Here is a 56709-nt window from a genome sequence, read left to right on the forward strand (position 1 = left end):
TTCCCACCGATCTGGCGGTGCCATCCTTCAGCGCGTTGAGCGTGGACGAAGCGGTGCGGATTGCGCAATTGGCATGAGCAAGCCGGGAATCATCGATGCAATGCAATGTATTCGTGGATTGAATCGATGCGAAATTAATTAATCGCATGAAAATCAATCATTGGAGTAATGCGCCAGGAAGGGCAATATTGCGTCCTTTGCCAGCTTAAGAATTTGCATAATGCATCAAAACACAGAAAATCCCGTATTGAGCCAGCCGTTGATCGTCCTGATGTCGGTTGCCACCGGCCTTGCCGTTGCCAGCAATTATTACGCGCAGCCGCTGCTCGAAACCATCGCCGGCGCGTTTGCGCTGTCGGTCAATCAGGCCGGTTTTATCGTTACCGCGGCCCAGCTCGGCTATGCCCTTGGCCTGATGTTCATCGTGCCGCTGGGCGATATGTTCGAGCGGCGCGGCCTCATCGTTTTGATGACGCTGCTGTCCGCCGGCGGCATGCTGATTACGGCCATGTCTTCCAGCGTGGCCGGGATGATCGCCGGCACCGCGCTGACCGGGCTGTTCTCCGTCGTGGCGCAAATTCTGGTGCCGCTGGCGGCCACGCTGGCCGCGCCGCAGCAACGCGGCAAGGTGGTGGGAACCATCATGAGCGGGCTGTTGCTCGGCATTTTGCTGGCGCGCACCGTGGCTGGCGCGCTGGCCTCCGTCGGCGGCTGGCGCACGATTTATTGGGTCGCCAGCGGCCTGATGGTGATCATGGCGCTCATCTTGTGGCGCGCACTGCCCCGTTACAAGGAAGCCAGCGGGCTTAACTATCCGCAGCTGCTGGCGTCGATTTTCTCTCTGTTTAGCCGCAACGCGGCGTTGCGCACCCGCGCGCTGCTGGGCGCGCTGTCGTTCGCCAATTTCAGCGTGCTGTGGACATCGATGGCGTTTCTGCTGGCCGCGCCGCCGCATGGTTATTCGGAGGCGGCGATCGGCCTGTTCGGGCTGGCCGGCGCTGCCGGAGCGCTGGCCGCTACCCGCGCCGGACAGTTGGCGGACAAGGGGAAATCCCGTCAGACCACCTCGGTCAGCCTGCTGTTACTGCTGGTTTCCTGGCTGCCGATCTGGCTCGGCCAATATTCTATTGCCGCCTTGGTGCTTGGAATTATCGTGCTCGATCTGGCGGTTCAGGCAATTCACGTCACGAATCAGGCCATGATTTATCGCCTGATGCCGGAGGCGCGCAGCCGTCTTACCGCCGGGTATATGACCAGTTATTTTATCGGCGGCGCTCTGGGTTCGCTGATTTCGGCCAGCGCTTATCAATATGCGCAGTGGACCGGCGTTGCCATTGCCGGAGCCACGTTGAGCCTGATGAACCTGCTCACCTGGTGGCTGGGCAAAATCGACAACCCGCAGGTGCCAGCGTAGGAAAGATGCAAGGCTATGTCAGCGACAACATCAAGGTTGACCAGCGCATGATGGGTGAATTTTTGCGGCATACGCGGTAGCCGCACAATGCTGTTTCCAGCACAGATTGGATGGCATTTTTTGCAGCTTTTTTACGCCTCTGCGCAGCCCTGCTGCATCAACTATGTGATGGGGTATATTGTTAAAGGCAATATTTTACGCATATATTCATTGCATCTTAAAAAAATACCACTGACAGTATATTTATTCGCGACATTAAACATGGCCGCACTCCGGAGCTGCATACGGCGCTACGGTGTGCGGTTTACGGCCTTTACTTAGACTCCGGCATGGCGGAAGAGTGGTGGCTGGTGATCAGCCATTTTGAGCCGTCCCAGCGATAGGTATAGGTATAGCGGCCGCTGACCACTGCGCCGCTCTTGGCGAAGGTGAACGTGTAGAGGCCCGCATCAACTGCGGTGTTGCAGCCAATTTCCACGCTGCGCAGGTCTATTTTGCCGGAGGGACGATTTTCCAGGAAATGATGAAAGTAATCCTCTTTTTCCTCGGGGGTCAGGCGTGGCTGGTTGGAAATGGTAGGTAACAGAATGGAACGTTCGGCATAGTTGGCTGCGACCTGGTGCGCATCGCCCGTGAGCAAGGATTGATTCCAGCGGTCAAACAACGCTGCGATTTCCTGCTCCGAGGTGGCTTTGCAACTTTCGGTTCTTGCGGGCTGGGAGGCGGACTGCATGCCGCCGGAAGAGGCGCAGCCTGCGAGGGTTGCGCAGACAGCAAGCGCAATTGCGGTGAGTGGCTTCATTGAAACGCTCCTTGAGTATTATTTGCGTATTGTTGGCGTAACTTGGGGGGCAGACCACGTTTCTTTAGCTTTTTAACGCCCGACCTAGGCGCTTAATAATGATAACGCACTGTGCGATTTTTTTGTCGCGCCAGAGCGCAAGCATGACAAAGAACAGCAGACTCAATGCGCTAAGAAAATAGTGGACGCGCCAGCTGCTCACGGACGCGTTCAATGGCTTGCGTGAAGGCATACGTGGTGCGTTACCGGCGCAAGCGTGCGGAATTTGTCGCTTGGCAAGCTATCAGGGATGCCAGTTGAATTTATTGAATTGGAACTGCGGTGCCCGTCATCTTGGCCGGCGGAAATCGCCCTCGGCCCATGCTGCGGCGCTGGTGCGGTTCAGATTGAAGTCCGGCGCGACCTGCACCTGGGCGATTTGGGTCTGGTCTTCGTCGCGCGCGGAGAGCAGCGCGTAAGGATTATCCTCGTCCGGAATGATGTCCAGCGTGACGGTTATCAGTGCCGAGCGCACCGTCACCGCGACGCTTTTGTGCAGCATCGCATGCAACTGTTGCTCGTGCCTGCGCAAGACTTCGGAGGCGGTCTTGATCAGGGTGCGGAAGGCGGCGGAGTCCAGCGGCTTCGGATCTTTCTTGTTGCGGCCCATGGTCCAGGGGCCGACCAAGGCCGGTTCAGACTCGTCGTCCCGGATCATCTCGACGGCCCAGCCTTCGTCGTCCTGGTTTTTGATGACGCGCGCCGTCCAGCCATTGTCGCGCCACAGTCGCGGCTCTTGGGTGGGAGCGTTGTGATCCTGCGCATCCTCTTGCTCAAATTCAAGCGGCAAGCCGGTCATTACGCTTTGAACTTGCGCATCAGCGCGTCCAGTTGGATTTTGGAGGCGGAGTCGGTCTGGCTGCTGCCGGCGGAAGAATCGGCCTGATGATTTTCGGAAAATTCGCTGGAACCTTCGTTGGCAAAGTCATCAGGAAATTCTTCGGCAAGATTTTTCCAGCCCTTGCTGGCGGCAAATACATTGAACTCTTCCGGCGCTTCCAGCACGATCAGCTTGTCGTCTTGCAAGCCAAGATCGCCATGGCCGAAGTCCGGCCCGACATATCCGAGCAGCCGGAGCCGCGCCAGAACTTGTCCGATCAATACAGTATCTTGATACAGGCGCTGGCCTGCTATCGACGAGGCAAAATCCACATAGACGTCGATAATTCCGTAGCCTTCATCGAAGATGCGGATCGCTTTGATTTTCCGCGTTTGGCCGGCCGTATCGGTGACGTCGAATGGCCCGCTGAGCTGGATGTCGGTTTCATTATTCATGCGAGCTAGCATACACCAAATTAATGTCTGGATTGTCCGCGAAAGACACGAAGAACACGAAAGGCTCGAAACATTTTACAATAAAATGCGATTCATAAAAATATGGAGTATCACTATTTTTATAGCATTGTCAGCATATATTTATTGTTAAATTAAAATATACTCCAGCAAAACATTGATGTTGGCATAACGTGAATTTTAGCGGACGAACTTGTTTCTACGCGCGCCGTTTGAACCAGCCGGTAAGCGACAATCGTTCGCGGGTCGCGGGCAGCACTTCGTGCGGCATGTCGGCGGATAAAAATAGCGCCAGGCGATTCGCCAGCGGCGCGATATCCTGCGAATTTTGCGCGCCCCGCTCGGATTGTTGCTCCGGATACAAACGCAAGACGCCGCCCTGTTCCGGCAACCACGCATCGTTGAGGTAGACGATCACCGATACCGTGCGGCGATCATCATTGTGAAAACGGTCCAGATGCTTCTGATAGAAAGCGCCGGGCGGATACAGGGCGAAGTGACATTCGTAATCCTCCAGCCCCAGATACAGAGTCCGATTGAGCTCCACGCGCACCGCTTCCATGATCTGCAAATAGTGGTCGCAGGCGTTCGACTGTCCGACCTCCAGCCACTGAATCCGGTCGCCGCGGATGCCTTCCCGAACCGCCAGCGCAGCGCCATGACCGATTCCGGCCGGCGTCAAATCCCCTTGCGCCGCACGCGCGCGGCATTCGCTGGCCAGTTCCAGCGCCAGTTCTGGCGGCAGAAAAGCGTCTTGTTGCGACCAGCCCTGTTCGACCAGGTCGGCGGCAATCTGCAACAGCAATGTATTGTCGTACAGCATAATATTTAGCCTATTCAGCCTGAGTTTTTTAATACGCCAGATTGTAAGCCGCAAAATTGCAGGCAGCTTGACATGCATTCGGACAACCTTCCGACAACTTTCTGATTTGCGGGCGCAATGCGATAATCTTTTTTCTCCGGCTGCGGCAATGCGCGCAGAAGACCTAAGGAAAAACCTTCATCCTGCCTTGAGAGACCTGACATGAGCGCACCGACCATATCAACCACATCCACCACGTCAACCCTTACGGCAGAAAATCTGTGGGCCGACGTCGAAGCAGTGCGCGCCAACGCGCCGCTGGTGCACAGCATTACCAATTTTGTGGTGATGAACTACAACGCCAATGTCCTGCTGGCGCTGGGCGCGTCGCCGGTGATGGCGCATGCGCATGAAGAAGTGGCCGAGATGGCCGGTATTGCGCACGCGCTGGTGTTGAATATCGGCACGCTCGAGCAGGCCTGGATCAGGTCGATGCTGCTGGCGCAACAGAAAGCCAATGCACGCGGCATCCCGGTGGTGCTGGACCCGGTGGGAGCGGGCGCCACCGCTTATCGGAATCGCGCGCTGCAAGAATTGATGGCGGCAGGCAGCTTGACGGTGATTCGCGGCAATGCGTCTGAAATCATGAGCGTGGCCGGTTTATCGGCCGCCACCAGAGGCGTCGATAGTTCGGCCTCTTCGGACGCGGCGCTAACGGCGGCGCGCAATCTGGCCGCATCGATGCGCGGCGTGGCGTGCGTCTCGGGTGCCGACGATCATGTGGTGGACCATCAGGGCCGCTGGCTGACTTTGTCCAACGGTCACGTGTGGATGACCAAAATAACCGGCGTCGGATGCTCTGCCACCGCAATGGTCGGCGCTTTTGCGGCAGTCCAGCCCGACCCCTGGCGCGCCACTGCGGCTGCCATGGCGTATCTCGGCGTGGTGGGCGAATGGGCCGCAGAGCAAGTGGTCCAGGCGCACGGCGGCGTGGGTTCGCTGCAAATCAAACTGCTCGATGGCTTGCAGCTGCTCGACCGCGCAAGCTTCCTGTCGCGCCTGAAACTAACCGTGCATGGCTGATTAAAGTTTGCCATCTCGCATTACCTACTGAGGATTACCGAAGTGACCCAACAATCCAGCTCCGACCAACGCATCGTGCATCCGCTGCCGTTTCAATATCCACGCGTTCTGAGCATTGCCGGCTCGGACAGCGGCGGTGGCGCCGGCATCCAGGCTGACCTGAAGACATTTTCGGCGCTGGGGTGTTTTGGGATGACCGCCATTACCGCCCTCACCGCGCAAAATACTTGCGGGGTGATTGCGATTCACGCAGTGCCGGCCGAAATGCTGGCGCAGCAAATCGACGCGGTGGTGAGCGATATCGGCGTCGATGCGGTCAAGATCGGCATGCTGCACGATCCGAAAGTAGTCAGAGTCGTGGCGCAAGCGATCGAACGTTATCGCTGGCCGCTGGTTGTGCTTGATCCCGTGATGGTTGCCAGCAGCGGCGACCGCTTGATTGTCCAGGAAACCATTGCCGTGCTGGTGGCGGAATTGTTTCCTCTGGTGACCGTAGTCACGCCCAATCTGGATGAAGCCGCGCTGTTGCTGGGACGGGCGCTGGAAGTCGAGGCGCAGCTGGCTGCCGCCGCGCACGATTTGATGCAATTGGGAGCGCCAGCGGTATTGTTGAAAGGCGGCCACCTGCGCGGCGACGAAGTGGTGGATATCTTGCTGCAATCGGGGCAGCCGCTATTGCACATGGCAAGCAAGCGCATCGACAGCCCCAATACGCACGGCACCGGTTGCACGTTGTCGTCCGCCATCGCCTGTTATCTGGCCTTGGGACACGATCTGAACGAAGCCGTGCAACTGGCACGCAGCTATGTATATCAGGCGATTATGCAGGGAGCCGATGTAAGCACCGGCCACGGCCACGGACCGTTGAATCACGCCTTTGCACCGGTGACAATGCAAAAACTGCCGATCACGCCAGCCGCCTGATCTCAATTTAATGCGTTAACTTACGAAGCCCATTTTTGTCCACGAAAAACACGAAAGGCACGAAAAAACCTTCTTTGCCGCAGGAGAAAGAATGGTGTTGTGCATTCTTTCGTGCTTTTCGTGTCTTTCGTGGACCGATTTTTTGCACAACATCAATGCATTAACTATGCCGCTACCAGATTAGGCCGTCTCGTGTACCGGTACATTGTCCCCAGCAACAACGTCAGCGCCAGACTCGGCAGCGCTGAGCCGATCTCCGGCATTAAAAGCGGCGCGGCATGGAAGGCGGCAATGCCGAGCAGCCAGATCAGCACCGGAAACGTATTAATACTGTGCTGCGTGGCGCGGCCCTGCATGCTCAACTGCGAAATCACCACGCCGAACAGCGGCACAAAGATCGAACTCAGCAACAGCAGAAAAGGCTCCAGGCTATGCATCGGCAACACGATGGCGCAACCGGTTGCGACCAAGGCCATCGTGATGCCCCAGGTTTTGACGCTGAAACGACCACCGATGAAATTCAACGACACCGCGCCCGAATACACATCGCCATACGCATTGTCCATTTCATCGATCAGGATCAAACCCAGCGCCACCAGACCGCCCTGCGCCAGCAATAACGCGCCGACCAATTCCACCCCGGGCGCGGTAGTGCTGATCACCAGCACGCCCAGCGCGTAGCACCAGATATTCGCAATCGCATAGCCGATCCAGGTGCCGCGCACGGTAGCTGCCCCGGTTTTGCCGTAACGGGCAAAGTCGGCCACCAATGGCAGCCACGAAACCGGCATCGCCATCACCAGATCAATCGCGGCGATGGTGCTCATCGAGCCGTCGCCGGCTTTGTTCCAGAGCGCTGCCAAACCCTGGCTGTGCGCTCGCATCCCGAACTGATAGGTCAGCCAGAGCAGCGACAAGACCACCAACGGCAAGCCGAAACGTCCGACAAAGCGGCGCACCAGACCGATCATCGAACCATTGGCCAGGCCGACCAGCAACAGTCCCCAGAAAATCGACGTCAGCACCGGCACCCAAGTCGCCTGGATGCCGGTTATTTCCTTGATCAGCGCAGTGCTGCTATCGCGCATGATGACCAGCTCGAAAGCGGTCCAGCCGACCAGTTGCACGATATTCAGGATCACCGGCAGTTTGGCGAACCCGCTGCCCAAGGTCTGGTGCATCAAGGCCGGACTGGACAACCCGCGTTGGCAGCCAATCAAAGCCACCCAGCCGAGCAATCCAGCGCCCAGCAGCGAGCCGATGACAATCGCCAGCACTGCGCTTTGGGTGCCCATCGCCGGCACCAGATACGCGCCGACCTGCATCACCAGCAGGCCCACGCCCAGGCTGAACCACAAGGATGCGTGCTCGCGAAAGCCGAATACTCGATCTGTCAGCGGGATCGGTATTAATGCGGGGTTAGCGGGGTTGGCGGAATTAGCCGGGTTGGCGGGCGGTGCGGTGTTCAAAGCCATCATTGTCTTTCACGGGTGATGGCAGGTCAGCGGATCTGGCGTCGCCATGCATGGCGGGTACAGTGGGCTTCCCTGCGCGAGGATTATCTCAGTCAGGTTCGGCGGGTATTTCTCACCCGCGCTTTTTATCGCGCAGGACCCCGAGCTACAGTTTTTACAAACCGGCCGTTACTGTGCGCGAAAAAGACGCCGCAGGCAAGAGGGCTCAAGCAGGATTACAGCGAAACCGCACCCATCATGGCAGCGCAGCGGCGGCCTTGCGCCGCTGCCGGCCGCGGTGCGCCTGCCACAATCCTTCCGCCGAATAGAGTGCCAGCGCGCTCCAGATGGTGACGAAGCCAATCAAACGCGCGCCGCTGAAGGGTTCGTGATACAGCCAGACGCCGAGCAACAGTTGCAGCGTGGGCGCAAGATATTGCAGAAAGCCGAGAGTCGAGAGCGGAATGCGGCGCGCGCCGGCGGCAAACAGCAGCAATGGGATAGCGGTGATCGGGCCGGCTGCCGCCAGCAGCCAGCGGGTCGCAGCAGGCGCGCTGTGAAAGGCGTTCTGGTCCTGCAGACTCAGCAGCGCCAGATAGCCGAGCGCCAGCGGCACCAGCAGCAGGGTTTCCAGCGTCAAACCTTCCAGCGGCCCGAGCGCGGCGGTCTTGCGCAGCAGGCCGTAGGTGCCGAAAGTGGCCGCCAGCAACAGGCCGATCCACGGCAACTGACCGCTTTGCCAGGTCAGCCAGGCCACGCCCGCAGCGGCCAACGCGATGGCAACCCATTGCAGCGGCCGCAATCTTTCCTTCAGCAGCAGATAGCCCAACAGCACGTTCACCAGCGGGGTGATGAAATAACCCAGACTGGCATCGACCACCCGGCCGCTGTTGACCGCCCAGATATAAATCAGCCAGTTGGTCGACAGCAGTAGCGCGCTGACGCCAAAGCCCAGCAAGACCCTGGGCTGGCGCACCACCTTGGGAAGCCACCGCCACTGACGCCGCCAGGCCAGCACCACCAGCACGAAGGCCAGCGACCAGATGATCCGGTGCATCAAGATCTGCTGCGCCGGAACGCTTTGCAATAGCTTGAAATACAGCGGAAACAAGCCCCATAAAACATAAGCCGTCGCGGCGAAAAACATGCCAGAGCGCATCGTGTGCAATCAAAGGAAATGGATCGAATTCTCCTCCGCGGCATCGACTGCGGGCGCATGAAAGAGATGAAATTATGTCAGGCGGCAATTATGGCGGTTTGCGCCACAACGCGCAGAGCGGCGGCTGGAATGCGGCTGCGGAGGAAATTGTTGGGATTTACATATAAAACACAGGGTATTTTTCAATAGGCAATAAATATATGCGCAGAAACTATCATTTATTCCTATACCCCGCTATTTTTAAAAAATAGGCAACCACGCAACAAGTACATTAATTAACAGCGAAATGGTGCATGTATGTAGGAGCGCACCCGGGCGCGACTGGCTGTAGCTATTTACATACCAGTCGCGCCCGGGTGCGCTCCTACAAGAACTGCTTCAGTGTTGCGGGCTGAAGACATACCAGCCCCGCGCCACCCCAACATCGACTAATGCGTGTGCGCATCCTGCTGCCGCGCAAGATTCTCCAATATATGGCGCGTCATCCCGAGCGCCAGTTCATGCTCGCCCAGGAACACTTTTCCTACTTTTTCCTGCTGCAGCAGAACGGCTTCGCTTTCGCTATGGGTGCGCACCACGGTCTGAATCGACGGATTGAGCGCTCGGGCCGTTTCAATCATGGCGCGCACATGGAAGGTGTCGGGCGTTGCCACTACCAGCATCGCCGCTCTGGCAATATGCGCCTGGATCATCACCGACGGCTCCGCCGCGTTGCCGGCAACGGCCGATATGCCGCGCTTGCGCAGTTCATCCACCCGTTCCCGGTTTTGCTCCACTATCACGAAGTGAATCCCGCGCTCGGTCAATTCTTCGGCAATGCGGCGTCCGACGCGGCCATATCCGACCAGCACCACTTGCCCGCTCAACTGATTCTGTTCGACCGTCGTCGGCAACTCGGCCAGCGGATCGTCCGGGCGCTCCACCAGGCGCGCCAGCGCGGGTTTGGAATGTATCCAATTTTGTAGCGGTTTAATCGCCTTGAAAACCAGTGGATTCAGGCCGATGGAAATAATCGCTCCAGCCACGATAAAGCTTTGCGCTTCCTGCGGCAGCAACTCCAGAGAAATCCCCAGCGCCGCCAGAATGAAAGAAAATTCGCCAATTTGCGCCAGACTGGCCGATACGGTCAATGCCGTGTGGAGCGGATACCGCAGCAGCAAGACCAGCACAAAAGCCGCCAGCGATTTCCCCAGGATAATCACCGCCACCACCGCCAGCACATGCAGCGGACTCTCCATCAATACCTTCGGATCGAACAGCATCCCGACTGACACGAAAAACAAGACAGAGAACGCATCCCGCAAAGGCAATGATTCTTCCGCGGCGCGGTGACTTAACTCCGATTCCCGCAGCACCATGCCGGCGAAAAATGCCCCCAGCGCGAACGAAACGCCGAATACCATGGTCGAGCCATAAGCAATCCCGACTGCGGTGGCAATTACGCACAAGGTGAACAACTCGCGCGAGCCGGTGCGCGCGACGCGCCACAGCAACCAGGGGAATAGTCTGCGCCCCACCACCAGCATGAACACCACAAAACCTGCCACCTGTCCCAGCGTGATCGCAAGCGTCTTCCAGATGTTGGTGTCGGCGCCCTGTTGCACTTCGGCGCCGCCAAGCGAGCCAGAAAGCGCCGGCAAAAGCACCAGCACCAGCACCGTTACCAAGTCTTCAACCACCAGCCAACCGACCGCAATGCGGCCGTTGATGGAATCCAGAATTCCCTTATCTTCCAAGGTACGCAACAGCACCACGGTGCTGGCAACCGATAACGTCACGCCAAAAACCAGGCCGGCGCCCATGCTCCAGCCCCACAAGTGTGCAATCCCCAGACCCATCGCGGTCGCCACCGCAATCTGGAATATGGCGCCGGGCAACGCGATGCGGCGCACATCCAGCAAGTCATTCAGGGAAAAGTGCAAGCCCACGCCAAACATCAGCAGCATGACGCCGATCTCCGCCAGTTGCCCTGCCAGCGCCACATCGGCGACAAAGCCCGGCGTCGCAGGACCGATCAATATCCCGGCGGCAAGATAACCGACCAACGCAGGCAGCTTCAGGCGTATCGCAATGAGGCCGAAAATAAGTCCGAAGCTGAGTGCTGCGGCGATAGTCGTAATAAGAGTGATTTCATGCGGCATACGGGAAATTCTCCTTTTTGTTGTGATGGTTTTTTCTTGCCGATACAAAACGAGAACATTGGGATATTAGTAGTTAGGTGTGCAGGCCTGCGTGCCTGCACACCTTTCAGCACATCAAACGGGCCGTTGCCCAAGCGCGATAACGCCCGAGGTTCGCGCAGACATGCTTAAAGAATATCGCAAGTGCTTGATTATATTACGGACAAAAATAGCGGTTTTACGGGCGCACAACGCCAACTCAACTCCAGTTCAACGCCAATTCGCCGCGCCGCCGACAAGTGCGCCGCAGTTTGCGACGCCACGCGAATGACGCAAGAAAGCTTCAAGCTGCCAAATAATCGATCTTCGATCGTGATAAAGTCAAATTTGGCATCCAATGGAATAGTTTCAATTTTCGACCACCACGAGGAACTTATGAAAATCTTAAGAAGAATTTTGGCGCTTATCCTGACGCTCGGCAGCCTGGCATTCGCCCAACAGGTCGCTGCGCAGGAAGCCCCGGATGTGCTGGTCAAACGGATCAGTCAGGAAGTCCTGGATCTGGCCAAGGCGGACCCGGAAATTCAGGCCGGCAACCAAAAACGGGTGCGCGACTTGGTGGAAGCCAAGATTTTGCCGCACGTCGATTTCCCCCACATGACGGCCCTGGCCTGCGGCCCCGATTGGAACCAGGCAACGCCGGAACAACAAAAACAACTGACGAGCGAATTCCGCGCGCTGCTGGTCTACACCTACTCCGGCGCGATTTCGCAAATCAAGGATCAGAAAGTCACGTTCAAGCCGATGCGCGCCGATCCGGCTAACGTGGAAGTCCGGTCCACGGTGGCGCAGCCGCGCGGCGAGTCAATGCCGCTCAACTATCGCCTTGAAAAACTGGCGGACGGCTGGAAAATTTATGACATCAATATTCTGGGCGCCTGGCTGGTAGAGACTTACAAAAGCAGCTTTACCGCCGAAATCAGCAAAAGCGGCATCGATGGCTTGATCAAGGTTCTTTCAGACAAGAACAAGAAGCTGGCGGACAGCGCCGCGAAAGTTTCGAAACCCGGTTGATTGCTGCGCATGTTCCGAGCTGCTGAAGCCTGCTGCGAAAAAACAGTGATCGACCGACAGAATCGGAAATGTACAGAGTTTAGCAAAGTTATGTAAGATTCATAAACTTCGTAACTTTGGTATAAACATGGACCCTATTCTGAACCCTTATGCACCTGGTGCGGGTAGCCCGCCTCCTGAACTTGCTGGTCGCAGTGCTATAAGAGAGCGCGTCAGGGTATGCGTCGAACGACTCCGACACGGCAAGCAAACCAAGAGCGTAATGATGATTGGCCTGCGCGGTGTCGGAAAGACCGTGCTGCTTGATCAAATGCGGAACGATGCAGAAAAAAATGGCATCCATACCATCCGGATCGAAGCCCCTGAGGGTCGTTCGCTTCCCGCGCTTCTTGCGCCGCAGCTTCGGCTCGCCCTACTCCGCCTGAGCCGAATCGACGCCGCAAAGGATCATGCGATCAGAGGCCTTAGGGCTCTGGCAGGCTTTGCGAGCAAACTGAAAGTCACCTACAACGACATTGAAGTTGGCCTGGATTACGAGTCTGAACCTGGCTTAGCCGACAACGGATACCTCGAAGGCGATCTGACGGCGTTGCTGGAGCAGGTTGGCATCGCTGCACGGGAAGCTAAAACCGTTTTAGTTCTTTTTATAGACGAGCTTCAGTATGTCCCGGAAGCACAGATGGCGGCCCTGATTTCAGCCCTTCACCGTTGCGCGCAAAGCCAACTTCCCGTCACCGTTGTAGGGGCAGGCCTGCCGCAACTCAGAGGCCGAATGGGCGAAGCCAAATCCTATGCAGAGCGGCTTTTCGACTTCCCAGAGATTGGGCCGTTGAACAAAACCGATGCCAAGGAAGCGATCGTCAAACCCGCAGAAAAAGAAGCGGTTGAAGTACTGGATGAGGCTGTCGATCTCATCGTCGCGAAAACCCAGGGCTATCCGTATTTTTTGCAGGAATGGGGAAAACACGCTTGGGATATTGCGCAACGGAGCCCGATCACGGAGCAGGATGTTGCCGACGCTTCGCAAGAAGCCGTTGCAGCTCTCGATGAGAGTTTTTTCCGCGTTCGCTTCGACCGGCTCACTCCAGGCGAGAAAAAATATCTGCGTGCCATGGCTGCGCTAGGACAAGGCCCACACAGATCAGGCGATATTGCGGATCAACTCGGACGATCCGTCCAATCCTTTGGCCCGACCCGTAGCAATCTGATCCTGAAAGGCATGATTTGGAGCCCAACCCATGGCGACACAGCGTTCACCGTGCCACTGTTCGACGAGTTCATGAAGCGGATCATGCCCGGAGACGATTGGAAAAATGGGGTTGCATGAAGACCCTTTTGTGCATAGTTTCTACCGCGCCGCATCAAGGCCGTAGCATCCAACCGTAGCGCCGCATGCTGACATTCGCAAAGAGGATGAATTGCGCGGTCCAGCCTTCATGGTTTTTTAAAACAGGTGGGGTATCGCTTAAAACAGGCATTCTTCCGCATGTATCACATGCGGTATTAAAAAATACACTTGTAGGTAGGCGTAGGAACATGCGGTGCAATGCGCTGCGCTTATTGCACCCTACGAATTGCACCCTACGCATTGCGCCTTACCGCCTTGATGCAGCGTTAGCCCGCCGGCACGGCAGTTTATTGGGACGGTTTCGGCACCGCCGGCGCGCAACGCTTGAAACCGAGCAAAATATTCATGAAATTCAAAAAGCGGCTTTACCGCAATCGGCGGACATCGTCCAAACCCGTTACGCTTTAGAATATGCGAATATATATCACATGAAGATACATTATGAATGACGAGTTGAAGCCTGATTGGGATGCACGGTCTGACGCGGTACTTGACGACCAGATCGCCGCCTACGATGCCATGCGCCAACGCTGCCCGGTGGCACACAGTGATTATCTGCACTGGTCCTTGTTCCGGCATGACGATGTGCTGCGCGTGCTGAACGACCACCAGACTTTCAGCAGTGCCGCCTCCACGCATCTTTCCGTGCCCAATGGCATGGATCCTCCGCAGCACACCGACTACCGGCGCATTATCGAGCCGTATTTCAGCCCGCAGCGGATGGATGCGTTCGCACCACGGTGTCGGGATATCGCCGTCAATCTGGTACTCAGCCTGCCCGCAGACGGCGAAACCGAGTTGATGGCAGCGCTGGCCCAGGACTTTGCGCTGCAGCTCCAATCGGCCTTTCTGGGCTGGCCGGCGGCCATCCACGAGCCGCTGCGCGAATGGACCCGCAAGAACCATGAAGCCACGCTGGCCAGGGACAAAATAGCGATGGGCGAAGTTGCTCTTGAATTTGACGGCTATATCAAGGACTTGCTCACCGTGCGCCGCGAGGCCGGCTCCGATGCCCCCGACGACATTACCACCAGCCTGCTGCGGGAGCGGATAGGCGACAGGCTGCTTGGCGATGATGAAATTGTCAGCATCTTGCGCAACTGGACGGTAGGGGAACTGGCCACCATGGCTGCCTGCGTCGGCATCCTAGCGCACTATCTGGCCGAGCATCCTGAACTTCAGCAGCAATTGCGGCAGCAAACGTCGTTATTGCCCGTTGCAATTGATGAAATATTGCGGATACATGCACCGCTTATCGCCAACCGCCGGGTAACCACCAGGCCGGTGGAGATCGGCGGCCACCAGCTAGCCGCTGGCGAACGCATAACTGTTATCTGGGCTTCGGCCAACCGGGACGAAGCGGTCTTTGGCAACCCCGATGCATTCCGGCTCGACCGCGATCCGGCGCAAAACCTGCTGTACGGTGCCGGCATCCACGTTTGCCCGGGTGCCCCTCTGGCCCGGCTGGAACTGCGCATTATCATGGAAGAGCTGCTGAAAGGTACCAGCCTGATTGCCCTGGTGCCGGGCAAGGAAGCGGTAAGAGCGGTTTATCCCGCCAGCGGGTTTTCTGCGCTGCCGCTGCGGATCAAGACGATTTAAGGCAATCCGATCACGACCGGAGGGCGCAATAAGCGCAGCGCAGCGCATTGCGCCGCATGCTGACAGCGCAGGGATTACGAGTTGCGTTGCCCTGCCCAGCCTTCATGGCTTTATAAAACAGGTGGAGTATCACTTAAAACAGGCATTTTTCCGCATGCATCACATGCGGCATTAAAAAATACACTTGTAGGTATGCGTAGAACATGCGGCGCAATGCGCTACGCTTATTGCGCCCTACGAATTGCGCCTTACGGCCTTGCGTTGCTACTGTCACATTTCTTTCTCAAGCAAAAGATTGTCCAGTTGCCGCGGCGTCAGTTCAATCTCGTAACCGTCTTTAATCGCGTCGCGCAGATCCAAACATTTCCAGCAGAATGCTTCATAAGCCTCATCACTCTCAGGAGCGCTCGTCGACGGCTGCGGTCTTAACGACTTCGGTATGTCATATTTTCTGATCGAATTTTGAGCACGCGAATCGTAAATGAAAAATAATTTTTTAAAATGGAAATGAAGGTACTTTGACGCGAATGATCGGTTGTCTTTACCGGTTACTCCTCCGATGGTATCCACCAGCTTCTTATGCACATTTAATATGATCGGTAAATTTTGAGCTGTCACTCTCTTAAATCCGCGAACCTGATCAAGCAATTTATCGAGTTTTGCCGCCTTTAGTGCCGGGATTATGTTGTCCCAATAAAACTTTCCATCATCAGGATCGTGCCCAGCGCCCCGCTCTAAGGACGCAGAATACGTCCTACCAATAATGCACACTTTGGCGTATATCTCCTCAGCCTTTGCATGCTCCGGATACTTGTCTACCATTTGATATAAAACGTCATTCAATACGTCACTGCCTTTCAGTTTAGTTGCGTTAATAATTGTTGCTTTTTTTATTATTTGCTCATGACCAATATCAGACATGTTTTATGTTTTTCCTAAAAATGGTCGCGACTTGCGTTGCCATCGTGTGAAGGTAGGCTCTGACCTTAAAGTTTATGATAGAGAAATGTTTTATTTCAGAAATATTATAGTTTAATCACATCGCCTGCATTTTCTGACGTCACCGCTCAAAGAGTGGCAGCACGTAGGGCGGAAAAGCGCAGCGCCTTCCGCCGCATGTATCCGCTAATTGCGTATGCGATCCGAAATTCCTGCACCCCCTCGGCCGGATGCCCGCGCACTACGGATATCATTTTTCGCACAAAATGGAATATGTCACCCAGGTGCCGGACGCGCATCATTGGGCATTGCCGGATTTTTGGATGTTTATACGGCGGAAGGCGCTGCGCTTTTCCGCCCTACGGTGTATGGCTTACGGCACTACACCTTTTCTCAAGCACAAAACAAACCCCGGTGATCGCTCACCGGGGTTTGTTTTATTTACGAGCAGCTTATGGAGTAACCCACACTCAACCGCAACTCCCAATCGCCCCGCAAGCCGTACAAAAATCACATCCATCCTTCTTGATCACTGTGCTGTTGCCGCATTCCGCGCACAGGCGGCCGGCCATCGTGGTGCTTGCTTTGGGCTGGTGGGTGGGTTCGTCGGTGACTACGCCCATCGCGTTGACCGGGGTGCCGGCTTCGGTCAGGATGCCCAGCATCGCGTAGCGGTGGATCACCAGTTGCGCGACGTAGGCCACGGTGGATGGATAGCTGGACTGCTTTTCGCTGCCCGGGATGCGCGCCAGGAAGTCGCCGCGCGGTTCCGCGTAGTTGAGCAGTTTGCGCAGCTTCATGCCGATCCAGGCCGGATCGATCACCCGCATGTCGAGACTGAGCAGCTTGCACAGGCCGTCCAGCGCGCGCGGGTAGGCACCGGTCAGCCACATGCTGTATGGACGGCGGGTGCCGTCCGGCATTTGCAATTCTTTCAGCATCAGCACGAAATCGTCTTCGGTGGATGGATTCCTGACGTCAGCCACCCAGGCCAGCGTGCCGTCGGTGCCGGTCTTCGGCTCGTGCGGCGCAAACAGCGCATTCAGCACCGGACTAGGGTCGCCATCCCGGGCGTCGAGCGCGCCTAATTGGTTGTAGCGCCATTCCAGCAGCTGGGCCAGCGCGGCGGTGGTGCTGGGCACTTGCGCCATGGCACCGTTCGGTGGCATCGGCATTTGGAAGCCTTCGCCGTAAGCATGCGTGAGCACCGAAAGTTTCTTGCGCAGCCAGCCGCGATCGTTGGCGCGCATGTCGGTCGACAAAGTTTTGGCGATTGCATCCAGGCCGCGTGGCGGTTGGCCGCCCAGCACCCAAACTTCAAACGGCACATCGGCCTGGTCCGACACCGCCACCGCGAAATCGCCTTGCGGAGAGCGGATGGTGGCGCTGACCCAGCCGGACGTGCCGGCCGGCAAACCTGGACGCGACGGCCAGCGCAACGAGGCCAGCGGCGGCGACATCGCAACTTCGGTCAGCACCAGCCGCTTGTCTTGTTCCGACAGCGTGATCGGCTGCGGGGTACTGACTTCCGCTGTGGTGGCAGTGGCCGCAGCGGGGACCGACAATACCGCGCCCAGCACACTGTTGGGACGATAGGTGGTGATGCCTTTGAGACCCTTGCGCCAGGCTTCCATGTACAGATTCTTGAACTCGACATACGGATAATCGGCCGGCACGTTGACGGTCTTCGAAATCGCGGCATCGACGTAGGGCGCGACTTCGGCCACCATCAGCATGTGGTCGGTGGCGGAAATTTCCAGCGCCGAGATGAACGCCGGTGGTAGTTGGTCGACATCGTGGCCGAGCGCACGATACATCCGGTACGCGTGGTCTTCCACCGTGTAATCCTTCTTGGAGCCGTCGGCCATGCGCTTCATGCGGTTGTAAAACCACGAAAACGCCGGCTCGATGCCGTTCGATGCATTGTCGGCAAACGCCAGCGAAATGGTGCCGGTCGGCGCAATCGACGTCAGATGCGAGTTGCGGATGCCGTGGGTGCGGATCGCGTCCTTGAGCGCGTCCGGCAGGCGCGCAGCGAAGCCGCCTTGCAGATATTTATCGGCGTCCAGCAGCGGAAATGCGCCGCGTTCCTTGGCCAGATCGACCGAGCCGAAATAGGCGGCGTCGCGCATTTCGCGGGCGATGTCCGCGGACAGTGCGCGCCCTTGTTCGGAGTCGTAACGCAAGCCCAGCATGATCAGGGCGTCGCCCAAACCGGTAAAGCCCAGACCCAGGCGACGCTTGGCTTCGGCTTCTTTCGCCTGTTCTTCCAGCGGCCACTTGGTGGCGATCAGAACGTTGTCGAGCATGCGCACCGCAACTTTGGTCACGCGTGACATCAAGGCGAAATCGAACGCCGCTTCGGGCGTAAACGGCGCGGTGACATAAGCGGTCAGATTCAAGCTGCCCAGGCAGCAGCAACCGTAGTCCGGCAGCGGCTGTTCGCCGCACGGGTTGGTGGCTTCGATGGTTTCGCAGTACGACAGATTGTTTTCGGCATTGATGCGGTCCATGTACAGCACGCCCGGTTCGGCCGCGGCGTAGGTGCTTTGCATGATCAAATCCCACACTTCACGCGCTTGCACGGTGCGGTATACCCACAAACCGTCGGCGCGCAGATAGGCGCCGTTTTGCTTGAGTTCGGCATTCGGCTCGTTGATGTGCGCCAGTTCGAACGGCAAATCGGCCTCCACCGCTTGCATGAAGGCATCGGTGACGCCGACCGAGACGTTGAAGTTGTTCAGTTGGCCACGTTCTTGCTTGACGGTGATGAAGTCGAGCACGTCCGGATGGGTCACGTTGACCACCGCCATTTGCGCACCGCGACGGGCGCCGGCCGATTCCACCGTTTCGCACGAGCGGTCAAATACTTTCATGTAGGAAATTGGACCGGACGCGCTGCTGCCGGTACCCTTGACCAGCGCGCCCTTGGGCCGGATCGCGGAAAAATTGTAGCCGACGCCGCCGCCGCGCCGCATGGTTTCGGCCGCTTGCGCCAGCGCGGTATAAATGCCGGGCTTGCCGCCGACGCGCTCGGTGATCGAGTCGCCGACCGGCTGCACGAAACAATTGATCAGGGTGCTCTGCAAATCGGTGCCGGCGGCGCTGTTGACGCGTCCGGCCGGGATGAAGCCATGCTGCATTGCCCACAGGAATTCATCGGCGTGTCTCTTGCGCTGTTTGCCTTCCTCGACTTGCGCCAGCGCTTTCGCCACCCGCGCGCGGACTTCATCGATGCTGGTTTCGCCGCCCTTGGCGTATTTTTCTATCAACACTTCGGTGGAAATGACTTGCGGCTCGGCCAGCGCGATGGCGGTGTTTTCCAGTTTTTGCATGCTTGACTCCTTGGTGCCGGCGGCTATGCGCCGGACGTTAATCTGAATGAGGTAATGGATATTGCAATAGCGTGTCTGTGGTGCGTCGGGTGCGTCCAGATGCGATGGTTGCCATTGGAAAAAGGTATTTGTTGCGACCGGTTTTCACTCTCTGAAAACACCTGCGGTGCAGGTTTTGGTGGATCGTATTATCCCCCAATTTAAGCAGCTTCTGCAACCTAAACAACACATACAGTAAAAATTTTATAATCACTACTAGATATAGTGGTATGGCGGAAATTCCGCTGACGCCCGCACAGGCCGCCGCACGCACGGGTGCAAGCGCCAGTTTACCAAATTTTTCCGTCATCCAGCGGCGCTGGTCCGCAACACAACCGCGGGCGGTGCGCTACTATTTGCAAAAATTACACACCATGTATTTCAGGAAATTGCCATGACACATGTCTTCATTACCGGCGCATCGAGCGGCATCGGGGCCGCCTTGGCGCGCGAATATGCGGCGCAGGGCGCGGCGCTGGGCCTGGTCGCCCGGCGCGGGCCGGCGCTGGCGCAGCTGATCGCCAGCTTGCCCAACCCGCAACGGCATCGCAGTTATGCGCTGGACGTGACCGACCATGCGGCCCTGGCTGCGGCCGCGCAGGATTTCATCGTCTACGCGAACACCGCCGGGGTCGAGATCGTGATCGCCAGCGCCGGCATCTCGCAAGGCACGCTGACCGAATACGCGGAGGATTTCGCCATATTCGAGCGCATCATGGCGGTCAATCTGAATGCGACGGTAGCCACCTTCGCGCCGTTCATCGCCGGCATGCGGCGGCAGGCGCAGTCGGGCCGGCGCGCTTGCCGGCTGGTCGGGATCGGCAGCGTGGCCGGCATCCGCGGTTTGCCGGGCGCGGAAGCGTACAGCGCATCGAAGGCCGCCGTGATCAGCTATTGCGAATCGCTGCGGCTGGAGCTGCAGCCGAGCGGAATCCGGGTCGTGACCATTTCGCCCGGCTATATCGATACCCGGATGACCCAGGCCAACCACTATCGGATGCCGTTCCTGATGCCGGCGGCCAGCTTTGCGGCGGCGGCGCGGACGGTGATTGACGCCGGCACCAGCTATCGGGTCATTCCATGGCAAATGGGCGTGGCGGCCAAACTGTTGCGGCTGATGCCGAACTGGCTGTATGACTGGATTTTTGCCAGGGCGCCGCACAAGGCGCGCGCAACGATCGCAGACCCAGCCGCTGGAGCCGATCATGCTGATTGATGCGGTGGGACGGGCGCATGCGGCAGTTGCAGCAGATGCACAACCGCGCATCGTCAGTCTGGTGCCGTCGATCACCGAATTGTTATGCGACCTGGGACTGGCGCACCGGCTCGTCGGGCGCACCGGGTTTTGCATCCATCCGAAAGAGCTGCTGCGCGCCATTCCAAAAATCGGCGGCACCAAAGATGTCAATATTGAAAAAATCCGTGCGCTAAAGCCGACGCATCTGATCGTCAACATCGATGAAAACGAGAAGCCGACGGTCGAGACGCTGTCCGCCTTCATCCCGCACGTGATCGTCACGCACCCGCAAACTCCACGCGACAACCTGGAGCTGTACCGGTTGCTGGGCGGCATTTTCGGCGCTGCCTCGCAGGCTGATTGCCTGTGCCGCGCATTCGAGCACGCCTATGCTGAACTGGCGGCGCGGCCCAGCCAAGATGCGCGCACCGTGCTGTATTGCATCTGGAAAGACCCGTGGATGACGGTGTCGGAAGATACTTATATCGCCAACATGCTGGCGCAGATCGGCTGGCAGGTGTGGCAAGCGCCGCAGTCGGATGCGCGCTATCCGGTGTTCGACTGGAAGCCGGCTGTAGTTGATGCGATCGACGCGGTGCTGCTGTCGACCGAGCCGTACCGGTTTACAGAAGCGCATGTCGATGCGCTGGAGCGCCAGATCGGCAAGCCGGTGCAATTGGTCGATGGCGAAATGCTGTCGTGGTACGGCAGCCGGGCGATTGCCGGCTTGCGCTATCTGAATACGCTGGCAGAACTGTAGGTCGGAAAAGCGTAGGTCGGAAAAGCGCAGCGCCTTCCGACAATCAAGACGCAACGTCGGAAGGCGCTGCGCTTTTCCGACCTACGTTTCTACGCCTCAAATATAGGAGTATGCCAAAAAACCATGCCATTACTGCATATATTCATTGCAGCATCAATTTATACAATGCCTAGTAACGTGGTGCGGGTTGCACCCGCCCTACAGCGCTGTTCCCGCCACTGCCTGAAACCGATAAATCCCATCGTCGCCGACCGTGCGCTGCAGGCTGCCGTCAAACCACAGCAGATGCAAATGCGCCAGCGCCTCGCCCAGCGCGAAGCTCAACTGATGCGAATCGAGCGGACGCTGGAACATGATCGGCACGATCTCGGCGGCGGATTTCGGCTTGGCGCAAGCGGCCAGCACTTCGGCCAAACGGGCCTGGTGATGCTCGCTCAACTGCGCAATGCGGGTCGCCAGGCCGCGAAAAGGTTTGCCGTGGCTGGGTAGCACCAGCGTGTCGGCTGGCAGTGTCAGGTACTTCTGCAATGAGTCCAGATATTCCCGCACCGGATTGGATTCCGGCTCGACCGCAAACACCGAGACATTGGTCGAAATGCGCGGCAACACCATGTCGCCGGCAATCAGCAGCGCATCCTCGGCGCAGGCCAGCGCCGCATGTTCGGGCGAATGGCCGAAGCCGGTAATCACGCGCCAGTCGCGGTTGCCGATGCGCACGTTCTGGCCTTCCCGCAGGCGGTGGTAGGCGGCGGGCATCGCCGGCACCAGCGTCGGGTAATAACTCTTGCGGCCCTGCAAAGTCTCCAGCATTACCGGATCGATCAAGCCGTGCTGCTGGAAGTGCGGCAGCATCGCGGTGCCGTCCACGCCCGGCAGCGCGGCCGACATCATGCGCGCAAAGCTGTATTCGCCAGCCGTCATCCATAGCGGCGCATCCCAGCGGCTACACAGCCAGTCGGCCAGGCCGACGTGATCCGGATGGCAATGGGTGGCGATCACCCGCAGCACCGGCAAGCCGCGCAGTTGGGTAGCGAAGATCGCTTCCCAGTTGGCGCGGGTAGCGTCATTGGAGATGCCGCAATCGATGATGGTCCAGCCGGTTTCGCCCTGAAAAGTATCCTCCAGCAGCCACAGGTTGATGTGGTTCAGCGCGAACGGCAAACCCATGCGCAGCCAGTGCAGGCCCGGTGCAACTTCAAACAAGGTACCGGAGGCCGGCAAGCTGTCGCCGAACGGGTAATCGAGTTGTGCTTCCAGAGCATTCATGGCGGGCTTTCCTATTTTAGGATTTACACGATAGGCAATCTCGCCTATACAATGTGGTTGACGTTAACGTTAACTGCGATTCTAAACACAAATTCAACTTACCGCCTCATGCCGACCTATACCATCACCGAACTGGCGCGCGAATTCGACATCACGCCGCGCGCGATCCGCTTTTATGAAGACCAGGGTTTGATCAGCCCCGCACGCGAAGGCGCCGGCGGGCGCAGCCGGATCTACGCGGCGCGCGACCGCACCCGCCTGAAACTCACGCTGCGCGGCAAGCGCCTCGGCCTGACCCTGCAGGAAATCAAAAGCCTGGTGGACATGTACGAGTCGCCCAAGGACACCGCGGTCCAGACCCAGAGTTTCCTCGACGTGCTGACCCAGCACCGCAAGATGCTGGAGCAGCAGCGTGAAGACATCGCCGCCTCGCTGGCGGAAATCACCGCCCACGAAGCCGAATGCCGGCGCGTGCTGGCCGGCGGCAAGCCGGTCAAGGTCAAATCCAAAAAGAATGCGGCAGTGGCAAACGCCCCGGCGGCAAGCGCTGCCGCCGGCAAATGAGGCAATGAATCCGGCGCAAATAGTTGATCGAACATTGATCAGCGTTGAAATATAGTTGACGCTTACGTTAACGTAAACGTCAATTGCAGGTATTATTTGCGTTCAAATTTTGCGTTCCAATTTCCCAACAACCCCGGAGCACGCGATGCCAAAACCGATTTCATCCGAACCCGTGGCAACCCAGTTGGCGGCCAGTTTCGTGCAGCAAGGCGTGCTGATGGCGTGGAATGCGCGCCTGACCAGCGCGGCCGATGGCGCCTGCGAAATCGTGCTGCCGATGAGCGCGGCGGTGACTCAGCAGCACGGCTTTTTCCATGGCGGCGTAATCGGCACGCTGGCCGATGCGGCTGGCGGTTATGCGGCCAATACGCTGTTGATGCCAAGTCATGAATGCCTGTCGGCCGAATACAAGATCAATTTCGTCGCGCCCGGCATCGGCGACACCCTGATCGCACGCGGCAAAGTGCTGAAAGCCGGCAAGACGCTGGTGGTTTCCAGCGCCGAGGTCTTTGTAGTCAAAGATGGCGTGGAAAAACTCTGCGCGATCATGCAGCAAACCCTGTTTGTAATTCCTGTAAATTAATTTCTATAAATTAATTCTTATAGATTAACTTCTGTAAATTCCAATCCAACGTGAGGACGACATGCTCCATTTATCCGGCTTGAACTTTGACCACGGCGAAGATATCGCCGCGCTACGCGACACCATCGCCCAATTCGCGCAGGCTGAAATCGCGCCGCGCGCCGCTGAACTCGACCGCACTGACCAGTTCCCGATGGACCTGTGGAAAAAAATGGGCGACCTCGGCCTGCTCGGCATTACCGTCTCGGAAGAAGACGGCGGCATCGGCATGGGCTACCTGGCGCACATCATCGCGATGGAGGAAATTTCACGCGCCTCGGCTTCGGTCGGGCTGTCGTATGGCGCGCATTCAAATCTGTGCGTGAACCAGATCAAGCGCAACGGCACGCCCGAGCAAAAAGCCAAATACCTGCCGAAGCTGATCTCCGGCGACCATATCGGCGCGCTGGCGATGTCGGAGCCGAACGCCGGCTCCGACGTGGTCAGCATGAAGCTGCGCGCCGATCTGAAGGGCGACCGCTATGTACTGAACGGCAACAAGATGTGGATCACCAACGGCCCCGACGCCGATACGCTGGTGGTCTACGCCAAAACCGATCTGGAAGCCGGCCCGCGCGGCATGACCGCTTTCATCATCGAAAAAAGCTTCAAGGGTTTTTCGATTGCGCAAAAACTCGACAAGATCGGCATGCGCGGCTCGCACACTGGCGAACTGGTGTTCCAGGATTGCGAAGTGCCGGCGGAAAATATCCTCGGCGGCCTCGGGCGTGGCGTCAACGTGCTGATGTCAGGCCTCGATTTCGAGCGCACCGTGTTGTCGGGCGGGCCGCTGGGCATCATGGTCGCCTGCATGGACGTGGTGGTGCCGTACATCCACGACCGCAAGCAATTCGGCCAGGCGATCGGCGAATTCCAGCTGATGCAGGGCAAGCTGGCCGACATGTATTCGACCATGATGGCCTGCAAGTCGTATGTATATGCAGTCGGCCAGGCCTGCGACCGGGCCAAAAATCCGGAAGCGGTGCGTGCGCTGCGCAAGGATGCGGCCGGCGCGATTCTGTATTCGGCTGAAAAAGCCACCTGGATGGCGGGCGAAGCGATCCAGGCCCTGGGCGGCAACGGTTACATCAACGAATATCCGGTCGGCCGCTTGTGGCGCGACGCCAAGCTGTACGAAATCGGTGCCGGCACCAGCGAAATCCGCCGCATGCTGATCGGCCGCGAATTGTTTGCCGAGACGATGTAAAAACAGGAAACAACAGCGCCGTAGGTGCGAATTTATTCGCACTAGTTCGCATGGAATAGCATCGGATAGTAAGGAGTGCGAATAAATTCGCACCTACGAATACGTGGCATCCTGATGGGAATAGTAGGGCGGGTGCAACCCGCACCGCTGGATCGCGCAAAAAGCGCGGGTTGCACCCGCCCACCTTATTGATGTTTTCCGTGGATGCCCAATAGTGCTAAATTAGCCAGTTACAAACCCATCACAGAACCGGCATCCGACACCACTCCATGAACGCATCCACCTTTCCCAAACTTTTATCGTCGCAAGTCGGCTACGACATGGCGCGCACCATGCTGGACGGCTTCGACAAGCATTACCGGCTATTCCAGGAAGCCAGCCAGACTGCGCGCCAGCGTTTCGAGGCGCAGGACTGGCATGGGATGCGCCAGTTGCAGCGCGACCGCATCGCGTTCTACGATGCCCGCGTCAAGGAAGCGGTGGAAATCCTGGAAGACGAGTACGACGCCGCCACGCTCGATGACGAAGTCTGGCAGCAGGTCAAGCTGCATTACATCGGCCTCCTGACCCGCTATCACCGGCCGGAGCTGGCCGAGACTTTCTACAATTCGGTGTTTACCCGGATGATGCACCGCTCGTATTACAACAACGATTTCATTTTCGTGCATCCGGCGGTGGCGACCGAATATATCGAAAACGACGAGCCGGCCAGCCGCCCGACTTACCGCGCCTATTACCCGATCCAGGACGGCTTCGCCAAAACCATAGCGCGCATCGTCAACAATTGTGCGATGGCAACGCCGTTCGAGGATTTGGAGCGCGATGCCGGCTGGGTGGTGCGCGCTTTCGAGGATGAATTCGGGCCGCCCGCAGCGGCCCAGAATTTTCAGATCCATGTGCTTAACGCGCTGTTTTACCGCAACAAGACCGCGTATGTGATCGGCCGCGTCATCGATGACGACAATGTGATCCCGCTGGCGCTGGCGATCCGGCACAACCCGGACGGCAGCCTGCGCATCGACACCGCGCTGTTTCGCGAGCAGGAACTGGCGATCGTATTCAGCTATACGCACGCTTATTTCCTGGTTGAAATGGAAGTTCCTTCGGCTTACGTGCAGTTCTTGCGCACGCTGATGCCGCGCAAACCCAAGGCCGAAATCTACACGTCGCTGGGCTTGCAAAAACACGGCAAGAACCTGTTTTACCGCGATTACCTGCACCACATGAAGCATTCCAGCGACGATTTCATCATCGCGCCCGGCATCAAGGGCTTGGTCATGCTGGTGTTTACCCAGCCGTCGTTTCCGTATGTGTTCAAGGTGATCAAGGATTATTTCCCGCCGCCGAAGGAAACCACGCGCGCCAAGATCGAGTCCAAATACAAGCTGGTCAAAGAGCATGACCGCGGCGGACGCATGGCCGATACGCTGGAGTTTTCGAATGTCGCCTTTCCCCTTAACCGCATGGATGAAGCGCTGCTGCACGAACTGCAAACGCACGCGCCGTCGCAGATAGAAATCATCGACAAGGAAGTTTTCATCAAGCATTGCTACATCGAACGCCGCATGACGCCGCTGAATATCTGGCTGCAGCAAGGCACCGATGCGCAAGTCGAGCACGGCATCATCGAGTACGGACTGGCGGTCAAGGAATTGATTTCCGCCAATATCTTCCCCGGCGACATGCTGTACAAGAACTTTGGCGTGACCCGCCACGGCCGGGTGGTGTTTTACGATTACGACGAGATCGAATACCTGACCGACTGCGTGATCCGCAAGGTGCCGGAAGCGCGCAACGAAGAGGAGGAAATGAGCGGCGAAACCTGGTACAACGTCGGCCCGCACGATATTTTTCCGGAAACCTACCGCACCTTCCTGCTGGGCGACGCGCGGGTGCGCAAGTATTTCCTGCAGCACCATCCCGACTTTTTCGATCCGGCCATGTGGCAGTCTTACAAAGACCAGTTGCTGGCCGGCCAGTACAGCGATGTTTTTCCGTATAAGCAGCAATCCCGTTTCATTAACCGGTATTGATGACATGTAATTTTTAGCGCCGTAGGATGGGTGAAACCCATCACGTAAGTTCGATATGCGATGGGTTTCACCCATCCTACGGTGCGCTTCATGTCTTGCATGCACCGTGAGCAACGTCAGTTAAGGATATAAAAAAACAGGGTGTATGCTTAAAAACAAGGTGTTGCCGCTTAGTTTCATTGCGGAATTAAAAAACACACCAGTCAGTACCTAGAACTGCAAACCTCCGCCACTGACAAACATCCGTATTTCGCGTAAGTCTTAATTTACTTTTAAAGAGGTGTCAAATGCATGATCCAATCGTAATCGTCGGCGCAGCACGTACTCCGTTGGGCGCCTTCCAGGGTGATTTTTCCTCTATTTCTGCCAATGAACTCGGCGCGGTCGCCATCAAGGCGGCAGTCGAGCGTTCGGGCGTCAATCCGGAATTGGTCGAAAACGTATTTTTCGGCAACTGCCTGATGGCGGGACAAGGCCAGGCGCCTGCGCGCCAAGCCTCGATCAAGGCTGGCTTGCCGCTGTCGGCGGGCGCGGTCACGATGTCCAAGATGTGCGGCTCGGCAATGCAGGCCGCGATTTTCGCGTTCGACACCATCACCGCCGGCACCAATGAAGTGATCGTCGCCGGCGGCATGGAATCGATGACCAACGCGCCGTATCTGATCCCGAAAGCGCGCGGCGGTTACCGCATCGGCCACGGCATGATTTATGACCACATGATGCTCGACGGACTGGAAGACGCCTACGAAAAAGGCCGCTCGATGGGCACTTTCGGCGAGGAATGCGCGGAGCAATATCAATTCACCCGCGAACAGCAAGACACCTTTGCGATGGAATCGGTGCGGCGCGCGCAGGCCGCTACCGCTGACGGCTCGTTCCAGTGGGAAATCGCGCCGGTCACCGTATCCGGTCGCGGCGGCGATGTGATTGTCGAAAAAGATGAAGGCCCGCTGAAAGCCAAGCTCGACAAAATCCCCAATCTGAAACCGGCGTTCAAGAAAGACGGCACCATCACCGCCGCCTCGTCTTCCTCGATCAACGACGGCGCTGCCGCGCTGGTGATGATGCGCGAATCGACTGCAAAAAAGCTCGGCTGCACGGTGCTGGCCCGGATGCTGGCGCACGCCACCCATTCGCAAGCGCCCAACGCTTTCGCCACCGCGCCGGTGGGCGCGATCGAAAAACTGTACAAGAAAGTCGGCTGGAGCACGGCGGACGTCGATCTGTTCGAGATCAATGAAGCGTTCGCCGTGGTGCCGATGGCCGCGATGAAAGAGCACGGCATTCCACGCGACAAGGTCAACGTGCACGGCGGCGCTTGCGCACTGGGCCACCCGATTGGCGCATCCGGCGCGCGCATCATCGTCACGCTGATCGGCGCGCTGAAAAAAACCGGCGGCAAACGCGGCGTCGCCAGCCTGTGCATCGGCGGCGGTGAAGCTACCGCGGTTGCAATCGAACTGGCGTAAATATTAAGTAGTGCAGGCCTGTCGTGCCTGCACTACTTAAATTCTATACAGGTTTCCAAAAATTTCACAAGGCAGCTCCCGACATGGTCTTATCCGAACAGCACCAAATGATCCGCGACGCATTGCGCGCATTTTCACAAGAACGCTTGCTGCCCAACGCGGCGCGCTGGGACAAGGAACATCATTTTCCGAAGGAAGAGTTGAAGGAACTGGCCGCACTCGGCGCGTTCGGCGTGGCGGTGCCGGAAGCGCTGGGCGGAGCCGGACTGGATTACCAGTCGCTGGCGCTAGTGCTGGAAGAAATCGCCGCCGGCGACGGCGGCACCTCGACCGTGATTTCGGTCAACAATTGCCCGGTATGCAGCATCGCGATGATGTACGCGAATGACGCGCAAAAAGAACAATTCCTGAAACCGCTGGCGCGCGGCGAGATGCTGGGCGCATTCTGCCTGACCGAGCCGCATACCGGCAGCGACGCCGCCGCCTTGCGCACCACCGCCAGCCCGGACGGCGATCATTACGTGATCAACGGCGTCAAGCAATTCATCACCAGCGGCAAGTACGCCGATGTCGCGATCGTGATGGCGGTCACCGACAAGGCGGCCGGCAAGAAGGGCATCAGCGCGTTCTGGGTCCCGACCGACACCCCCGGTTATATCGTGACCCGGCTGGAAGACAAGCTCGGCCAGCATTCGTCGGAAACCGCGCAAATCCTGTTCGAGAATTGCCGCGTTCCCCGTGAAAATCTGATCGGCGCAGAGGGCCAGGGCTACAAGATTGCGCTGTCCGGGCTCGAAGGCGGGCGCATCGGCATCGCCTCGCAAGCAGTCGGCATGGCGCGCGCCGCGTTCGAGGCCGCGCTGCTGTATGCGAAAGAACGCGAAAGCTTCGGCCAGCCGATCTTCAATCACCAGGCGGTGCAGTTCAGGCTGGCCGATATGGCGACCCAGATCGAAGCGGCGCGCCAGCTGATCCAGCACGCAGCCAGCATGAAAGATGCCGGATTGCCGTGCCTGAAGGAAGCGGCGATGGCCAAACTGTTCGCTTCCGAGATGGCGGAAAAAGTCTGCTCCGACGCGATCCAGATCCACGGCGGTTACGGTTATGTGAGCGATTTTCCGGTGGAGCGGATTTACCGCGACGTGCGGGTGTGCCAGATTTATGAAGGCACCAGCGATATCCAGAAGATTCTGATCGGCCGCGCGTTGTAAATCGTGACTGCGCAGATGCCATGAAAAAAAGCGATCAAGCCACCGCCATCGCCTGTCCTTGCGGCGGCGGCGCGTTTGCCGATTGCTGCGCGCCTTTCCTGTCAGGGGCGCAAGTGCCGCCGACTGCCGAGGCGCTGATGCGCTCGCGGTATACCGCCTACACGCTGCGCGACGACGCATATTTGCGTGCGACCTGGCATCACAGCACGCGCCCGGTGGCGGGATTATTCGATGACGAGGCGGGCTTGACCTGGCTCGGACTTACGGTAAAATCGCCGCTGAATTTACGTTTACGTAAACGTCAAGAAATGCGCCAAAAAACGCATAAAGAAGCACCTGAAGATACAGAACAGTGTGACGCCAGCGCAGACAGCGATACCGTGGAATTTGTTGCGCGTTACAAGATCGGTGGCCGCGCCCACCGCCTGCACGAGGTCAGCCGTTTCGTGCGGGAACAGGGGCGCTGGTTTTATGTTGATGGCAGTTTTCCGGAGTGATTGAATAGCATAGGACAAATCCAATGACGAACTTAACTAACTTAACCACCAGCTATGACCAAGGCGCACGCGACGGCGCCTTGATCGAACAGACTATCGGCGCTTTTTTCGACGCGATGGTGGCGCGCGTGCCGGACAGCGAAGCGCTGGTTTCCTGCCATCAAAACATCCGCTATACCTACCGCGAATTGCAGACCGAAGCCCGGCGGCTGGCTAGCGCGCTGCTGCAACTGGGCCTTCGGCATGGCGACCGCATCGGCATCTGGTCGCACAACAATGCGCAGTGGTTATTGACCCAACTCGCCACCGCCAATATCGGCGTGGTGCTGGTCAACATCAATCCCGCCTACCGCCTGGCCGAGCTGGAATACGCTCTCAACAAGGTCGGCTGCAAGGCCTTGATCGCGATGCCGGAATTCAAGAACAGCAACTATATCGAGATGATCCAGACCCTGGCGCCGGAGCTGGCCGATTGCGCGCCCGGCGCGCTCGATTCCGCGCGGCTGCCGGATCTGAAAACCGTGATCCACCTCGGTCAGCAGAACGTCCCCGGCATGCTGCGCTTTGACGATTTCATCGCCCGCGGCGACGCGCAGGATGCGCGGCTGGCGCAAGTCGCCGCCACGCTGGACGCCCGCGATCCGATCAATATCCAGTTCACCAGCGGCACCACCGGCTTCCCCAAAGGCGCCACGCTGACGCACCGCAATATCCTGAACAACGGCTTCTTCGTCGGCGAGGCGATGCGCCTGACCGGCGCCGACCGGCTGTGCATTCCGGTGCCGCTGTACCACTGCTTCGGCATGGTGCTGGGCAACCTGGCTTGCCTGACGCATGGCGCTGCTATCGTCTATCCGAACGACGGCTTCGAACCGTTGTCGGTGCTGCAAGCGGTGCAGGACGAGCGCTGCACCGGTTTGCACGGGGTGCCGACCATGTTCATCGCGCTGCTCGATCATCCGCGCTTTGCCGAATTCGATCTGTCCATGTTGCGCACCGGCATCATGGCCGGCTCGCCATGCCCGATCGAAGTGATGAAGCGCGTGATGCGCGACATGCACATGGCCGAGGTCACGATTGCCTACGGCATGACCGAGACCAGTCCGGTCAGTTGCCAGAGCAATGCCGACACGCCGCTGGAACAGCGCGTGGCCACCGTCGGCCGGGTGCAGCCGCATCTGGAAGTCAAGATCGCCGATCCGGAATCGGGCAGCACCGCGGGCGCAACCGTGGACATCGGCGTCACCGGCGAACTGTGCACCCGCGGCTATTCGGTGATGCATGGTTACTGGGGCGATCCGGAAAAAACCCAAGAGGCGATCGACGCCGACGGCTGGATGCATACCGGCGACCTGGCCACCATGGACGCGCAAGGCTATGTCAACATCGTCGGCCGCATCAAGGACATGGTGATTCGTGGCGGCGAAAACATTTACCCGCGCGAGATCGAGGAATTCTTATACCGCCATCCGGCGATTCAGGATGTGCAGGTAGTCGGCGTGCCGGACCCGAAATACGGCGAAGAACTGTGCGCCTGGATCGTGCTGCGGCCCGGCGCAACGCTGAACGACGCGGAACTGCGGGCATTCTGCGACGGCCAGATCGCCTATTACAAGGTGCCGCGCTACATGCGCTTCGTCGATGCGTTCCCGATGACCATCACCGGCAAGGTGCAAAAATTCAAGATGCGCGAAATGATGAAAGAAGAACTCAAGCTGGACGAATCGAAGACCGCCTGATTCACGTAGGATGGGTGAAACCCATCGCCTATTGCACTTACAGGATGGGTTGCACCCATCCTACGAGTTACAACACAAGACACATAAAAAAAGGATGCGGCAATGCCCCAACTGACAAGCACACTGAATACCCGCTCGGACGATTTCAAGGCCAATGTGGCCGCGATGCAGATCATCGTCGATGACCTCAAAGCCAAGGTCGCCAAGATTGCCGAAGGCGGCGGCGAAGCGGCGCGCAAGAAGCACGTCGCCCGCGGCAAATTGCTGCCGCGCGAGCGGGTTCAGATGCTGCTCGATCCGGGCACGCCGTTCCTGGAGTTCTCGCAGCTGGCCGCGTTCGACATGTACCACAATGCCGCGCCGGCGGCCGGCGTGATCACCGGCATCGGCCGCGTGGCCGGGCAGGAATGCGTGATCGTCTGCAACGACGCCACCGTCAAGGGCGGCACCTATTACCCGATCACGGTCAAGAAACATTTGCGCGCGCAAGAAATTGCCGAGCAAAACAAGCTGCCGTGCATTTATCTGGTCGATTCCGGTGGCGCGAATCTGCCGAATCAGGATGAGGTGTTTCCCGACCGCGACCATTTCGGCCGCATCTTCTACAACCAGGCCAACCTGTCGGCCCAGGGCATTCCGCAAATCGCGGTGGTGATGGGTTCCTGCACCGCCGGCGGCGCGTATGTGCCGGCGATGAGCGACGAATCGATCATCGTCAAGGATCAGGGCACGATTTTCCTCGGCGGCCCGCCGCTGGTGAAGGCCGCTACCGGCGAAGTGGTGAGCGCCGAAGACCTGGGTGGCGCCGACGTCCATACGCGGCTGTCGGGCGTGGTCGATCACCTGGCGCAAAACGACCTGCACGCGCTGTCGATCGCGCGCACCATCGTCTCGAACCTGAACCGCCAGAAAAAGCACGAGATGGCATTGCGCGAACCAAGCGAGCCGAAGTTCGCCGCGCACGAGCTGTACGGCGTGATCCCGACCGACACCCGCAAACCGTTCGACGTGCGCGAAGTGATCGCCCGCATCGTCGACGACAGCGATTTCGATGAATTCAAGGCGCGCTACGGCACCACGCTGGTGTGCGGTTTCGCCCACATCCACGGCATGCCGGTCGGCATCATCGCCAACAACGGCATTCTGTTCAGCGAATCGGCGCTGAAAGGCACCCACTTCATCGAACTGTGCTGCCAGCGCAAGATTCCGCTGGTATTCCTGCAAAACATCACCGGCTTCATGGTCGGGCGCAAGTACGAAAACGAAGGCATTGCCCGCAACGGCGCCAAGATGGTGACCGCAGTGGCGACCGCCGCGGTGCCGAAATTTACCGTGATCATCGGCGGCAGCTTCGGCGCCGGCAATTACGGCATGTGCGGCCGCGCATTCTCGCCGCGCTTCCTGTGGATGTGGCCCAATGCGCGGATTTCGGTGATGGGCGGCGATCAGGCCGCTGGCGTCTTGGCCACCGTCAAGCGCGACGGCATCGAACTCAAAGGCGGCGAATGGAGCGCGGAAGAAGAAGCCGCCTTCAAGCAGCCGATCAAGGAGCAATACGAACACCAGGGCCACCCGTACTATGCATCGGCGCGGCTGTGGGACGACGGCGTGATCGATCCGGCCGACACCCGGATGGTGCTGGGACTGGGGCTATCGGCCGCGCTGAATGCGCCGATTGCCGATACTAAATTCGGCCTATTCAGGATGTGAGCATGAACTATCAAACCATAGAACTGCAACGCGACGGCCACACCGCGTCGGTGATCCTGAACCGGCCCGAGGTGCGCAACGCCTTCAACGAAATCACGATCGCCGAAATCACCCAGGCCTTCCTTGAAATCAGCATAGACACCAGCATCCGTGCAGTGGTGCTGGGGGCGCGCGGCCCGGCCTTTTGCGCTGGGGCCGATCTGAACTGGATGCGCAAGATGGCCGACTACACGCAGGAAGAAAACCGTGCGGATGCGGCGCAGCTGGCGCAAATGCTGCGCGTCATTTACGAATGCCCGCAGCCGGTAGTTGCCAGAATCCAGGGCGATTGCTATGCCGGCGGCATGGGGCTGATGGCCGCGTGCGATATCGCGGTGACGGTTGACGAAGCTAATTTTTGTTTGAGCGAAGTCAAGCTGGGGCTGATTCCGGCCACTATTTCGCCCTATGTGATCAAGGCCATGGGCGAGAATGCGGCGCGCCGCTACTTCCTCACCGCAGAACGGTTTGCCGCCGAAGAAGCGCTACGCATCGGCCTGGTGCATCAAGTGGTGGCGCTGCATGCGCTGGATGCAAGCGTGGCTGGCATCGTCAAGTCGCTGGTGAGCAATAGCCCGAACGCGGTGCGGCAGGCGAAACGCCTGGTGCGCGAAGTCGGCGGCAAGCCGATCAGCGGCATCCTGATCGCCGACACCGTCGAAGGCATCGCCCAGATCCGCGCCTCCGAGGAAGGACGCGAAGGCGTCAGCGCCTTTCTGGAAAAGCGCAAGCCAAGCTGGCTGCAACCGTAAATTGGCGCTGCGTGGCTTCTGTAGGAGCGCACCCGGGCGCGATCATCGGCAGCATGGGCAATTCGGTCGCGCCCGGGTGCGCTCCTACAAAATCACAAATACCGACCGCAACGACATGCATTAAATACACAGGAGTATGCCTTTAAACATGCCATTTACCGCATACAAATAAAGCGATATTAAAAATACACAATACGGTATATTGCAGATGTATAGTCCGTCCTTTCTGAAACGGACTAAAAGCTACTGGAGCAGTTTTGACAGAAAACGCACAATCCGACTGGGTCGAACGCAGCCTGCGCAGCGTCTGGCATCCATGCACCCAAATGCAGCAGCACGCCGGAGTAAACCCGGTGCCGCTGATCGCGGTCAGTCATGGCCGCGGTGCCTGGCTGTACGACCATGAAGGGCGGCGTTATCTCGATGCGATCAGTTCCTGGTGGGTCAACCTGTTCGGCCACGCCAATCCGCGCATTAACGCGGCGCTGAAAGACCAGCTGGACCGACTCGAACACGCGATGCTGGCCGGCTTCACGCACGAGCCGGTGATCCAATTGTCGGAAAAATTGTCGGACCTGACCGGTCATGTGCTGGGCCACTGTTTTTATGCTTCCGATGGCGCTTCCGCGGTCGAGATCGCGCTGAAAATGAGTTTTCACGCCTGGCGCAACAACGGCAAAAGCGACAAGCAGGAATTCGTTTGCCTGCAGGGCAGTTACCACGGCGAAACCATCGGCGCGCTGGCGGTGACCGACGTGGCATTGTTCAAGGACGCCTACGGCCCGCTGCTGCGCGCTTCGCACGTGGTGGCCTCGCCCGATGCACGCGGTGCTGCCGAAGGCGAAACCGCCGCAGACGTGGCGCGCCGCGCCGCCCTAGACGTCGAGCGCTTGTTTGCCGAGCGCGCCAGCCATATCGCCGCCATCATCATCGAACCGCTGGTGCAATGCGCCACCGGGATGGCGATGCACGACCCGGTCTACCTGCAAGAAGTCCGCAAACTGTGCGACCGCTATCAGGTCCACATGATCGCCGATGAAATCGCCGTCGGCTGCGGCCGCACCGGCACTTTCTTCGCCTGCGAACAGGCCGCGCTGGATGGCAAAACCGTCTGGCCGGATTTCCTGTGCCTGTCGAAAGGCATCAGCGGCGGTTACCTGCCGCTGTCGCTGGTGATGACGCGCGAGGAAATCTACCAGGCGTTTTACAGCGCCGACGTCACACGTGGCTTCCTGCACTCCCATTCCTACACCGGCAATCCGCTGGCTTGCCGCGCCGCGCTGGCGACGCTGGCGATCTTCAAAGAAGACGATGTGCTGCGCACCAACCGCGCCCGCGCCGAGCGCCTGACCGCTGCGCTGACGCCGCTGGCAAATCACCCGCGCGTGCGCCACTTCCGCCAGCGCGGCATGATCTGGGCCTTCGATGCGGTGATCGGCGATCCGGCAGCGGCAGCGAGCTTCTCTGCGCGCTTCTTCAGCGCCGCGCTGGAGCAGGAATTGCTGCTGCGCCCGATCGGCAACACCGTCTACCTGATGCCGCCGTATATCTTGAGCGACGACGAAAGCGACGACCTCGCGGCGCGCACCCTGGCCGTGTTTGAACAAGTGATCGAAGTTTGACGATGGAGCCGATATGAGTCTCGACGACGCAGTTGCCCCCGGTGATGACACCGTAGTTGACGCCGTATTGGCGGCCATTCCAAATACCGAATTGGAGCCAGCCGCTGACGCCACCGGCACGCCCTCGCGCTTCGCCTGTTTCGTCACCGGCACCGACACCGACGTTGGCAAGACGCTGATCTCGGCGGCGCTGCTGCACGCGCTGGTGCAAACCGGCGTGCGCGCCTGCGGCATGAAGCCGGTCGCGGCCGGGGCCGTGCTGAAGGGCGCCGACTGGCACAACGACGATGCCGACCTGCTGGCTGCAGCCGGCAACGTCGTCATGCTGGCGTCGCTGACCACGCCCTATCTGCTCAAGCAAGCGGCCGCGCCGCATATCGCCGCCGAGTTGGAAGACGTCAGCATCGAATCGGTGCCGATCCTGGCCGCCTACACCGAAATCGCCGCCGCCTCGGACGCGGTGGTGGTCGAAGGCGTAGGCGGTTTCCGCGTGCCGCTGTCCGACGGTTTCGACACTGCCGACCTGGCGCAGCAACTGGGCTTGCCGGTGGTGCTGGTGGTCGGCCTGCGACTGGGTTGCATCAATCACGCGCTGCTGACGGTTGAAGCGATCGCCGCGCGCGGCCTGCTGCTGGCCGGCTGGGTCGCCAACGAACTGGAGGCGGACATGCACTTCGCCGACGAAAATATTGCAGCGCTATTGCTGCGCATCCCAGCTCCGCTGCTGGGCCGCGTGCCGCACCTGACGCAGCCGTGCGCTGCCGCCGCGGCCGAATATCTTGATTTTTCTGGCCTGCCGAACTGGCCGGCCAACCACCAACGAACATGAACCGCTGAAGGAATAACGATGTCCCACACCCCGACGCAACAATCCACTGCAGTGGTCTTCCATCCGCCGGCAGCGGCCATCACCTTGCCGCAAGAAGCGACCTGGCCGCTGGCCGACGTGCTGGCGCTGTTCGAGTTGCCATTCAATGACCTGATGTTTCAGGCGCAGCAAACGCACCGCGCCCATTTCCCCGCGGGCGATGTCGAACTGGCGACGCTGCTGTCGATCAAGACCGGCGGCTGCGAGGAAGATTGCGGCTATTGCCCGCAAGCGGCGCGTTACGACACCGGCGTCGAAGCCAAGAAAATTCTGGAATTGGACGAAGTGCTGAACGCAGCGCGCGAAGCCCGCGCCAGCGGCGCGACCCGTTTCTGCATGGGCGCAGCCTGGCGTTCGCCGAAAGAGCGCGACATGGAAAAGGTTGAAGCAATGGTGCGCGGAGTCAAGCAACTCGGCCTCGAAACCTGCGCCACGCTGGGCATGCTGGAAGAAGATCAGGCGAATCGCCTGAAGCAGGCCGGGCTCGATTACTACAACCACAATCTGGATACTGCCCCGGAATTTTACAATAACGTGATTTCCACGCGTGAATATCAAGACCGTCTGGATACACTGGGGCGGGTACGCAATGCAGGGCTGAAAGTGTGCTGCGGCGGCATCGTCGGCATGGGCGAATCGCGCCAGCAGCGCGCCGGCCTGATCGCGCAACTGGCAAACCTGAATCCGTATCCGGAATCAGTGCCGGTCAATCATCTGGTGCAGGTCGAAGGCACGCCGTTGCACGGCATCGATGCGCTCGACCCGCTCGAATTCGTGCGCACCATCGCGGTGGCGCGCATCACGATGCCGAAAGCGCGGGTGCGGTTGTCGGCCGGCCGGCGTCAGATGGGCGAAGCGGTGCAGGCGATGTGCTTCCTGGCTGGCGCCAACTCGATTTTTTACGGCGACAAGCTGCTCACCACCGGCAATCCGGAAGCAGAGGACGACCGCGCATTGCTGGCGAAACTCGGTTTGAAAACCCATGCCTCGACCCTGACCGAAGCGCAGAAAGAGCGCTGCGGCGGGTGAAATACCTATTCCCTTGTCCGTGACGATGGAGCGGGTTTGGAACCCGCTTCACCGTAATTCCACACCAATCGGCCTCACCCCAGAAAGTATCCACATGTTCACCAAAATCCTGATCGCCAACCGTGGCGAAATCGCTTGCCGTGTTGCCGCCACCGCCCGCAAGATGGGCATCAAAACCGTCGCGGTATATTCAGAGGCCGACGCCAGCGCCAAGCATGTCGCGGTGTGCGACGAAGCGGTCTGCATCGGCCCGGCCGCCGCCAAGGAAAGCTATCTGTGCGCCGACAAGATCATCGCGGCAGCCCTTGCCACCGGCGCGCAGGCGATCCATCCGGGTTATGGTTTCCTGTCGGAAAACAGCGATTTCGCCGATGCCTGCGTTAAAGCAAGGCTGGTTTTCATCGGCCCGCCGGCCTCAAGCATCCGCGCGATGGGTTCCAAATCGGCCGCCAAGTCGCTGATGGAAAAAGCCGATGTGCCGCTGGTGCCGGGCTATCACGGCGACAATCAGGATGCCGATTTCCTGCAGCTTGAGGCCGACAAGATGGGCTATCCGGTGCTGCTCAAAGCCAGCGCCGGCGGCGGCGGCAAGGGCATGCGCGTGATCGAGAAGTCAAGCGATTTCAAGGCCGCGCTGGCGTCCTGCAAGCGCGAAGCGATCAGTTCCTTCGGCGACGACCGGGTGCTGGCTGAAAAATACCTGCAGCGTCCGCGCCATATCGAAATACAAGTGTTTGCCGACACTCATGGCAATTGCGTCTACCTGTTCGAGCGCGACTGCTCGGTGCAGCGCCGCCACCAGAAAGTGCTGGAAGAAGCGCCGGCGCCCGGCATGACGCTCGAGCGCCGCGCCGCGATGGGCAACGCTGCGGTGGCCGCAGCAAAGGCAGTCGGCTACGTCGGCGCCGGCACGGTCGAGTTCATCGCCAATCAGGATGGTTCGTTCTACTTCATGGAGATGAATACCCGCCTGCAGGTCGAGCATCCGGTCACCGAAATGATCACCGGCACCGATCTGGTCGAGTGGCAATTGCGGGTCGCCGCCGGCGAACCTTTGCCGCTGCTGCAGCATGAATTGAAGCTGCACGGCCACGCGATTGAAGCCCGGATTTACGCGGAAAATCCGGAAAAAGGTTTCCTGCCATCGACCGGCACGCTCAAGCATTTGCGCACGCCGTCCGCGGTAACTTTTGAGCTTGGCGGTGAATCTGTCCCCGCTGCGGTGCGCATCGACAGCGGCGTGCGTGCGGGCGACACCATCTCGCCGTTCTATGACCCGATGATCGCCAAGCTGATCGTCTGGGGCGAAGACCGCGACGAAGCGCTGGCGCGCATGGCGCAAGCGTTGTCCGAATATCAGATCGTCGGCCTCGCGAATAATATCGGCTTCCTGCAGCGCCTGATCGCAAGCCCGCCGTTTGCCGGCGCCGATCTGGATACCGGCTTAATCGAGCGCAACGGTGACGCGCTGTTTCCAGCGGCAGCACCGGTCTCTATCGACGTGCTGGCGCTGGCAGCGGTGGCTTTAGTAACTTCTGAAAAATCGGCGGCTGCGAATGACCCGTTCGGAAACACCAGCGGCTGGCGCATGAATAGCGTATTGCAGCGCACCCTGCATTTTGCCGATGCGGCGCTGGACGATGCCGAGGCGCAGCCGCTCACCGTGGATTATCAATCGGATGGCTGGCAAGTCGGGCTGGGCGCAACATCGGTCAAGACGACTCTGGGCGCGCACGGCGACAGCGACTTCAGCCTGACGCTGGAGCAGCGCGCGGTGCGCGGCTCGGTGGTGCGCGACGGCGATATATTCCACGTCTTCACTGGCGGCGCTCACACCGCGCTCAATTACAACGATCCGCTGGCGCATGCCGGCGCAGCGGAAGTCGATGGCGGCCGTCTGACTGCGCCGATGCCGGGCAAAGTGGTGGCGGTGCTGGTCGAAAAAGGCCAGCACGTCAAGAAAGGCGAACCGCTGGTGATCATGGAAGCGATGAAAATGGAGCACACCATCGCCGCCCCTGGCGACGGCATGGTCGAAGAAGTGTTGTATGCGATCGGCGACCAAGTTGCCGACGGTGCGCCGTTGCTGGCCTTTAAAATTGCATAATTAGTAATCATGCAGATTTTATTTTATAGCCCCGACGGCCAGCCAGAACCCTGGCTGGCCGGATTGTCGCAAGCGTTGCCGCAGGCCTGCGTGCAAGTCTGGCAACAAGGCATGGGCGCAGCAGATGTCTTGCCGGCCGATTACATCGTGGCCTGGAAACCGCCGGCCGCCATGCTGGCCGGCCATGCCGGCCTGAAGGCGGTGTTCAACCTCGGTGCCGGGGTCGATGCGATTCTGCTGCTGGGCAACGCGCTGCCGCCGAACGTGCCCATCGTGCGCCTCGACGACGCCGGCATGGCGGTGCAGATGGCGGAATACGTCAGCTACGCAATCCTGCGTCATTTCCGTCGTTTCGATGCCTATGAGGCGCAAAGGCGCGCTGGCATCTGGCAGCCATTGGCGCCGCGCGACAAGCAAGATTTCACGGTTGGCATTCTCGGGCTGGGCGTGCTCGGTAGCCGGATTGCCGCAGCGCTGCAGCATTTCGGTTTCCCGCTGCACGGCTGGAGCCGCAGCCGTAAAGAGCTGCCGGGCATGACGTGCTTTGCCGGCGAAGACGCGCTGGATGATTTTTTGCAGCAGACGCAGGTTCTGGTCTGCGTCCTGCCGCTGACCGCCGAAACCACCCAAATCCTCAGCCGCAGCAGGCTGAAAAAACTGCCCAAGGGCGCGTACCTGATCAACGTCGCCCGCGGCGCGCATGTGGCGGAATCGGACTTGCTGGCGTTGATCAAGTCCGGGCATCTGGCCGGCGCGACGCTCGATGTGTTCCGCACCGAACCGTTGCCGCCGCAACACCCGTTCTGGCAGGAGCCGCGCATCTCGATCACGCCGCACATCGCCGCGCTGACCCTGCGCGACGAAAGCATTCGCCAGATCGCCGAAAAAATCCGGGCGCTGGAACAGGGCGAACCTATCGTCGGGATCGTTGATCGAAGCAAAGGGTATTAAACAATGGGACGGCCAGAATGACGTTGTAGGGGCGAATTTATTCGCATCAGTTCGCATGGAATAGTTAAGAGTGCGAATAAATTCGCACCTACGGGGCTGCTGTATTAACGTGAAAAAAGCCTGATTTTGAACCGAGTATCTACCAAGCTATTTTTAAAAAAGGTATTGCCATGAATCCATCCAGCAGCTTGCCGCAACACGTCAAGATCGTCGAAGTCGGCCCGCGCGACGGCTTGCAGAACGAAAAGGAAACCATCCCGGCCGAGGTCAAGATCGAACTGATCGACCGCCTCACGCAAGCCGGCTTCGTCAACATCGAAGCGGCCTCTTTCGTGTCGCCCAAGTGGGTGCCGCAGATGGCGACGTCGACCGAAGTAATGGCCGGCATCACGCGCAAGCCGGGCGTGGTGTATTCGGTGCTGACGCCGAACATGCAAGGTTTCAAGGCGGCGCTGACAGCCAAGGCGGATGAGGTGGTGATCTTCGGTTCGGCCTCCGAAGCTTTTTCGCAAAAGAACATCAATTGTTCGATTGCCGAATCGATCGAGCGTTTCCGCGACGTCGCGCTGGCGGCAAAGCAACACGGCTTGCGTTTGCGCGGCAGCATCAGCTGCGCGTTCGGCTGCCCGTATCAAGGTGACGTGCCGGCCGACGCGATGGCTGACGTGGTGCGCCGGATGCGCGAACTGGGCTGCGACGAAATCGATATTGCCGACACCATCGGCGTGGCCACCCCGCTGAAAGTACACGCGATCATGCAGCGCGCTGCGCAGGAGTTTCCGTTAGCGCAACTGTCGGGCCACTTCCACGACACCTACGGTCAGGGCATCGCCAACATCTACGCCAGCCTCGAAGTCGGCGTGTCGATTTTTCATTCGTCGGTGGCGGGTCTGGGCGGCTGCCCGTATGCGAAAGGCGCGACCGGCAACGTCGCCACCGAAGACGTGCTGTTTTTGATGCAGGGCTTGGGCATCGCCACCGGCATCGATCTGGACGCAGTGGTCGACGCCGGCCAGTTCATCTCGCAGCATCTGGGGCGCAAGGCAGTCAGCCGCGCCGGCAATGCGCTGGCGGCCAAACGGGCCGGTTGATCGGTCTGAACGCGGCCGGCGCTACTCGGCCGGGCCGTGGTGCGTTCCCTGTTCGATCATCAGAAGCGCCACTTTGTGCGCTTCTGCTTCTGCCTGTTCTGCGCTGGTAAAAACCGCGTCTAGAGAGACGCGCTGGGCAGGAAAAATACTGTTTCTGTGCATGGGACTGGAAGACGGGCCGTAAATCGCCACCATCGCTGCCCAATGTTCGCTCTCAGGCAAGCGCGCGCTGGAATACTCGATTTCATATTCGCCGATTATTTCGTCTGGCATTGCAGTCTCCCTTGAAAGGCAGAAAGGATAAGCGTTGCGGCTTACTCCTCCATCCCGATCAGCACTTCGATGTCCGCTATCGCCATGCGCAGCATCAGTTCAGGCTTGGCCTCTTCGGGAGAGACGCAGGCGACGAAGGCATCAGGAACGGACTTTTTCAAAATTCCATCACGCTGGATAAAATACTCTCCTTGGCCGTACACGATGGTGTAGGTCAAACGCTGCCCGCTGCGTCGCGTATATTCATGCACTAGCATTTTGCTCTCCCGGTTAGCTTTTGTAGCATTTAAGATGCAGCCATCGAATGATTAAATATACTCGCATTGGCGTCTGGCAGATGCGTGCTGCGCAGCTGATTTTCGCTGAATCACATTTGAATTACCGCCAAATTGCAGCTAAATTGTAGCCGAATATAATGGGCTTGTAGTGCCTTGGAAAATCCGCGCCGGCACCCGCAACGCGCGCTGAAATGACTGCCGCGAACGTTGCGTATAAATCGCGCATAAATATTGCGCATCTATCCATTCTGTCCAAATACAGGGAGTCGCTTAATCATGTATTCACGTTTCGTAACAATGCTCGGCATCAACCATCCGATCATCCAGGCACCGATGGCCGGCGGCGCCACCACGCCCGAACTGGTGGCGGCGGTCAGCAATGCCGGCGCTTTGGGCTCGTTCGCCGCCGCCACGCTGTCGCCGGCGGCGATTGCCGAAAGCCTGCAACGGGTGCGCGCGCTGACCCGCCGGCCGTTCAATGTCAACCTGTTTGTGCTGGAAGAACCCGATCTGGACGAGGCCGAACTGGCGTCGGCGCAGGCGCGCCTGAATCCCTTTCGCACCGCACTCGGCCTGCCGGCGGCAACCCGCCCCACCAAATTCTGCGAAAACAATCAAGCCCAGATTGCCGCTGTGCTGGCGCTGGCGCCGCCGGTGGTCAGCTTCACTTTCGGCGTGCTCGACGCCGCCACGGTGGCGCAATTCAGGCAAAAGGGTTCGTTCGTGATCGGCACCGCCACCACCGTGGCCGAAGCCAAAGTCTGGGAAGCGGCCGGCGCCGATGCGATTTGCATCCAGGGGATTGAAGCCGGCGGCCATCGCGGCACCTTTCTGGGCGATTTCGAACAAGCCGGCATCGGCCTGATGGCGTTGATTCCGCAGGTCGCGCGCGCGGTCAATGTGCCGCTGATCGCGGCCGGCGGCATCATGGATGGCCGCGGCATCGCCGCCGCGCTGATCCTGGGCGCGCAAGCGACGCAACTCGGCACCGCTTTCCTGTGCTGCGATGAATCCGGCATCCACCCGGGCTGGAAGCGGCGTATTCCGATGACCAGCGATAACGGCACGCGTCTGACGCGGGTGTTTTCGGGCAAATATGCGCGCGGCATCGTCACCGATTTCATGCAACAGCTGCGCCCGTTCGAGCAGCAAATGCCGGCGTACCCGATCCAGAACGCGCTGACCGCCGAAATCCGGCAGGCCGCGGCCAAGCAGGGTCAGCTGGAAATGATGTCGCTCTGGGCCGGACAAGGCGCAGCGCTGGCGCGCCCGATGCCGGCCGCGCTGCTGGTGCAAACCCTGGCCGACGAGTTGACTATCGCGCTGCCCGGGCGCTGACGGCAGCGCGGCATCGTGGCAGCGCCGCACACAACGAACGCGGCGCAGCTCCAGCCAGCTCGGCCGCAATAAATATACAAGTCTGGGTATTTTTTAATTACGCAATGAATATATGAGGAAAATGCATTGTTTTAGCGTATACCCCTGATTTTTATTGACAACATCGAGCGTGTCAGCACGCGTTTGCCGGGATGGCGAAGCGTTTTAAATGCAGCGCCAGCGCCGCACTTGCGTAAAATGGGCCGCTTCAATTTAAAGAGGTATCTAGCGATGAAAAAATCCGGCCTGGAAAAACAGAAAGCAATGAAACTGACCGGCAAAATGAAGCAAGCCGGCACCAGCCCGGCGTTCGGCCAGGATACGGCCGCGCCGCTGGACCGGCGTGATCAGCGCAAGCTGGATCAGGCGCTCGGTCTGGTGCCATTCGCGGTCAAACTCCACGGCGATCTGGTGGCGCAGTTGCAGGCTGTGGCGCAAACGCGTGAAATGGGAATGAACGAAGTGGTGGCGGAACTGTTGGTAAAAGCGCTGGCCGATCAGCCGAAATAACGCGGGCCTGATAAGCCAGCAGCAAGCCAGTAGCGAATTCTGGTTTTAAGCTGGAAAACCGCAGATGGCGCGAGTGTGCCATCTGCGGCAGAGCGCCGGATTACTTGCGCAGCTTGGCCAGTTCGGCCTGTACGTCTTTCACTACGTCGGCACCGCCATCGGCGGCGAATTTGTCGAACGCCGGTTTGGCTTTATCGCGCATACGGCCGATTTCCTTGTCGCTGACCACGCTGATCTGCATGCCCTTGGACTTCAGATATTCGACCGCCTTGATGGCAGCGGCGCGACTGTCCTGGCGCTCGAAACTGCGCGAAGCCACGGCGGACTCCTGCAATGCCTTTTTCTCATCGGCGTTCAAGCCATCCCACCATTTCTTGCTGGCGAGCACGATCCACGGGCTATATACATGCTTGGTGATCGACAGGTATTTCTGCACTTCGTAGAACTTGCTGGACTGGATGGTGTTGACCGGGTTTTCTTGACCGTCCACGGTCTTGGTTTCCAGCGCGGTAAACAGTTCCGAGAATGGCAGCGGCACCGCATTGGCGCCGAAACTGTTGAACATGTCGATATACACCGGATTTTGCATCACGCGCAGCTTGACGCCCTGCATGTCTTCCAGCTTGGTGATCGGGCGTTTGGTGTTGGTCAGGTTGCGGAAACCGTTTTCCCAATACACCAATCCGACCAAGCCTTTTTCTTGCAAGCGGGCAGCCAGTTTCTGGCCGAACGGACCATCCAGCACCGCATCAGCCTCTTTTTCATTGGCAAACAGGAAGGGCAAATCGTAGACGCCGAAATCCTTGACGATGCCGACCAGGGTGGCGGTGGAGCCGACCATCATTTCCTGGGCGCCGCCGATCAGCGCATTTTGCATTTGCATGTCGCCGCCTAAACTCGCGTTGGCGAAGCCTCTGGCTTTGAGCTTGCCGCCTGTGCGCTTGGCCAGATCGTCGGCAAAGAACTTGACCGCGCGGCCCTGATTGCTGTCGTCGGCCAGGCCGTAGCCGAAACGGATGATGCGCGCTTTGTACTCAGCCGCCTGCACCGCACTGCTGGTTACGCCTGCAATTGCCAGTGCCATCACCAGTGTTTTAACGATATTTTTCATACGGTCTCCAAGTGTTGCTGTGTGAATGAATATTAACTAAACCAGACCATCGGCACGGTGATGATTCCGGGGAAAATGATGAACACGATAATCAGGGCGATATACGCCAGCAGGAACGGCCAGATGCCTTTGGTGGCGCTTTCCAGCGAGATCTTGGCCACGCCGCAGACTACATTGAGCACCGTGCAGACTGGCGGATGGATCAGGCCCAGCGTTCCGACCAGCACGAACATGACGCCGAAATAAGTGCCATCGATGCCGGCCTTCAGCGCCAGCGGCATCAGCACCGGCGCCATCACCAGAATCGTCGGCGTCAAATCCATCACGATGCCGACCGCCAGCAGCAACAGCATGATGGCCGCCATCAGCACGCGCGGGTCGCTCATCAAAGGCCCCAGCGTCTCGGTCAGCTGCGCCGGCAAATCGGCCAGCGTCACCATATACGACGACACCAGCGCGCCGGCCACCAGGAACATCACGGTACTGGTGGTCTGGGCCGCATCCACAAATAGCTTCACCAGTTGATTCAGCTTCACTTCGCGGTACACGAACAGGCTCACTCCCAGCGAATACACGGCGGCCACCACCGCCGCCTCGGTCGGCGTAAAGAAGCCGCCGCGCAAACCGCCGATGATAATGACCGGCAACATCAATGCCCATACGCTGTCGATCAGCGCGCTGCGGCGCTCGGACCACGCGCGTTTCGGTTGCGGCGTGACATTCATCTTGCGCGCCAGCGCCATCCAGACTGTCACCAGCACGACCCCCATCAGGATGCCCGGCACGATGCCGGCCATGAACAATTTGCTGATCGAAGTATTGGTGGCGACGCCGAAGATGATGAACGACATCGAAGGCGGAATGATCGGTGCGATGATGCCGCCGGATGCGATCAGGCCGGCCGAACGCGGCACCGGGTAACCGTTGTCGCGCATCATTGGGATCAGCAAGGTCGCCAGCGCGGCGGTATCGGCAATCGCCGAGCCGGACAGGCTGGCCAGCAATACCGAGGCGCCGATGGCGACATAGCCGAGTCCGCCCTTGATATGGCCGACCAGGCTGACCGCCAGCGTGATGATGCGCTTGGAGATGCCGCCGGCATTCATCAATTCGCCGGCCAGGATGAAGAACGGCACCGCCATCAGCGGGAAGTTGTCGGCGCCGGACAGCAGGTTTTGCGCCACCAGCTGGGCGTCGAAAAAGTCCAGATGGAACATCAGCGCAACGCCGGTCAGCATCAGCGCGAAAGCGATCGGCATCCCCAGCGTCATCAGCAGGACGAGCGAGCCCAGAAAGATTGCGAGCGTCATTCTGCGGCTCCCTGCTGGATGATTTCATCCACGGAAGGGACGGTGCTTCCTGGCACCATCGCGTCCGGATGCCGCGTGACGATGCGCCACAAATTAATCGCAACAATCAGGATCATCGAGGCGGCGCAGATCAGTCCGGCGGCAGCCATGAAGGCCGTTGGATAACGCAGTACGGTGGAATAGGTGCTCATGCCGATCACGGTCTGGGCCCAGCTGCCGTACAGGAACAGCCAGAGCCCGTACAGAATCAGCAAGTGACTGATGACCGCGCAGATGCGGCGCGCACCCATCGGCAAGCGCGCCTGCACCATCTCGACACCCAGATGGGCATGGCGGCGCAAGGCCAGAATCGCGCCGAGGAAAATCAGCCAGACGAACATCAGGCGGGAAATCTCTTCCGCCGCCGCGAAGCCGGTATTGAAAACGTAGCGCAACACGACGTTGCCGAACACCAGCGCCACCATGATGGCCAACGCCAGCGCCATCAGCCATTCGACGCTATGCTCCAGACGCGGAACCAGTTGCTTCATTGTTGTGTCTCCTTGTTGTATCCACTATTTTTAAAATCGGCACAGCGCTGCGTGATGTCGTCAATCAACTGTTCTGGTGCGCGCCGGATATCCAGCCGCACCGCATTCTCATCCTCGGCCGGCGGCTCCAGATCGCGCAACTGGCTGTCGAGCAAGGCCAGCGGCATGAAATGATTGCCGCGCGCCAGCATGCGGGCCGCGATCAATTCACGGTCGCCGTCGAGATGCACGAAAACCAGCGCCGGATCGCCCTGCCGCAGCAAATCCCGATAACGGCGCTTCAGCGCCGAACAGGACAGCACCAGGCCGACGCCCTGTTGTTGCGCGGCGCGGATGCGCGCTTGCAGGATCAGCAACCAGTCTTGGCGGTCGGCATCATCGAGCGCGGTCCCGGCCGCCATCTTGGCGACATTGGCGGCCGGATGATCGTCATCTCCTTCCACATAGGCGACGCCGATGCAATCAGCCAGGCGACGCCCCATCTCGCTCTTGCCGCAACCGCTCACGCCCATGATGACCCAGCGCAGCGAATGGCAATCTGTGATTGTTCGAGGATTCATTCTGACTTTTTTTCTTGATATTTATTGACTTGAAGTTGGCAACACGCCTATGTTAGCGCTAACATTGCGAGGATTTTAATCATTTCGGATACTTTGTAAAGTCATTTCGATGTGGCGCTGCAGCAAAAAACTGCTGCTTTTATAGTCAAAATTTATCCTTGGAATCTGCCGGCCGCAGCCAGCACGGAAGCGCCGGGAAAGCCTGATCAAGCATTGCAAGGCGCCGTCTATTCCGGTACAACCCTCCCTCATGTCCATACGCAAACCCCGCCCTACCCGCTCCGGCAGCGTGACGCTGGCAGACATCGCCGCCCGCGTCGGCACCAGCACCATTACGGTCTCGCGCGCAATCAATACGCCGCACCTGGTGTCGGACGCGCTGCGGGCGCAGATCGACGCCGTCATCGCCGCCACCGGCTATGTGCCGAATCGTGCCGCCCGGGCGCTGGCCCGCGCCCGCTCCGACAGCGTCGTGGTGCTGGTGCCGTCGCTATCGAATACGGTCTTCATCGAAATCCTGGCCGGCGTGCACGATGTGTTGAATCCGTACGGCTACCGGACTCTGATCGGCGATACTCGCTATTCGGCGGAGGAGGAAGAAAATCTGCTGCGGGCCTATCTGGAGCACTCGCCGGAAGGCTTGCTGATCACCGGCTTCGACCAGACCGCGCTGACCCGCCAGCTGATAGCCAACAGCCGGATTCCAGTGGTGCACATGATGGAACTGGGGCAGTCCGATGCATTTTCGGTCGGCCTGCGTCAGTTCGATGCGGGATTCGCGATGACTGCACATTTAATCGAACGCGGCTACCGGCGCATCGGCTTCCTGGGCGCGCAACTCGATCCGCGCGTGATGGAGCGGCTGGCCGGCTACCGGGCCGCCTTGCAGCAAGCCGGCCTGCGCTACCCGGCGGGCGAACTATTAAATAGCGCGCCGTCCTCGATCGGACTCGGCGTGCAACTGCTGGACCAGCTGCTGCAGCAAGCGCCCGATTGCGACGCGCTGTTCTGCTGCAATGACGATCTGGCGCAGGGCGTGCTGTTCGAATGCCAGCGGCGCGGCATTCGCGTCCCGCAGCAACTGGCGGTGGCCGGCTTCAATGACCTGACCGCCTCGGCCTGGATCAATCCGAGGCTCACCACCATCGCCACCCCGCGCTATGCGATCGGTCACGCCGCCGCGACAATGTTGCTGCATCGCATGAAAGGCCAAATGCCGGAGCCGGCGCAAATTGATCTGGGCTTTACGCTGGTGGCGCGCGAAAGCACCTAGCACGCCCAAACGGCGCTGCATTTTGACGGCATAATGGCCTTTCCCAAAAAAATCATAACTACGAGACCGAATCAATGACGATGCCAACACAGGATTTCGATCCCGAAACCCATGTCGGTCCGCTGCCGTCGCCTTGCATCAATCTGTGCAAAATGGATGATGCTTCAGGTCTGTGCCAGGGTTGCCGGCGCACCATTCCGGAAATCATCGCCTGGAGCAAAGCCAGCGAAAACGATAAACGCACGATGTGGCAGGAAATCAAGCGCCGCCTTCGCCCCCTTTCAAAATAATAAAATAATCGAGACCTCCAACAATGACCGTACAGTTTTACAAACCCCAACACACCGTCACCGGCCCCGCTTACAGCCAGTGGTTCAAGTACCTCGCCACCACGGTGACGATTGCGCTGGCCGCGTATGCGATACGGGTCACGCTGCAATTTCCGCTGGCCAATTACGGTTTCGGCATCAAGGCGCTGCTGTTTTTTTCCGCCCTGATGCTGCTGGTCAGTTATTACTGGTTCCTGAAATCGACCACCACCGTCGACCAGAACGGCATCACCCAGACCTGGATGTACAACAAACAAGTGCTCTGGGCCGATGTGCGCAGCGCCAAAATGATCGGCATCCCCTATCTGGACTGGATTTTCCCGCCGCGCATGATCATCCGCACCGGCATCGCCTTCACCACCTTCAACGGCGGCAGCGAAGCGCTGCTGGTTGAATTCGCCAAAATATCGCTGGCTTACCAGATGAAGGCATGAGATGACGCAAGCCATCAATACACCGGTGCAGATGCCCGCCACCATGCAAGTTCTGGAACGCGGCTGGCTGTCTTCCAACAATATCCTGTTCGGCGGACGCAGCCAGACCGCCTTGGTCGACAGCGGCTACCACACGCACGCGGCGCAAACCCTGGCGCTGGTGCAATACGCGCTGCAGGGGCGGCCGCTGGAACGGCTGCTCAACACCCATCTGCATTCCGATCATTGCGGCGGCAATGCGCTGCTGCAGCAAGCCTACGGCTGCCGCACCACGATTCCCGCTTCGGAAGCGCAAAAAGTCAGGGCCTGGGATGAAGACGCGCTGAGTTTCGCCGCCACCGGCCAGCAATGCGCGCGTTTCAGTTTTGACGACACCATCGAAGCCGGCGCCAGGCTGACGCTGGGCGACATGGAATGGCAGGTGCTGGGCGCGCCCGGTCATGATCCGCATTCGCTGATCCTGTTTTGTCCTGAAGAGCGGATTCTGATTTCTGCCGACGCGCTGTGGCAAAACGGTTTCGGCGTGGTGTTCCCTGAACTGGAAGGAGAATCCGGCTTTGCCGAAGTGCGCGCCACGCTGGAATTGATCGCCACGCTCGACGCCCGCCTGGTCATTCCGGGCCACGGCGCGCCTTTTACCGGCGTGCAACAGGCGCTCGACAGCGCGTTTTCCCGCCTCGACTATCTGTCCGCCGATCCGGTGCGCAACGCGCAGAACGCAGTCAAGGTGCTGCTGAAATTCCTGCTGCTGGACCGGCAAAGGATCGCGATTGCCGAGCTGCCGCAACTGCTGTCGCAGATGCGCATATTGCTTGAGGCCAACCGGCGCTTCCTGCAACAACCGCTGCCGCTGCTGACGCAGTGGGCGATTGCACAGCTGGTAAAAGCGGGCGCGGCGGTGGTTGAAGGCGACCTGCTGGTCAATCGGGACTGACCGTGCTCTCGCATATACTCCAGATAACGACGGCTATGTACGCAATGGAATAAAGGAGATTTTTAACATACTCCGACTTATTTCACAGAAACTGCAACTGTTCACCCCGCTATGAATACCCCCTCGCCCGCTTGCGGGAGAGGGTTGGGGAGAAGGTGACTGCAAAGTCGACGACTTAATTAATCGCTGCACTCTTCGTGGATGCTTTGTCGGGGGTAGCCCGACAGCTACTCACTTTTCTTTGCTTCGCCAAAGAAAAGTAAGCAAAAGAAAGGCGACCGCAGACTTGCCCTTCGGGTACCCGTTTGTGTGCTGCAAAAAATGGGAAATGAAGGAACTCGCTTCGCTCAAACAGCCTTCATTTCTAATCCATTTTCTGCAGCACACAAACGGCTGCGTCCCCAGCGGCCTAACATCAAAAACAGCGCCAATACAACCGTCAACGACATAAAGCAGTCACTTGGATATCAATCGCATAGCAGACTGAATAGATACTTCAAGGCTGCAAACCCGGCAACACTGCCCATTCCGGCTCCTCTAATTCTCCGATAACCGTAATTTCACAATGCGTCGCATGCTTTTCGAGAATTGCGCGCACGGTTTCACTCCTGCGGTCATCCTTCGCATCCCGGTGCGCCTTCGAGTCCCAGCTTGCAATCGCCAGCAACACGTTGGGGGCGCCAATTTTCCGGTGCAGATACGTCCCTCGCGCCCCGGGCGTGCGCTGAATGATCTCGCTGGCGCGCACCCACGCGGCAGCGTATTGCTCCACCGTGCAACCCGGCTTCATGCGAACCTCGAAGATGAATTTCATGTTTTTAGCCTCGTTCTTTCCGATTGCGGACGCAGTGATCTGTCGATCCATTCTGGTCGCATCTCGACTGTACCCGCTATCAAGGCGGTAAGCCGCACACCAGCGGCGTGCGGCTTACCGCCTTGGTCACTGCAAATTTAGCCGAGCGTGTAATCAGCATCGGCAAACGATTGCAGCGGCGGCAGATCGTCGTACCGGGTGGGACGATTTTGCTGCTTTGCGAGGAAAGCTTCCAACAGGTTGCTGCCCTGCCAGATGCCGGATTGCAGCCATGCCATCTGTTGCAATGCGTCGTGGGTTGAATGGTCGCGCGCGTAGTGGATCGCCTGCTTGCTGCCCCAGATTGCGACTGGCGGCTTTTGGGCGATTTCGTGCGCCATTGCCAGCGCGCCTTCGATCAGCTCCTCCTGCGATTCGAATACCGCATTCGACAATCCCAGCGCCAGCGCGCGCTGTGCCGGCAGGCGGCGGCCGGTGTAGGCCAGCTCGTGCATCACGCCTTCGGGGATCAACTTCGGCAAGCGTTGCAAGGTGCCCATGTCGGCAGTCATGCCGATATTGATTTCCTGAATGCAGAAGAAGGCGTCGGCCGTAGTCAGCCGGATATCGCAGGCGCAGGCCAGGTCCACCGCGCCGCCGATGCAACCACCCTGGATTGCCGCGATGACCGGCATGCGCAACTGTTCCAACTGGGTAAATACCTGCTGCATCTGGGCTACCGTGTGGGCGATAGTGGCGCGCCCGGCCGCGCTCTTTTCATCCAGCGTGAAGCCGGAAGCGCCGGCATTGGCGAACACATCGAGCGCCATGCCGGCGCTAAAATGTTTGCCGGTGGAAGAAATCACCAGCGCGCGGGCCGGCGCGTCGCGCTGCAAACTGGCCAGGATCGCAGTCAGTTCGCGCCAGAATACCGGCTGCATGGTATTCATGGCTTGCGGGCGATTGAGCACCAGATGGGCGACCTGATCGGCGATGGTGAAAGTGAAGCACTGGTTTGACATGGCATCTCCTTGAAATAGCGGTCGATTGTGTTCCAATTCACTAGAGCAGACAATCTAGCACGCTCGTACTTTTTTCGCCCTATAATCGACTTTCCATTTGAAATTTTCGCGAGGTCACCATGGCATTGCCTGCCGTACTGCAGAATCTACGTCTTCCCGTTATCGGCTCTCCGCTGTTCATCGCCAGCGGCCCGGCGCTGGTGATTGCCCAATGCAAGGCCGGCATCGTCGGCGCTTTTCCCGCGCTCAATGCGCGCCCGGCGGAGTTGCTCGACACCTGGCTGAGTCAGATTCAGGCCGAACTGGCGACCTACCAGGCCGCCAATCCTGAGGCGAAAGTGGGACCGATCGCCGTCAACCAGATCGTCCATCAGTCCAATGACCGGCTGGCGCACGACGTCGAAGTCTGCGTCAAGCACCGGATTCCGATCATCATTTCTTCGTTGCGAGCGCCGCCGAAAGAGATGCTGGATGCGATCCACAGTTACGGCGGCATCGTGCTGCACGACGTGATTTCGATCCGTCACGCGCAAAAGGCGCTGGAAGCCGGCGTCGATGGTTTGATTCTGGTGGCGGCCGGCGCCGGCGGCCATGCCGGCGCCTTGTCGCCGTTCGCGCTGGTGGGCGAAATTCGCAAGTTTTTCCAGGGGCCGGTGGCACTGTCGGGTTCGATCGCAACCGGCGATGCGATTCTCGCCGCACAGGCGATGGGCGCCGATCTGGCGTATATCGGCTCGCGCTGGCTGGCCACCAAGGAGTCAAACGTGAACGACGAATACCGCGCAGCGATTGTGGCGTCGGCCGCGGCCGACATCGTCTACACCAACCTGTTTACCGGAGTGCATGGCAATTACCTGAAAAAATCCATCGTCCAGGCCGGACTGGACCCGGAAAACCTGCCGCAAGCAGACAAAACGGCGATGAACTTCGGCACCGGCGAGGGCAGCAAGGCCAAGGCCTGGCGCGATATATGGGGGGCCGGGCAAGGCGTCGGCCTGATGACCGACGTGCCCACGGTGGCCGAAATGGTGACGCGCCTGAAAGATGAGTACGACGCGGCGAAACGGCGGATTTGCTCCGATATTTAAAATAGGTGGGGTATGCCAATATTTAATGCAATCACCGCATATATGCATTGCGGTATTGAAAAATACTCCGCTTAATTTAAATAACCAATCAAAAAAAATCCGCCACTCTTGCAAGTGGCGGATTTTTTTAATTTAAAAAGTTTTATTTTTTCTTCAAAGGCGCGGCGGCGATGGTTGGCTTGGCTGCTTCGCCTTTCTCCTTGGCCGTTTTTGCCACCAGAAAATCCATCACTTTCAGCGCGGCTTCCTGCTGTGCAGCTTCCGGCTGTTTGCCGCTCAGGCCGGCACCGGCGATCGATGGCGACGTGATGTAACGCCCGCCGACGGCAATAGTGGGCACGCCGTCGATCTTGTATGCGGCCTGCAATTGGGTGGCGGTGCGCACTTTGGCCTGCACTCCGAAGGAATTGTACATATTGACGAATTTTTGCTTATCCACGCCCTGCTTGGCGATGAAGTCGGCAATCGATGCATCCTTGTCGAGCGGCTGGCGCTCAACGTGGATCGCATTGAATACCTTGGGGTTCAATTTCGAGGCAAGGCCGAGCGCCTCAAGTGCGTAATACAGGCGCTGTTGCGGCACGAAGGATTCATTGAAAGCGACCGGCACCCGCTTGAAAACGATATTGTTGCCCTGCTTCTTGACCCAGGCATCCAGCGACGGCTCGAACGCATGGCAGTGCGGGCAGCTGTACCAAAAGAATTCGGTGACTTCGACTTTTTCGCCGGAGTCGGTTTGCTGCGCCTTGTCCAGCGTACGGAAATCGACGCCGTTTTTTGGATTATCGGGCGCGGCGCTGACGGACAGCGCCAGCAGGCTCAGGCCAAGGGTTACAAACAGTTTGGGTAGCAAACGCATACAACTTTCCTTTTCTGATTTATTTGGGGCTGCGCACGACAGCGACGTCGACGCCATTTTCTGACAGTTTCTCGCGAATACGGTTCATTGCTTCGATCTGACCAAAAGGGCCGACACGCACCCGGTACAGAGTGCCGCTATCGGACAGGCGCTCGGTCACGCGCGCTTCGAACCCGAGCAAAGCCAGCTTGGCTCGGGTGCTGTCGGCATCTGCCTGCTCGCGAAACGCACCGGCCTGCAGATAATACGTGTACTTCTCTTCCCCGACGCCGGGCTTGGCGGGTGCTTCCTTTCCAGCCACCGATTTTTCGACCAGCGGCGCCTTGCCGGATTCGACTGCAGGCTTGGCGGCGGTCTGCGGCTGCGGCTGCGGCTTCAATTCCGGCAGCGCAGTCGGTGCAGCTTCTTCGGCCGGCTTGGCGAGTTCGCGGGCGGCTTCCTTGGCCGCGTCCTTGTTGCCATACAGCGGCTTGTTGGGGTCGACCACAATTGCACCTCCGCTGCCTTCGACGGCTCTCGGCTGGGCCCCCTTGCTGACGAACGGAAAACCCGTTTTGGTGATGCTCAGTGCGACCGCCAGCGCGATCCCCAAGCCGATGATCAGGCCGATGATCAAACCCAGTAAGGTGCCGCCCTGCTGGCCGCGGTTGCGTGCGCTACCGAGTACGTTGCTGCTCTTTTTTTGGTGAGTTGCCATACTTCTCCAATTACCTCGATTACATCTTTTCAGGAGCCGAGACGCCGATCAGCGCCAAACCATTTCGCAATACTTGCCGCGTAGCACACACTAGCGCCAGCCGCGCCATTTTCAGCGGTACATCATCGACCAGCACCCGCTCCGCATTGTAGTAGCTATGCAATTCACCGGCCAAGTCGCGCAGGTAAAACGCCACCTGATGCGGCCCCAGTTCTTCCAGTGCATGTTCCAGCGCGTCCGGATATTCAGCCAGCTTGGCCAGCAGCGACGCTTCGCGCGGGGCCGTCAAAGGCGCCAGGTCGACCCCGGCCAGAGTGGCCGCATCGCCGCCCCACAGGTCCAGCATGCGGCAAATCCGCGCATGCGCGTATTGCACATAATACACAGGATTTTCGTCCGATTGCGCCAGCGCGACATCGACATCGAACACGAATTCGGTGTCGGCCTTGCGCGAAATCAGGAAGAACCGCACTGCATCGCGTCCGCGCGTGAGGTCGCCGGCATTGTTCTCGCCAGCCGACCATTCGATCAGGTCGCGCACCGTCACATACGAGCCGGCGCGCTTGGAGATTTTCACCTCTTCGCCGTTCTTCATCACGGTCACCATCTTGTGCAGCACGTAATCCGGGTAGCCCTGCGGCACGCCCATGTCGACCGCCTGCAAGCCGGCGCGCACGCGGGCGATGGTGCCGTGATGGTCGGAGCCCTGGACGTTGATCGCCTTGGTAAAGCCGCGCTGCCATTTGGTGATGTGATAGGCGACGTCCGGCACGAAGTAGGTGTAGGTGCCGTCGGATTTTTGCATCACGCGGTCCTTGTCGTCCCCGTAGTCGGTGGTGCGCAGCCACAGCGCGCCATCTTGCTCATAGGTCTTGCCGGCTTGCACCAGCGTGTCGACGGTGGCGGCGACTTTGCCGTCGCTGTAGAGCGACGATTCGAGATAGTAATGATCGAATTTGACGCCGAATGCCAGCAAGTCCAAGTCTTGCTCGCGGCGCAAGTAAGCAACCGCAAACCCACGGATCGAATCGAGATCGTCGGGCGCGCCGCTGGCCGAGACCGATGCGCCGTCGCTGCCGACAACTGTCTTGCCAGACAGGAAATCCTGCGCGATGTCGTTGATGTATTCG

At 59.0% G+C, this 56709-nt stretch carries 54 protein-coding genes (2 of these 54 only partly in view); 32 read left to right on the forward strand and 22 right to left on the reverse strand.

Annotation, left to right across the window (positions count from 1 at the left end):
• Positions 1-77, forward strand: partial view of a SulP family inorganic anion transporter gene (locus FKCLFG_RS16030; RefSeq protein WP_472614061.1) — the 3' end only. Its footprint begins 1603 nt before the window's first position; only the last 77 of its 1680 coding nucleotides appear in the window; the start codon falls outside the window, past its left edge; its stop codon occupies positions 75-77.
• A 143-nt stretch (positions 78-220) separates the two neighbouring features.
• Positions 221-1414, forward strand: coding sequence for an MFS transporter (locus FKCLFG_RS16035; RefSeq protein ID WP_472614062.1), 1194 nt, complete (start codon positions 221-223; stop codon positions 1412-1414).
• A gap of 313 nt (positions 1415-1727) precedes the next feature.
• On the opposite strand, the gene FKCLFG_RS16040 is transcribed toward FKCLFG_RS16035, so the two are convergent.
• From FKCLFG_RS16040 to FKCLFG_RS16055, 4 genes are all read right to left on the reverse strand, one after another.
• Positions 1728-2216, reverse strand: coding sequence for an SgcJ/EcaC family oxidoreductase (locus FKCLFG_RS16040; protein WP_472614063.1), 489 nt, complete (start codon positions 2214-2216; stop codon positions 1728-1730).
• Between the two features lie 328 nt (positions 2217-2544).
• A complete protein-coding gene (locus tag FKCLFG_RS16045; RefSeq protein WP_472614064.1) occupies positions 2545-3054 on the reverse strand; it encodes a hypothetical protein in 510 nt (169 codons plus the stop codon).
• Positions 3054-3530, reverse strand: coding sequence for a hypothetical protein (locus FKCLFG_RS16050; RefSeq protein ID WP_472614065.1), 477 nt, complete (start codon positions 3528-3530; stop codon positions 3054-3056). Before FKCLFG_RS16050 ends, FKCLFG_RS16045 begins: the two co-directional genes overlap by 1 nt.
• Before the next feature lie 217 nt (positions 3531-3747).
• Positions 3748-4371 carry a 2OG-Fe(II) oxygenase gene (locus FKCLFG_RS16055; RefSeq protein WP_472614066.1) on the reverse strand — a complete coding sequence of 208 codons (624 nt, stop codon included), beginning with the start codon at positions 4369-4371 and terminating at the stop codon, positions 3748-3750.
• A gap of 201 nt (positions 4372-4572) precedes the next feature.
• Between FKCLFG_RS16055 and thiM the strand changes: the two genes are divergently transcribed.
• Complete coding sequence (gene thiM, locus FKCLFG_RS16060; protein WP_472614067.1) at positions 4573-5433, forward strand: hydroxyethylthiazole kinase; 861 nt, start codon at positions 4573-4575, stop codon at positions 5431-5433.
• Between the two features lie 42 nt (positions 5434-5475).
• Entirely contained in the window at positions 5476-6357 is an 882-nt protein-coding gene (gene thiD, locus FKCLFG_RS16065) for a bifunctional hydroxymethylpyrimidine kinase/phosphomethylpyrimidine kinase (protein ID WP_472614068.1), read from the forward strand.
• A 164-nt stretch (positions 6358-6521) separates the two neighbouring features.
• On the opposite strand, the gene FKCLFG_RS16070 is transcribed toward thiD, so the two are convergent.
• From FKCLFG_RS16070 to FKCLFG_RS16080, 3 genes are all read right to left on the reverse strand, one after another.
• On the reverse strand, positions 6522-7832 hold the full coding sequence (locus FKCLFG_RS16070) for a purine-cytosine permease family protein (RefSeq protein ID WP_472614069.1): 1311 nt from the start codon (positions 7830-7832) through the stop codon (positions 6522-6524).
• Positions 7833-8067: 235 nt separating this feature from the next.
• Entirely contained in the window at positions 8068-8970 is a 903-nt protein-coding gene (gene rarD / locus FKCLFG_RS16075) for an EamA family transporter RarD (protein WP_472614070.1), read from the reverse strand.
• 428 nt (positions 8971-9398) lie between these two features.
• Positions 9399-11111: a cation:proton antiporter domain-containing protein gene (locus FKCLFG_RS16080; protein ID WP_472614071.1), complete on the reverse strand. Its 1713-nt coding sequence runs from the start codon at positions 11109-11111 to the stop codon at positions 9399-9401.
• A 414-nt stretch (positions 11112-11525) separates the two neighbouring features.
• On the opposite strand from FKCLFG_RS16080, the gene FKCLFG_RS16085 reads away from it, so the two are divergent.
• From FKCLFG_RS16085 to FKCLFG_RS16095, 3 genes are all read left to right on the forward strand, one after another.
• Positions 11526-12164, forward strand: a complete 639-nt coding sequence (locus FKCLFG_RS16085) for an MlaC/ttg2D family ABC transporter substrate-binding protein (protein WP_472614072.1) — start codon at positions 11526-11528, stop codon at positions 12162-12164.
• A 127-nt stretch (positions 12165-12291) separates the two neighbouring features.
• A complete protein-coding gene (locus tag FKCLFG_RS16090; protein WP_472614073.1) occupies positions 12292-13491 on the forward strand; it encodes an AAA family ATPase in 1200 nt (399 codons plus the stop codon).
• A 462-nt stretch (positions 13492-13953) separates the two neighbouring features.
• Entirely contained in the window at positions 13954-15114 is a 1161-nt protein-coding gene (locus FKCLFG_RS16095) for a cytochrome P450 (protein WP_472614074.1), read from the forward strand.
• A 270-nt stretch (positions 15115-15384) separates the two neighbouring features.
• On the opposite strand, the gene FKCLFG_RS16100 is transcribed toward FKCLFG_RS16095, so the two are convergent.
• The 3 genes from FKCLFG_RS16100 to FKCLFG_RS16110 form a co-directional block, all read right to left on the reverse strand.
• Positions 15385-16035 (reverse strand): hypothetical protein, encoded by a 651-nt coding sequence (locus tag FKCLFG_RS16100; protein WP_472614075.1) that lies wholly within the window; start codon positions 16033-16035, stop codon positions 15385-15387.
• A 488-nt stretch (positions 16036-16523) separates the two neighbouring features.
• Positions 16524-19388 carry an adenosylcobalamin-dependent ribonucleoside-diphosphate reductase gene (locus tag FKCLFG_RS16105; RefSeq protein ID WP_472614076.1) on the reverse strand — a complete coding sequence of 955 codons (2865 nt, stop codon included), beginning with the start codon at positions 19386-19388 and terminating at the stop codon, positions 16524-16526.
• Positions 19389-19425: 37 nt separating this feature from the next.
• Positions 19426-19737 (reverse strand): hypothetical protein, encoded by a 312-nt coding sequence (locus FKCLFG_RS16110; protein WP_472614077.1) that lies wholly within the window; start codon positions 19735-19737, stop codon positions 19426-19428.
• A gap of 84 nt (positions 19738-19821) precedes the next feature.
• Between FKCLFG_RS16110 and FKCLFG_RS16115 the strand changes: the two genes are divergently transcribed.
• Positions 19822-20643 (forward strand): SDR family oxidoreductase, encoded by an 822-nt coding sequence (locus FKCLFG_RS16115; protein ID WP_472614078.1) that lies wholly within the window; start codon positions 19822-19824, stop codon positions 20641-20643.
• Complete coding sequence (locus tag FKCLFG_RS16120) at positions 20633-21424, forward strand: helical backbone metal receptor (protein WP_472614079.1); 792 nt, start codon at positions 20633-20635, stop codon at positions 21422-21424. Before FKCLFG_RS16115 ends, FKCLFG_RS16120 begins: the two co-directional genes overlap by 11 nt.
• 198 nt (positions 21425-21622) lie before the next feature.
• Here FKCLFG_RS16120 and FKCLFG_RS16125 read toward each other — a convergent pair whose 3' ends face one another.
• Positions 21623-22690 carry an MBL fold metallo-hydrolase gene (locus FKCLFG_RS16125; protein WP_472614080.1) on the reverse strand — a complete coding sequence of 356 codons (1068 nt, stop codon included), beginning with the start codon at positions 22688-22690 and terminating at the stop codon, positions 21623-21625.
• A 108-nt stretch (positions 22691-22798) separates the two neighbouring features.
• Between FKCLFG_RS16125 and FKCLFG_RS16130 the strand changes: the two genes are divergently transcribed.
• The 16 genes from FKCLFG_RS16130 to FKCLFG_RS16205 all read left to right on the forward strand — a co-directional run bounded on the left by FKCLFG_RS16130 (position 22799) and on the right by FKCLFG_RS16205 (position 42201).
• Complete coding sequence (locus tag FKCLFG_RS16130; RefSeq protein WP_472614081.1) at positions 22799-23254, forward strand: MerR family transcriptional regulator; 456 nt, start codon at positions 22799-22801, stop codon at positions 23252-23254.
• 145 nt (positions 23255-23399) lie between these two features.
• Positions 23400-23837: a PaaI family thioesterase gene (locus tag FKCLFG_RS16135; protein ID WP_472614082.1), complete on the forward strand. Its 438-nt coding sequence runs from the start codon at positions 23400-23402 to the stop codon at positions 23835-23837.
• A gap of 61 nt (positions 23838-23898) precedes the next feature.
• Entirely contained in the window at positions 23899-25083 is a 1185-nt protein-coding gene (locus FKCLFG_RS16140) for an isovaleryl-CoA dehydrogenase (protein ID WP_472614083.1), read from the forward strand.
• 269 nt (positions 25084-25352) lie between these two features.
• Positions 25353-27116, forward strand: a complete 1764-nt coding sequence (gene aceK / locus FKCLFG_RS16145) for a bifunctional isocitrate dehydrogenase kinase/phosphatase (RefSeq protein ID WP_472614084.1) — start codon at positions 25353-25355, stop codon at positions 27114-27116.
• Positions 27117-27403: 287 nt separating this feature from the next.
• Positions 27404-28585, forward strand: coding sequence for an acetyl-CoA C-acetyltransferase (locus tag FKCLFG_RS16150; protein ID WP_472614085.1), 1182 nt, complete (start codon positions 27404-27406; stop codon positions 28583-28585).
• 83 nt (positions 28586-28668) lie between these two features.
• Positions 28669-29796, forward strand: coding sequence for an acyl-CoA dehydrogenase family protein (locus tag FKCLFG_RS16155; protein ID WP_472614086.1), 1128 nt, complete (start codon positions 28669-28671; stop codon positions 29794-29796).
• 20 nt (positions 29797-29816) lie between these two features.
• The gene (locus tag FKCLFG_RS16160) at positions 29817-30293 is read left to right on the forward strand and encodes a YchJ family protein (protein WP_472614087.1); all 477 of its coding nucleotides are present in this window, start codon (positions 29817-29819) and stop codon (positions 30291-30293) included.
• A 23-nt stretch (positions 30294-30316) separates the two neighbouring features.
• On the forward strand, positions 30317-32032 hold the full coding sequence (locus FKCLFG_RS16165; protein ID WP_472614088.1) for an AMP-binding protein: 1716 nt from the start codon (positions 30317-30319) through the stop codon (positions 32030-32032).
• Positions 32033-32134: 102 nt separating this feature from the next.
• On the forward strand, positions 32135-33742 hold the full coding sequence (locus FKCLFG_RS16170; protein ID WP_472614089.1) for a carboxyl transferase domain-containing protein: 1608 nt from the start codon (positions 32135-32137) through the stop codon (positions 33740-33742).
• 2 nt (positions 33743-33744) lie between these two features.
• Positions 33745-34533 carry an enoyl-CoA hydratase/isomerase family protein gene (locus FKCLFG_RS16175; protein WP_472614090.1) on the forward strand — a complete coding sequence of 263 codons (789 nt, stop codon included), beginning with the start codon at positions 33745-33747 and terminating at the stop codon, positions 34531-34533.
• 257 nt (positions 34534-34790) lie between these two features.
• Positions 34791-36155 carry an adenosylmethionine--8-amino-7-oxononanoate transaminase gene (gene bioA, locus FKCLFG_RS16180; RefSeq protein ID WP_472614091.1) on the forward strand — a complete coding sequence of 455 codons (1365 nt, stop codon included), beginning with the start codon at positions 34791-34793 and terminating at the stop codon, positions 36153-36155.
• A 13-nt stretch (positions 36156-36168) separates the two neighbouring features.
• Positions 36169-36984 carry a dethiobiotin synthase gene (gene bioD, locus FKCLFG_RS16185; RefSeq protein ID WP_472614092.1) on the forward strand — a complete coding sequence of 272 codons (816 nt, stop codon included), beginning with the start codon at positions 36169-36171 and terminating at the stop codon, positions 36982-36984.
• A gap of 18 nt (positions 36985-37002) precedes the next feature.
• Positions 37003-38052, forward strand: coding sequence for a biotin synthase BioB (gene bioB / locus FKCLFG_RS16190; protein WP_472614093.1), 1050 nt, complete (start codon positions 37003-37005; stop codon positions 38050-38052).
• A 94-nt stretch (positions 38053-38146) separates the two neighbouring features.
• Positions 38147-40159 carry an acetyl/propionyl/methylcrotonyl-CoA carboxylase subunit alpha gene (locus FKCLFG_RS16195; RefSeq protein WP_472614094.1) on the forward strand — a complete coding sequence of 671 codons (2013 nt, stop codon included), beginning with the start codon at positions 38147-38149 and terminating at the stop codon, positions 40157-40159.
• Positions 40160-40168: 9 nt separating this feature from the next.
• A complete protein-coding gene (locus FKCLFG_RS16200) occupies positions 40169-41110 on the forward strand; it encodes a 2-hydroxyacid dehydrogenase (RefSeq protein WP_472614095.1) in 942 nt (313 codons plus the stop codon).
• A gap of 170 nt (positions 41111-41280) precedes the next feature.
• The gene (locus FKCLFG_RS16205; protein WP_472614096.1) at positions 41281-42201 is read left to right on the forward strand and encodes a hydroxymethylglutaryl-CoA lyase; all 921 of its coding nucleotides are present in this window, start codon (positions 41281-41283) and stop codon (positions 42199-42201) included.
• A gap of 21 nt (positions 42202-42222) precedes the next feature.
• On the opposite strand, the gene FKCLFG_RS16210 is transcribed toward FKCLFG_RS16205, so the two are convergent.
• On the reverse strand, positions 42223-42474 hold the full coding sequence (locus tag FKCLFG_RS16210) for a hypothetical protein (protein WP_472614097.1): 252 nt from the start codon (positions 42472-42474) through the stop codon (positions 42223-42225).
• Between the two features lie 41 nt (positions 42475-42515).
• Positions 42516-42731 (reverse strand): hypothetical protein, encoded by a 216-nt coding sequence (locus FKCLFG_RS16215; protein ID WP_472614098.1) that lies wholly within the window; start codon positions 42729-42731, stop codon positions 42516-42518.
• Positions 42732-43028: 297 nt separating this feature from the next.
• On the opposite strand from FKCLFG_RS16215, the gene FKCLFG_RS16220 reads away from it, so the two are divergent.
• Positions 43029-44090, forward strand: coding sequence for an NAD(P)H-dependent flavin oxidoreductase (locus FKCLFG_RS16220; protein WP_472614099.1), 1062 nt, complete (start codon positions 43029-43031; stop codon positions 44088-44090).
• 270 nt (positions 44091-44360) lie between these two features.
• On the forward strand, positions 44361-44639 hold the full coding sequence (locus tag FKCLFG_RS16225; protein WP_472614100.1) for a hypothetical protein: 279 nt from the start codon (positions 44361-44363) through the stop codon (positions 44637-44639).
• 100 nt (positions 44640-44739) lie between these two features.
• On the opposite strand, the gene FKCLFG_RS16230 is transcribed toward FKCLFG_RS16225, so the two are convergent.
• From FKCLFG_RS16230 to FKCLFG_RS16245, 4 genes are read right to left on the reverse strand one after another with little or no spacing between them, the layout of a single operon-like run.
• Complete coding sequence (locus FKCLFG_RS16230) at positions 44740-45750, reverse strand: TRAP transporter substrate-binding protein (protein ID WP_472614101.1); 1011 nt, start codon at positions 45748-45750, stop codon at positions 44740-44742.
• A 32-nt stretch (positions 45751-45782) separates the two neighbouring features.
• A complete protein-coding gene (locus FKCLFG_RS16235; protein WP_472614102.1) occupies positions 45783-47060 on the reverse strand; it encodes a TRAP transporter large permease in 1278 nt (425 codons plus the stop codon).
• A complete protein-coding gene (locus tag FKCLFG_RS16240; RefSeq protein ID WP_472614103.1) occupies positions 47057-47590 on the reverse strand; it encodes a TRAP transporter small permease in 534 nt (177 codons plus the stop codon). Before FKCLFG_RS16240 ends, FKCLFG_RS16235 begins: the two co-directional genes overlap by 4 nt.
• Positions 47587-48150: a gluconokinase gene (locus tag FKCLFG_RS16245; RefSeq protein WP_472614104.1), complete on the reverse strand. Its 564-nt coding sequence runs from the start codon at positions 48148-48150 to the stop codon at positions 47587-47589. The genes FKCLFG_RS16240 and FKCLFG_RS16245 overlap by 4 nt, the downstream gene beginning before the upstream one ends.
• 250 nt (positions 48151-48400) lie before the next feature.
• Between FKCLFG_RS16245 and gntR the strand changes: the two genes are divergently transcribed.
• The 4 genes from gntR (at position 48401) to FKCLFG_RS16265 (ending at position 51120) form a co-directional block, all read left to right on the forward strand.
• Positions 48401-49423, forward strand: coding sequence for an HTH-type transcriptional regulator GntR (gene gntR / locus FKCLFG_RS16250; RefSeq protein ID WP_472614105.1), 1023 nt, complete (start codon positions 48401-48403; stop codon positions 49421-49423).
• A 74-nt stretch (positions 49424-49497) separates the two neighbouring features.
• The gene (locus tag FKCLFG_RS16255; protein WP_472614106.1) at positions 49498-49713 is read left to right on the forward strand and encodes a DUF1289 domain-containing protein; all 216 of its coding nucleotides are present in this window, start codon (positions 49498-49500) and stop codon (positions 49711-49713) included.
• Between the two features lie 23 nt (positions 49714-49736).
• The gene (locus FKCLFG_RS16260; protein WP_472614107.1) at positions 49737-50186 is read left to right on the forward strand and encodes a hypothetical protein; all 450 of its coding nucleotides are present in this window, start codon (positions 49737-49739) and stop codon (positions 50184-50186) included.
• Between the two features lies 1 nt (position 50187).
• Positions 50188-51120, forward strand: coding sequence for an MBL fold metallo-hydrolase (locus FKCLFG_RS16265; protein WP_472614108.1), 933 nt, complete (start codon positions 50188-50190; stop codon positions 51118-51120).
• 496 nt (positions 51121-51616) lie between these two features.
• On the opposite strand, the gene FKCLFG_RS16270 is transcribed toward FKCLFG_RS16265, so the two are convergent.
• Positions 51617-51934, reverse strand: a complete 318-nt coding sequence (locus FKCLFG_RS16270) for an antibiotic biosynthesis monooxygenase family protein (RefSeq protein ID WP_472614109.1) — start codon at positions 51932-51934, stop codon at positions 51617-51619.
• Positions 51935-52071: 137 nt separating this feature from the next.
• Positions 52072-52935, reverse strand: a complete 864-nt coding sequence (locus FKCLFG_RS16275; RefSeq protein ID WP_472614110.1) for an enoyl-CoA hydratase-related protein — start codon at positions 52933-52935, stop codon at positions 52072-52074.
• A 119-nt stretch (positions 52936-53054) separates the two neighbouring features.
• On the opposite strand from FKCLFG_RS16275, the gene FKCLFG_RS16280 reads away from it, so the two are divergent.
• A complete protein-coding gene (locus FKCLFG_RS16280) occupies positions 53055-54023 on the forward strand; it encodes an NAD(P)H-dependent flavin oxidoreductase (RefSeq protein ID WP_472614111.1) in 969 nt (322 codons plus the stop codon).
• 142 nt (positions 54024-54165) lie between these two features.
• On the opposite strand, the gene FKCLFG_RS16285 is transcribed toward FKCLFG_RS16280, so the two are convergent.
• The 3 genes in view from FKCLFG_RS16285 to argS are tightly spaced (at most 19 nt apart) and all read right to left on the reverse strand, a layout consistent with a single transcriptional unit that may run on beyond the window.
• The gene (locus tag FKCLFG_RS16285; RefSeq protein WP_472614112.1) at positions 54166-54882 is read right to left on the reverse strand and encodes a thiol:disulfide interchange protein DsbA/DsbL; all 717 of its coding nucleotides are present in this window, start codon (positions 54880-54882) and stop codon (positions 54166-54168) included.
• Between the two features lie 19 nt (positions 54883-54901).
• Positions 54902-55579, reverse strand: coding sequence for an SPOR domain-containing protein (locus FKCLFG_RS16290; protein WP_472614113.1), 678 nt, complete (start codon positions 55577-55579; stop codon positions 54902-54904).
• 19 nt (positions 55580-55598) lie between these two features.
• Positions 55599-56709: the 3' portion of an arginine--tRNA ligase gene (argS, locus tag FKCLFG_RS16295; RefSeq protein WP_472614114.1), read on the reverse strand. 611 nt of this gene lie beyond the right edge of the window; 1111 of the gene's 1722 nt are visible here — the last part of the coding sequence; its start codon lies off the right edge, out of view; the stop codon is at positions 55599-55601.

It is taken from the genome of Gelidimonas denitrificans (assembly GCF_055694065.1).

Excerpts from the sequence above, each read along its gene's own strand:
- FKCLFG_RS16035 (WP_472614062.1), top strand. The coding sequence starts at position 221 with ATGCATCAAAACACAGAAAATCCCGTATTGAGCCAGCCGTTGATCGTC.
- FKCLFG_RS16040 (WP_472614063.1), bottom strand. The coding sequence starts at position 2,216 with ATGAAGCCACTCACCGCAATTGCGCTTGCTGTCTGCGCAACCCTCGCA.
- FKCLFG_RS16045 (WP_472614064.1), bottom strand. The coding sequence starts at position 3,054 with ATGACCGGCTTGCCGCTTGAATTTGAGCAAGAGGATGCGCAGGATCAC.
- FKCLFG_RS16050 (WP_472614065.1), bottom strand. The coding sequence starts at position 3,530 with ATGAATAATGAAACCGACATCCAGCTCAGCGGGCCATTCGACGTCACC.
- FKCLFG_RS16055 (WP_472614066.1), bottom strand. The coding sequence starts at position 4,371 with ATGCTGTACGACAATACATTGCTGTTGCAGATTGCCGCCGACCTGGTC.
- thiM (WP_472614067.1), top strand. The coding sequence starts at position 4,573 with ATGAGCGCACCGACCATATCAACCACATCCACCACGTCAACCCTTACG.
- FKCLFG_RS16070 (WP_472614069.1), bottom strand. The coding sequence starts at position 7,832 with ATGGCTTTGAACACCGCACCGCCCGCCAACCCGGCTAATTCCGCCAAC.
- rarD (WP_472614070.1), bottom strand. The coding sequence starts at position 8,970 with ATGCGCTCTGGCATGTTTTTCGCCGCGACGGCTTATGTTTTATGGGGC.
- FKCLFG_RS16080 (WP_472614071.1), bottom strand. The coding sequence starts at position 11,111 with ATGCCGCATGAAATCACTCTTATTACGACTATCGCCGCAGCACTCAGC.
- FKCLFG_RS16085 (WP_472614072.1), top strand. The coding sequence starts at position 11,526 with ATGAAAATCTTAAGAAGAATTTTGGCGCTTATCCTGACGCTCGGCAGC.
- FKCLFG_RS16090 (WP_472614073.1), top strand. The coding sequence starts at position 12,292 with ATGGACCCTATTCTGAACCCTTATGCACCTGGTGCGGGTAGCCCGCCT.
- FKCLFG_RS16095 (WP_472614074.1), top strand. The coding sequence starts at position 13,954 with ATGAATGACGAGTTGAAGCCTGATTGGGATGCACGGTCTGACGCGGTA.
- FKCLFG_RS16100 (WP_472614075.1), bottom strand. The coding sequence starts at position 16,035 with ATGTCTGATATTGGTCATGAGCAAATAATAAAAAAAGCAACAATTATT.
- FKCLFG_RS16105 (WP_472614076.1), bottom strand. The coding sequence starts at position 19,388 with ATGCAAAAACTGGAAAACACCGCCATCGCGCTGGCCGAGCCGCAAGTC.
- FKCLFG_RS16110 (WP_472614077.1), bottom strand. The coding sequence starts at position 19,737 with ATGACGGAAAAATTTGGTAAACTGGCGCTTGCACCCGTGCGTGCGGCG.
- FKCLFG_RS16115 (WP_472614078.1), top strand. The coding sequence starts at position 19,822 with ATGACACATGTCTTCATTACCGGCGCATCGAGCGGCATCGGGGCCGCC.
- FKCLFG_RS16120 (WP_472614079.1), top strand. The coding sequence starts at position 20,633 with ATGCTGATTGATGCGGTGGGACGGGCGCATGCGGCAGTTGCAGCAGAT.
- FKCLFG_RS16125 (WP_472614080.1), bottom strand. The coding sequence starts at position 22,690 with ATGAATGCTCTGGAAGCACAACTCGATTACCCGTTCGGCGACAGCTTG.
- FKCLFG_RS16130 (WP_472614081.1), top strand. The coding sequence starts at position 22,799 with ATGCCGACCTATACCATCACCGAACTGGCGCGCGAATTCGACATCACG.
- FKCLFG_RS16135 (WP_472614082.1), top strand. The coding sequence starts at position 23,400 with ATGCCAAAACCGATTTCATCCGAACCCGTGGCAACCCAGTTGGCGGCC.
- FKCLFG_RS16140 (WP_472614083.1), top strand. The coding sequence starts at position 23,899 with ATGCTCCATTTATCCGGCTTGAACTTTGACCACGGCGAAGATATCGCC.
- aceK (WP_472614084.1), top strand. The coding sequence starts at position 25,353 with ATGAACGCATCCACCTTTCCCAAACTTTTATCGTCGCAAGTCGGCTAC.
- FKCLFG_RS16150 (WP_472614085.1), top strand. The coding sequence starts at position 27,404 with ATGCATGATCCAATCGTAATCGTCGGCGCAGCACGTACTCCGTTGGGC.
- FKCLFG_RS16155 (WP_472614086.1), top strand. The coding sequence starts at position 28,669 with ATGGTCTTATCCGAACAGCACCAAATGATCCGCGACGCATTGCGCGCA.
- FKCLFG_RS16160 (WP_472614087.1), top strand. The coding sequence starts at position 29,817 with ATGAAAAAAAGCGATCAAGCCACCGCCATCGCCTGTCCTTGCGGCGGC.
- FKCLFG_RS16165 (WP_472614088.1), top strand. The coding sequence starts at position 30,317 with ATGACGAACTTAACTAACTTAACCACCAGCTATGACCAAGGCGCACGC.
- FKCLFG_RS16170 (WP_472614089.1), top strand. The coding sequence starts at position 32,135 with ATGCCCCAACTGACAAGCACACTGAATACCCGCTCGGACGATTTCAAG.
- FKCLFG_RS16175 (WP_472614090.1), top strand. The coding sequence starts at position 33,745 with ATGAACTATCAAACCATAGAACTGCAACGCGACGGCCACACCGCGTCG.
- bioD (WP_472614092.1), top strand. The coding sequence starts at position 36,169 with ATGAGTCTCGACGACGCAGTTGCCCCCGGTGATGACACCGTAGTTGAC.
- bioB (WP_472614093.1), top strand. The coding sequence starts at position 37,003 with ATGTCCCACACCCCGACGCAACAATCCACTGCAGTGGTCTTCCATCCG.
- FKCLFG_RS16195 (WP_472614094.1), top strand. The coding sequence starts at position 38,147 with ATGTTCACCAAAATCCTGATCGCCAACCGTGGCGAAATCGCTTGCCGT.
- FKCLFG_RS16200 (WP_472614095.1), top strand. The coding sequence starts at position 40,169 with ATGCAGATTTTATTTTATAGCCCCGACGGCCAGCCAGAACCCTGGCTG.
- FKCLFG_RS16205 (WP_472614096.1), top strand. The coding sequence starts at position 41,281 with ATGAATCCATCCAGCAGCTTGCCGCAACACGTCAAGATCGTCGAAGTC.
- FKCLFG_RS16210 (WP_472614097.1), bottom strand. The coding sequence starts at position 42,474 with ATGCCAGACGAAATAATCGGCGAATATGAAATCGAGTATTCCAGCGCG.
- FKCLFG_RS16215 (WP_472614098.1), bottom strand. The coding sequence starts at position 42,731 with ATGCTAGTGCATGAATATACGCGACGCAGCGGGCAGCGTTTGACCTAC.
- FKCLFG_RS16220 (WP_472614099.1), top strand. The coding sequence starts at position 43,029 with ATGTATTCACGTTTCGTAACAATGCTCGGCATCAACCATCCGATCATC.
- FKCLFG_RS16225 (WP_472614100.1), top strand. The coding sequence starts at position 44,361 with ATGAAAAAATCCGGCCTGGAAAAACAGAAAGCAATGAAACTGACCGGC.
- FKCLFG_RS16230 (WP_472614101.1), bottom strand. The coding sequence starts at position 45,750 with ATGAAAAATATCGTTAAAACACTGGTGATGGCACTGGCAATTGCAGGC.
- FKCLFG_RS16235 (WP_472614102.1), bottom strand. The coding sequence starts at position 47,060 with ATGACGCTCGCAATCTTTCTGGGCTCGCTCGTCCTGCTGATGACGCTG.
- FKCLFG_RS16240 (WP_472614103.1), bottom strand. The coding sequence starts at position 47,590 with ATGAAGCAACTGGTTCCGCGTCTGGAGCATAGCGTCGAATGGCTGATG.
- FKCLFG_RS16245 (WP_472614104.1), bottom strand. The coding sequence starts at position 48,150 with ATGAATCCTCGAACAATCACAGATTGCCATTCGCTGCGCTGGGTCATC.
- gntR (WP_472614105.1), top strand. The coding sequence starts at position 48,401 with ATGTCCATACGCAAACCCCGCCCTACCCGCTCCGGCAGCGTGACGCTG.
- FKCLFG_RS16255 (WP_472614106.1), top strand. The coding sequence starts at position 49,498 with ATGACGATGCCAACACAGGATTTCGATCCCGAAACCCATGTCGGTCCG.
- FKCLFG_RS16260 (WP_472614107.1), top strand. The coding sequence starts at position 49,737 with ATGACCGTACAGTTTTACAAACCCCAACACACCGTCACCGGCCCCGCT.
- FKCLFG_RS16265 (WP_472614108.1), top strand. The coding sequence starts at position 50,188 with ATGACGCAAGCCATCAATACACCGGTGCAGATGCCCGCCACCATGCAA.
- FKCLFG_RS16270 (WP_472614109.1), bottom strand. The coding sequence starts at position 51,934 with ATGAAATTCATCTTCGAGGTTCGCATGAAGCCGGGTTGCACGGTGGAG.
- FKCLFG_RS16275 (WP_472614110.1), bottom strand. The coding sequence starts at position 52,935 with ATGTCAAACCAGTGCTTCACTTTCACCATCGCCGATCAGGTCGCCCAT.
- FKCLFG_RS16280 (WP_472614111.1), top strand. The coding sequence starts at position 53,055 with ATGGCATTGCCTGCCGTACTGCAGAATCTACGTCTTCCCGTTATCGGC.
- FKCLFG_RS16285 (WP_472614112.1), bottom strand. The coding sequence starts at position 54,882 with ATGCGTTTGCTACCCAAACTGTTTGTAACCCTTGGCCTGAGCCTGCTG.
- FKCLFG_RS16290 (WP_472614113.1), bottom strand. The coding sequence starts at position 55,579 with ATGGCAACTCACCAAAAAAAGAGCAGCAACGTACTCGGTAGCGCACGC.